This window comes from Altericroceibacterium xinjiangense, assembly GCF_003958635.1.
In the GTDB taxonomy this organism is placed as follows: domain Bacteria; phylum Pseudomonadota; class Alphaproteobacteria; order Sphingomonadales; family Sphingomonadaceae; genus Altericroceibacterium_A; species Altericroceibacterium_A xinjiangense.
Genome location: NZ_RSEK01000006.1, coordinates 170,181 through 219,850, shown reverse-complemented (window position 1 = coordinate 219,850; position 49,670 = coordinate 170,181). Strand labels below are relative to the sequence as shown.

General features: G+C 64.8%; 39 protein-coding genes. 20 read left to right on the top strand and 19 right to left on the bottom strand.

Annotation, left to right across the window (positions count from 1 at the left end; all coding sequences use genetic code 11):
- Positions 1–228 precede the first annotated feature (228 nt).
- The 13 genes from ELY13_RS09305 (at position 229) to ELY13_RS15355 (ending at position 17,258) form a co-directional block, all read left to right on the top strand.
- Positions 229–2,301, top strand: coding sequence for a glycoside hydrolase family 3 protein (locus ELY13_RS09305; RefSeq protein ID WP_241233618.1), 2,073 nt, complete (start codon positions 229–231; stop codon positions 2,299–2,301).
- 270 nt (positions 2,302–2,571) lie between these two features.
- Positions 2,572–3,564 (top strand): LacI family DNA-binding transcriptional regulator, encoded by a 993-nt coding sequence (locus tag ELY13_RS09300; RefSeq protein WP_164549757.1) that lies wholly within the window; start codon positions 2,572–2,574, stop codon positions 3,562–3,564.
- A 362-nt stretch (positions 3,565–3,926) separates the two neighbouring features.
- A complete protein-coding gene (locus ELY13_RS09295; protein WP_164549756.1) occupies positions 3,927–4,478 on the top strand; it encodes a biliverdin-producing heme oxygenase in 552 nt (183 codons plus the stop codon).
- Complete coding sequence (locus ELY13_RS09290; RefSeq protein ID WP_126173628.1) at positions 4,475–6,751, top strand: ATP-binding protein; 2,277 nt, start codon at positions 4,475–4,477, stop codon at positions 6,749–6,751. The genes ELY13_RS09295 and ELY13_RS09290 overlap by 4 nt, the downstream gene beginning before the upstream one ends.
- The gene (locus ELY13_RS09285; protein WP_126173627.1) at positions 6,720–7,184 is read left to right on the top strand and encodes a response regulator; all 465 of its coding nucleotides are present in this window, start codon (positions 6,720–6,722) and stop codon (positions 7,182–7,184) included. The genes ELY13_RS09290 and ELY13_RS09285 overlap by 32 nt, the downstream gene beginning before the upstream one ends.
- A complete protein-coding gene (locus ELY13_RS09280) occupies positions 7,184–10,177 on the top strand; it encodes a response regulator (protein ID WP_126173626.1) in 2,994 nt (997 codons plus the stop codon). Before ELY13_RS09285 ends, ELY13_RS09280 begins: the two co-directional genes overlap by 1 nt.
- 126 nt (positions 10,178–10,303) lie before the next feature.
- Positions 10,304–11,017, top strand: coding sequence for a PepSY-associated TM helix domain-containing protein (locus ELY13_RS09275; protein ID WP_338142325.1), 714 nt, complete (start codon positions 10,304–10,306; stop codon positions 11,015–11,017).
- A 17-nt stretch (positions 11,018–11,034) separates the two neighbouring features.
- Positions 11,035–11,547 (top strand): DUF2271 domain-containing protein, encoded by a 513-nt coding sequence (locus ELY13_RS09270; RefSeq protein ID WP_126173625.1) that lies wholly within the window; start codon positions 11,035–11,037, stop codon positions 11,545–11,547.
- An 18-nt stretch (positions 11,548–11,565) separates the two neighbouring features.
- Positions 11,566–12,375, top strand: coding sequence for a DUF4198 domain-containing protein (locus ELY13_RS09265; RefSeq protein ID WP_126173624.1), 810 nt, complete (start codon positions 11,566–11,568; stop codon positions 12,373–12,375).
- 32 nt (positions 12,376–12,407) lie between these two features.
- The gene (locus tag ELY13_RS09260; protein ID WP_241233617.1) at positions 12,408–13,382 is read left to right on the top strand and encodes an FAD:protein FMN transferase; all 975 of its coding nucleotides are present in this window, start codon (positions 12,408–12,410) and stop codon (positions 13,380–13,382) included.
- Between the two features lie 12 nt (positions 13,383–13,394).
- Positions 13,395–14,078 (top strand): Fe2+-dependent dioxygenase, encoded by a 684-nt coding sequence (locus tag ELY13_RS09255; protein ID WP_126173623.1) that lies wholly within the window; start codon positions 13,395–13,397, stop codon positions 14,076–14,078.
- A gap of 116 nt (positions 14,079–14,194) precedes the next feature.
- Positions 14,195–16,399: a TonB-dependent receptor gene (locus tag ELY13_RS09250; protein ID WP_126173622.1), complete on the top strand. Its 2,205-nt coding sequence runs from the start codon at positions 14,195–14,197 to the stop codon at positions 16,397–16,399.
- 70 nt (positions 16,400–16,469) lie between these two features.
- A complete protein-coding gene (locus tag ELY13_RS15355; protein WP_241233616.1) occupies positions 16,470–17,258 on the top strand; it encodes an energy transducer TonB in 789 nt (262 codons plus the stop codon).
- A 10-nt stretch (positions 17,259–17,268) separates the two neighbouring features.
- Here ELY13_RS15355 and ELY13_RS09240 read toward each other — a convergent pair whose 3' ends face one another.
- The 5 genes from ELY13_RS09240 to ELY13_RS09220 form a co-directional block, all read right to left on the bottom strand.
- Positions 17,269–17,772, bottom strand: coding sequence for a DUF3237 domain-containing protein (locus tag ELY13_RS09240; RefSeq protein WP_126173621.1), 504 nt, complete (start codon positions 17,770–17,772; stop codon positions 17,269–17,271).
- A gap of 2 nt (positions 17,773–17,774) precedes the next feature.
- Positions 17,775–18,272 (bottom strand): DUF3237 family protein, encoded by a 498-nt coding sequence (locus ELY13_RS09235; RefSeq protein WP_126173620.1) that lies wholly within the window; start codon positions 18,270–18,272, stop codon positions 17,775–17,777.
- 3 nt (positions 18,273–18,275) lie between these two features.
- Positions 18,276–18,683: a nuclear transport factor 2 family protein gene (locus ELY13_RS09230; RefSeq protein ID WP_126173619.1), complete on the bottom strand. Its 408-nt coding sequence runs from the start codon at positions 18,681–18,683 to the stop codon at positions 18,276–18,278.
- 24 nt (positions 18,684–18,707) lie between these two features.
- On the bottom strand, positions 18,708–20,063 hold the full coding sequence (locus ELY13_RS09225) for an MFS transporter (RefSeq protein WP_126173618.1): 1,356 nt from the start codon (positions 20,061–20,063) through the stop codon (positions 18,708–18,710).
- Positions 20,064–20,139: 76 nt separating this feature from the next.
- Positions 20,140–20,652 carry a MarR family winged helix-turn-helix transcriptional regulator gene (locus ELY13_RS09220; RefSeq protein WP_126173617.1) on the bottom strand — a complete coding sequence of 171 codons (513 nt, stop codon included), beginning with the start codon at positions 20,650–20,652 and terminating at the stop codon, positions 20,140–20,142.
- Between the two features lie 197 nt (positions 20,653–20,849).
- On the opposite strand from ELY13_RS09220, the gene ELY13_RS09215 reads away from it, so the two are divergent.
- Positions 20,850–23,786, top strand: a complete 2,937-nt coding sequence (locus ELY13_RS09215; protein ID WP_164549755.1) for a TonB-dependent receptor domain-containing protein — start codon at positions 20,850–20,852, stop codon at positions 23,784–23,786.
- Between the two features lie 18 nt (positions 23,787–23,804).
- Here ELY13_RS09215 and ELY13_RS09210 read toward each other — a convergent pair whose 3' ends face one another.
- The 7 genes from ELY13_RS09210 to ELY13_RS09180 all read right to left on the bottom strand — a co-directional run bounded on the left by ELY13_RS09210 (position 23,805) and on the right by ELY13_RS09180 (position 33,037).
- Complete coding sequence (locus ELY13_RS09210; RefSeq protein ID WP_126173615.1) at positions 23,805–24,977, bottom strand: BaiN/RdsA family NAD(P)/FAD-dependent oxidoreductase; 1,173 nt, start codon at positions 24,975–24,977, stop codon at positions 23,805–23,807.
- A gap of 44 nt (positions 24,978–25,021) precedes the next feature.
- Positions 25,022–25,216, bottom strand: coding sequence for a hypothetical protein (locus ELY13_RS09205; RefSeq protein ID WP_126173614.1), 195 nt, complete (start codon positions 25,214–25,216; stop codon positions 25,022–25,024).
- Between the two features lie 8 nt (positions 25,217–25,224).
- Positions 25,225–25,440, bottom strand: a complete 216-nt coding sequence (locus tag ELY13_RS09200) for a hypothetical protein (protein WP_126173613.1) — start codon at positions 25,438–25,440, stop codon at positions 25,225–25,227.
- A gap of 161 nt (positions 25,441–25,601) precedes the next feature.
- Positions 25,602–27,053, bottom strand: coding sequence for an AMP nucleosidase (locus tag ELY13_RS09195; RefSeq protein WP_126173612.1), 1,452 nt, complete (start codon positions 27,051–27,053; stop codon positions 25,602–25,604).
- A 106-nt stretch (positions 27,054–27,159) separates the two neighbouring features.
- Positions 27,160–30,585 (bottom strand): TonB-dependent receptor, encoded by a 3,426-nt coding sequence (locus ELY13_RS09190; protein ID WP_126173611.1) that lies wholly within the window; start codon positions 30,583–30,585, stop codon positions 27,160–27,162.
- A 209-nt stretch (positions 30,586–30,794) separates the two neighbouring features.
- Positions 30,795–31,709: an isopenicillin N synthase family dioxygenase gene (locus tag ELY13_RS09185; RefSeq protein ID WP_126173610.1), complete on the bottom strand. Its 915-nt coding sequence runs from the start codon at positions 31,707–31,709 to the stop codon at positions 30,795–30,797.
- Between the two features lie 8 nt (positions 31,710–31,717).
- Positions 31,718–33,037, bottom strand: coding sequence for a NupC/NupG family nucleoside CNT transporter (locus tag ELY13_RS09180; protein ID WP_126173609.1), 1,320 nt, complete (start codon positions 33,035–33,037; stop codon positions 31,718–31,720).
- A 121-nt stretch (positions 33,038–33,158) separates the two neighbouring features.
- Between ELY13_RS09180 and ELY13_RS09175 the strand changes: the two genes are divergently transcribed.
- Positions 33,159–33,830, top strand: coding sequence for a queuosine precursor transporter (locus ELY13_RS09175; protein ID WP_126173608.1), 672 nt, complete (start codon positions 33,159–33,161; stop codon positions 33,828–33,830).
- Here the strand turns inward: ELY13_RS09175 and ELY13_RS09170 are convergent.
- Together ELY13_RS09170 and ELY13_RS09165 are read right to left on the bottom strand one after the other, a co-directional pair.
- Entirely contained in the window at positions 33,827–35,539 is a 1,713-nt protein-coding gene (locus ELY13_RS09170) for a bifunctional metallophosphatase/5'-nucleotidase (protein WP_126173607.1), read from the bottom strand. The two genes, ELY13_RS09175 and ELY13_RS09170, sit on opposite strands and share 4 nt — an antisense overlap.
- Positions 35,536–36,333 (bottom strand): S1/P1 nuclease, encoded by a 798-nt coding sequence (locus ELY13_RS09165; protein ID WP_126173606.1) that lies wholly within the window; start codon positions 36,331–36,333, stop codon positions 35,536–35,538. The genes ELY13_RS09170 and ELY13_RS09165 overlap by 4 nt, the downstream gene beginning before the upstream one ends.
- Positions 36,334–36,512: 179 nt before the next feature.
- Between ELY13_RS09165 and ELY13_RS09160 the strand changes: the two genes are divergently transcribed.
- Entirely contained in the window at positions 36,513–36,956 is a 444-nt protein-coding gene (locus ELY13_RS09160) for a cytidine deaminase (RefSeq protein ID WP_126173605.1), read from the top strand.
- Positions 36,957–36,971: 15 nt separating this feature from the next.
- Here ELY13_RS09160 and ELY13_RS09155 read toward each other — a convergent pair whose 3' ends face one another.
- The 4 genes from ELY13_RS09155 to ELY13_RS14990 all read right to left on the bottom strand — a co-directional run bounded on the left by ELY13_RS09155 (position 36,972) and on the right by ELY13_RS14990 (position 41,764).
- Entirely contained in the window at positions 36,972–38,453 is a 1,482-nt protein-coding gene (locus tag ELY13_RS09155) for a Ppx/GppA family phosphatase (protein ID WP_126173604.1), read from the bottom strand.
- Positions 38,453–40,603, bottom strand: coding sequence for an RNA degradosome polyphosphate kinase (locus ELY13_RS09150; protein ID WP_241233615.1), 2,151 nt, complete (start codon positions 40,601–40,603; stop codon positions 38,453–38,455). The genes ELY13_RS09155 and ELY13_RS09150 overlap by 1 nt, the downstream gene beginning before the upstream one ends.
- 62 nt (positions 40,604–40,665) lie before the next feature.
- Positions 40,666–41,262, bottom strand: coding sequence for a phosphatase PAP2 family protein (locus ELY13_RS09145; protein WP_164549754.1), 597 nt, complete (start codon positions 41,260–41,262; stop codon positions 40,666–40,668).
- 49 nt (positions 41,263–41,311) lie between these two features.
- The gene (locus tag ELY13_RS14990) at positions 41,312–41,764 is read right to left on the bottom strand and encodes a hypothetical protein (protein ID WP_164549753.1); all 453 of its coding nucleotides are present in this window, start codon (positions 41,762–41,764) and stop codon (positions 41,312–41,314) included.
- Between the two features lie 286 nt (positions 41,765–42,050).
- Here ELY13_RS14990 and eda point away from each other — a divergent pair, with 286 nt between their 5' ends.
- The 4 genes from eda (at position 42,051) to pobA (ending at position 48,329) form a co-directional block, all read left to right on the top strand.
- A complete protein-coding gene (gene eda / locus ELY13_RS09140) occupies positions 42,051–42,677 on the top strand; it encodes a bifunctional 4-hydroxy-2-oxoglutarate aldolase/2-dehydro-3-deoxy-phosphogluconate aldolase (RefSeq protein WP_126173601.1) in 627 nt (208 codons plus the stop codon).
- Between the two features lie 172 nt (positions 42,678–42,849).
- Positions 42,850–45,633, top strand: coding sequence for a phosphoenolpyruvate carboxylase (locus ELY13_RS09135; protein ID WP_241233614.1), 2,784 nt, complete (start codon positions 42,850–42,852; stop codon positions 45,631–45,633).
- A gap of 116 nt (positions 45,634–45,749) precedes the next feature.
- Positions 45,750–47,150, top strand: coding sequence for an aldehyde dehydrogenase (locus ELY13_RS09130; protein WP_126173599.1), 1,401 nt, complete (start codon positions 45,750–45,752; stop codon positions 47,148–47,150).
- Between the two features lie 9 nt (positions 47,151–47,159).
- Positions 47,160–48,329 carry a 4-hydroxybenzoate 3-monooxygenase gene (pobA, locus tag ELY13_RS09125; RefSeq protein WP_126173598.1) on the top strand — a complete coding sequence of 390 codons (1,170 nt, stop codon included), beginning with the start codon at positions 47,160–47,162 and terminating at the stop codon, positions 48,327–48,329.
- 71 nt (positions 48,330–48,400) lie between these two features.
- Here pobA and ELY13_RS09120 read toward each other — a convergent pair whose 3' ends face one another.
- Positions 48,401–49,576 carry a hypothetical protein gene (locus tag ELY13_RS09120; RefSeq protein ID WP_206436023.1) on the bottom strand — a complete coding sequence of 392 codons (1,176 nt, stop codon included), beginning with the start codon at positions 49,574–49,576 and terminating at the stop codon, positions 48,401–48,403.
- Between the last annotated feature and the right edge of the window lie 94 nt (positions 49,577–49,670).

Here is a 49,670-nt window from a genome sequence, read left to right as displayed (position 1 = left end):
CCCGCGGCTCGCCATCCGCAGGCCGTCGACAGCTCGACCAGCCACATCGGATTTCGCTGCGTGGTGCGGGAGACGGCGGGATCGCAGGGCAGGTAGGTCTCAGAATGGCCGATTTCTCAGTTGACTGGCGGTCTCGGTTGGGAGCGCAGCGGCAGTGTGGATTGACAGCGCTGCCACTTCTGGTCTTTGCCTGCACGCGGGAGCCGAGCGTTAGCGCCGACAGGATCGATGACCCTGCACGACGATGGATCAGCCGGAAAAACCGGCCCGGGCATGATTTCCCGGTACAATGAAGTGGAGAGGCACGTGGTGCGTTCGATGATGAAGAGCCTTGCGGCAGGTGCCGCGCTGCTGGCGCTGGGCGCTTGTGCGCAGGGTGCGGAGCCAGCGATTGGGGCGGGGCCGCTCGCGCCGCAGCCGGAGCTTGGCGCGCGCGCAAAGCCGCTGGTTTCAGCGGACGGCCTGCGCTTCCGCGACCTCAATCGCGACGGAGTGCTGAACCCATACGAGGACTGGCGCCTGTCAGCGGAGCAGCGTGCCGGGGATCTCGTGACCCACATGACTGTGGCTGAGAAAGTCGGCACGCTGATGCATTCGACCCTGCCGGGCGCCGGCGGCGTTCTCGGGCGGGCGGACGGTTATGACCTCGAAGCCCTCGGAGACCTCGTGCGCGACAAGCACGTCACCAGCTTCATTACCCGGCTGACGCTGGCCCCCGCCGACCTTGCCGAGCAGAACAACGCGGTGCAGGAACTGGCGGAAACCAGCCGCCTAGGCATTCCGCTGACGATCAGCACCGATCCGCGCAGCCACTTCCAGTATGTCCTGGGAGCGGCGGAAAGCGGCACCGGCACCACGCAGTGGCCGGAACTGCTCGGTTTCGCGGCCCTGCGCGATCCGGAGCTTGTCCGGCGCTTCGGCGACATCGCGCGCAAGGAATATCGCGCGGTTGGCATTCACATGGCGCTGTCTCCTCAACTCGATCTCGCAACCGAGCCTCGCTGGGGACGCACCAGCGGCACCTTCGGCAGCGATGCAGCCCTGACCAGCGTGCTGGGCGGGGCCTATGTCGCAGGGCTTCAGGGCGGCGCGGACGGCCTGGAGGAGAACGGCGTCGCAACCGTGATCAAGCACTGGGTCGGCTACGGAGCGGAGCCGGAAGGATTCGATGCGCACAATTACTACGGCCGCTTCGCGCGCCCCGGCAGCGCGCTCGGGATGCACGTTGCTGCGTTCGAAGGCGCGCTGGAAGCAGAGGCCGCCGGGCTGATGCCGGCTTATCCCATCCTCGCCGGCGCGACCCTGGAAGGGGAGCCGATCGAGGAAGTCAGCCCCGGTTTCAGCCGCCAGCTCCTGACCGACGTCCTGCGCAAGCGGCTCGGCTACGAAGGGATCGTCCTGTCCGACTGGGCAATAACTCGCGACTGCAATGAGCGTTGCCGCGCGCCGACAGCCGAAGCGCCGCAGCGACCGCAGGATATCTCGACGGCCTGGGGCGTGGAGAACCTGACCGTGCGGGAACGCTACGTGAAGGGGCTTCAGGCCGGGCTCGACCAGTTCGGCGGGGTCGATGAAGTCGCTCCGCTGATCGCCGCCGTGGACGAGGGCGAGATCACGGAGAGCCGCCTCGACGAATCCGTTCGCCGCGTATTGCTTCCCAAGTTCCAGCTTGGCTTGTTCGAAAACCCTTACGTCGATCCGCAGCGCGCCAGCGCGGTGATCGCCACGCCGGAAGATCTCGCGCTGGCGGCGCAAGTTCAGCGGGAAGCGCAAGTCCTGTTGCAGGACAGCGGCGGCACGCTGCCATTCGGGCCGGGCAGGAAGGTGTGGCTGTTCGGAATGGCGCCTGAAGCCGCACAAGCGGCAGGGCTGGCCGTGGTCGATGATCCGGCGCAAGCCGACTTCGCCATCGTGCGGGCGGAAACCGCGTCCGAGATGCTGCACCCGAACCACTTCTTCGGCAGCCGCTACAAGGAAGGCAGGCTCGACTTCCGCGACGGCGATCCGGCTTACGAGGCGTTGAAGCAGGCGAGCGCGCATGTTCCGACCGCGCTGGCGATCTTCCTTGATCGGCCCGCGATCCTGACCGGCGTACAGGACAAGGCGGCGGTGATCCTGGGTAACTTCGGGGCCAGCGATGCAGCGGTGCTCGACGTGCTGCTTGGCAAGGCTGCCGCGCGCGGCACCCTGCCGTTCGAACTGCCCCGCTCGATGGAGGCGGTCGAGCGGCAGGATCCCGGATTGCCCGACGACAGCGTCGATCCGCTTTACCCGCGCGGCGCGGGCATCGTGAGCAGGTAGTCAGGCGGAGCCATCGTCCAGCTTCCGGCTTTCCACCCGCACTGCCGCTGAAAGCTTCGGTTGCGGCTAGCAACGGGCGCAGCGGTTCGGGAAGATCCCCGCTGCCAGCACTGGCGGCGCGGTCATGCCGCCTGGCCGTTGCGGGTAATCCTTCGAAACCTCTTTGTCGGGCAGGATTTCTGCCGCTATCCGCAGCTTTGCTGGACGCTGTACGGCCAGTCTTGCGAAGGGAAGTATCGAATGCACGACTCCGTGCGCCCACGAGTTACGATGGCGGATGTTGCCGAGCGCGCCGGAGTTTCGCTCAAGACCGTTTCGCGCGTGGTGAACGGCGAGGCGCACGTTTCGGAACGATTGCGCAAGAGCGTGCAGGAAGCCGTCCAGGCGCTCGGCTTCGTGCCGGATGTCGCTGCCCGGTCGCTGGCAGGCGCGCGTTCCTTCACGGTGGGGGTCCTGTTCGATAATCCGTCCCCTAACTACACCATGAAAGTTCAGGCCGGCGCCTACCAGGCATGCCGCGACGCCGGCTATCATCTGAGGATCGACGAAATCAATTCGCAGGTGCCGGATGAAGACCTCGCCGCCCAGCTTCTTGCAGTCCTGCAGAAGGGGCGATGCGATGGGTTCGTGCTGACTCCCCCGTTGGCCGACGATGCGCGTGTGCTGGACGTGCTGGAACGGGAGGGGAGGACGTATGTCCGGATCGCCCCCGTATTCGATCCCGCCCGGTCGAGCACGGTCGAGACGGACGATTTTGCAGCCGCGGGCGAAGTCGCGCGCCTGTTCCACCGGTTGGGGCACAGGCGCATCGCGCTTGTCAACGGCCCGGAAAACCACGGGCGTGCAGCCCACCGTCGGGAGGGGTTTCTCCAGACGATGCGCTCGCTCGTCCCTGAGTCCGTCATCTGGGAAGATAGCGGCGACTTCACGTTCTACAGCGGCATGATGGCCGGCAAGCGCCTGCTCGGCAGCTACGCGCCGCCGCTCGCGGTCTTCGCTGCCAACGACGACATGGCGGCGGGCGTGATGAACGCTGCGCAGCAGATGGGCTACCGAGTTCCGCAGGATGTTTCGGTCTGCGGCTTTGACGACGGGATTATCGCGACGACCGTGTGGCCTTACCTGACGACCATCCATCAGCCGATCGCGGAGCTTGCGTCCAGCGCGGTGAAGATGCTGATCGAAGGTGTCGGCGGGAAGCGGGTAACGGCACGGATCGGCTCCCATCTCGTTGAACGGGACTCGGTGCAGGCGCCCGGATAAAAAAAGCCCGGCTCATTGAGCCGGGCTTGGAAGTTTTGGGAGAGGATGCCTGAAAGGCCCGTTCTATTTGCCTGCTAGCCACCGGCCACTCAATCGCCAAAAATGCACGTTCTGTTGCGCTTTTTGCAATGCAGGACGATGCGGGACTTGCAAGCGGCCTCGCAACAATGCCTTGCAGCCGGCAGAGAGCCGCCAGTTCCGGCTGCGGGTGGCGCAGGGCGCACCCAGTCGTTAAGGGCCATACGCAGAGATACGTGTTCGAGGATTATGTGGCCGCGGTAAGCAGACTTGGCAGAGAAGCGGCACTTGAGGTTCTGCCACGCGGAGCGTCTGGCGCACGGGCCCTCCGCACAGTCTTGCGGATGCGCACCGAGGCAGCACACCAGCGGCTGCACGAACTGGAGGCGGCGCGCAGAATTCTGGACGGGACGGTGACCCTTTCCCAGTACCGTGGACTTCTCCTGGGCTTTCTCCGATTCCACCACCTGGCGCGCCCGATCTTGGAAACCGGCCACCGTGAACTTGCGGCGGCGGGCTTCCGCTTCGCCCTGCGCGATCCGTTGCCACGGATCGAAGCGGACCTTGCGGCTACGGGCAACCTTGTCTCCCGATCCGGGTTGCCGCCACTGCAAGCCCGCTCTCCGGCCGAGGCAGTCGGGTGGGTCTGGGCGATCGAAGGCTCCGCACTGGGTGGGCAGGTCCTTCATCGCGCTCTCGACAGCCTTTTCGGCGACGCGCCGGATGGCCGGACGTACTTCCAGGCCGATGGAGAGCGCGGGCGCTGGAAGCGCTTCTGCGACGCCCTTGAAGACTACGGCAGCCGCGACGCCAACTCCGAAGCTGTTGTCAGCGGGGCGACAGCCGCGTTCGACTGCATCGAGCAATGCCTGACGACAGGGAGCGGCAACGCATGAGTTCCCGCGCACCCACTCAGACGGCAGAAGACCGGCTGGACCTCGATGCCTGCGCGCGAGAGCCGATCCACATTCCAGGGGCGATCCAGCCCGACGGTCTGCTCTTCGTCATCGAGCCGGAAAATCGGACCGTCGTGCAGCGCGCGATCAGCGATATCCGCATCCTGCGCGAACACGACGATCCGCTCGGCGAGCGGGTCGACGCGGTGCTCGGCGGCAGCTTGCGTTCGCTTTCCGGCGAGCTTGACGACAATCTGAAGGCGCCCACTTACCTTGGTGTCGTAACGATTCAGTCAGGCGGTTCGCCGGTGCCGTACCATGCCACAGCGCACGGGGCAGACGGCATGATCGTGCTGGAACTGGAAGAGGCCGGAGCCGAAGAGCCGGGGTCGGTCGAGGCGATTTATCCCGTGATCCGAGGTTTCTTCGGAGAACTCGAGCGCTCTGGCGATGTCATCGCTCTTTGCGAACTCGCCGCCAGGGAAGTGCGCCGCCTCACTGGCTGGGACCGCGTACTGGTCTACCGCTTCGATCGCGACTGGAACGGCACTGTCATTGCGGAGGACGGGAACGACGTCCTGCCGTCCTATCTCGACTTGCGGTTCCCCGCCTCGGACATTCCCGCCCAGGCGCGGGATCTCTATCGCCGGAATAGGCTGCGGCTGATTTCCAGCGCGGATTACGACCCGGTGCCGATCGAGCCCGTTCTGAACCCGCTGACCGGGCGCCCGATCGATCTCAGCCTTGCGGCGCTCCGCAGCGTCGCGCCGGTGCACCTGCAGTACATGCGCAACATGGGGACCGGCGCCTCCATGTCGATTTCCCTGCTGCGGGATGGACAGCTCTGGGGGCTGATTTCGTGTCACAACCGCGATCCCCTTCGCGTTCCCTATCATGTGCGCACGGCCTGCGATTTCATCGGCCAGATCCTGTCGCTCCAGATCGATGCGAAGGAGCATGCCACCCGGGCCGAGCTGCGCGTCGCCCGTCGTTCGATCCAGGCGCGGCTCCTGACGCGGATGTCTGCCGCGGACGACTTTCTTTCCGAACTCACCGCCGATGCCGAAGAACTTGTGGCGTTGACAGACTCGGCGGGAGCGGCGGTGCTCCACGCGGGCCAATGCCTGCTTATCGGCAGCACGCCTCCGCGGGAACAGGTCCTGAAGCTGGCGGCAATGCTGGGCGCTTCGGGCCGTCCCGATGAATTCCACACCGACAGCCTTGCAGCCGTCATGCCTTGGGCGGAAACAATCAAGGACACGGCCAGCGGGGTGCTGGCGGTTTCGATTTCGCAGCTCCACGATTCCTACATCATCTGGTTCAGGCCGGAAGTGATCCAGACCGTGCAATGGGGCGGCGATCCGAACAAGCCGACTGCCCCCAACCTCAGCCCCCGGACTTCGTTCGACGCGTGGAAACAGACGGTGCGACTGCGTTCGGCGTCGTGGAGGGGGATCGACGTGGAAGCGGCGATGGAGCTTCGGGCGGCGATCGTCGATATCGTGCTGCGCAGTGCCGAGGAGATGGCCGACCTCAACCAGCAGCTGATCCGCAGCAACAAGGAACTGGAGGCTTTCTCCTATTCCGTCAGCCATGACCTGCGGGCGCCGTTCCGACACATCATCGGCTACGCCGAGCTGCTGACCGCATCCGCGAGCGAAAAACTGGATGAGCAGGAGCGGCGCTACGCTGCGACGATCATGGAATCGGCCCGCTCCGCCGGCACGCTGGTGGACAGTCTGCTCAGTTTTTCCCAGATGGGCCGCGCTACCGTCAACCGGATACCCGTCGAGTTGAACCGGCTGGTGAGCGAGGCAAAGCAGCAGCTGGAGATGGAGCAGCAAGGGCGCCGCGTGGAGTGGACCATCGCGCCCCTGCCGACGGTCGATGCGGATCCGATCATGCTCCGCCTGGTTTTCCAGAACCTGTTTTCCAACGCGCTCAAGTTCACGAGAGACCGCGACACCGCCCGGATCGAGGTGGGGTGTGAGCGGCAGGGTCATGAATATGTCTTCTTCGTTCGCGACAACGGCTGCGGCTTCGATATGGCTTATGCGGGCAAGCTCTTCGGTGTATTCCAGAGGCTTCACCATGCCGACGAGTTCGAAGGCACCGGGATCGGGCTGGCCAACGTGCGCCGTATCCTTGAGCGGCATGAGGGCCGAACTTGGGCCGAGGGCGTTTTGGGGGAGGGCGCAACCATTTATTTCACGCTGCCGGTCAGGCAAGGAGAAGCAAATCATGGCGGATCTGAAACCGATACTGCTGGTTGAAGACAGCGCCCAGGATGCCGAGCTGACGCTGGCCGCCCTGAAGAAATGCCAGTTGTGCAACGACGTCGTCCTCGTCCGCGACGGGTCGGAGGCGCTGGATTACCTCCATTGCCGGGGAGCGTACGCCGGGCGCGAAAAAGTCTTGCCCGCCGTGGTTCTGCTGGACCTGAAGATGCCGAAAATCGATGGGCTCGAGGTGCTGGAACGGATTCGCGCCGATGCAACGCTCCGTCACACGCCGGTCGTGATGCTGACGTCCTCCCGCGAGGAACGGGACCTGCTTCGAAGCTATGAGCTCGGCGTCAATTCGTTCGTGGTGAAGCCGGTCGACTTCAAGGAGTTCTTCGACGCAATCCGGGAGCTAGGGATGTTCTGGGCCGTCCTGAACGAGCCGCCGCCCGCCAGCACGGGACAGCGGGACGAGTCTGCCTGATGGATGCGCTTGTCGGCCTGGGAGAGGTGCGGGACCTCCGCGTGCTGTTGCTGGAAGACAGCCGCCTCGACGCCGACCTGATCGAAGCGCAGCTCCACCAAGCTGGGCTTTCGCCCAGCATTGAGCGGGTCTGGACTCGCGAGCATTTCGAGGAGGCGCTGGAGCGGAAGGATTTCGACGTGATCCTGGCCGATCACGTCCTGCCTCGGTTCGATGGCGATGCGGCCCTGGAACTCGCCGCCGTACGTGCGCCCGAAATCCCGTTCATCTTCGTTTCCGGCACGCTGGACGAGGAGCTGGCGGTTCAGGCGATGAAGTGCGGTGCCACCGACTTCGTCGTGAAGCAGCGGCTGCACCGGCTGGCGGACGTCGTCAAGCGCGCCATGGGCGAGCTTCGGGAAAGGACGGAGCGCCGGCGGGCCGAGGAGGAGCTGCGCCGCGCCAACCAGCGGCTCGATGCGATACTCGACAATACCCAGATGGCGGTGTTCCTGTTGAACGACCGTCAGCGCTGCATCTACGCCAACGCTGCGGCAGAGCAACTGACGGGGTACCGACAGGGCGAGCTTCAAGGGCGCCCGCTGCAGGACATCGTCCAGCGCCCGTCCGCCGACGCCGGGCTCGAATTCCCGATGGCACGCGCGTTCCTGGAAGGGTCCCGAGTCGAGGGTGAGGCGGTTTTCCTTCACAGGGACGGACACGCCTATCCGGTGGCGTTCGCGGCCAGTCCGCTGCGCGAGCAGGACGGCAAGCCAGCCGGAACGGTCGTCGAAGCGCGCAATATCGCGGACGAAAAGGCGCGCGACGCGGCCTTGCGCATAAGCGAGGATCGCCTCCGGCTTGCGACCGAGGCTGCGGATATCGGTACCTGGGACCTGAACCCGCTGACCCGCGAACGCCGGTGGGACACCCGATGCAAGGAGCTGTTCGGTCTCAAGCCTACCTCCGAAGTCTCGTTCGACACGTTCCTGGCCGGCATCCATCCGGACGATCGCGTGGCGACCGAAGCGGCCGTCCAGCGCGCGCTGTCCCCCCACGGTCCAGGGGAGTACCAGGTCGAGTATCGCACGATCGGACTCGAGGACGGGGTGGAGCGCTGGGTCGCGGCAATTGGGCGGGCTTTTTTCGAAGGCGAGGGCGACGATCAGCGGGCGGCGCGGTTCATCGGCACCATGATCGACATTTCGGAGCCAAAGCGCATCGAACAGGCGTTGCGCGAGGAAGGGCGGCGGCTGGAAACGCTGAACCGGACGGGCGCGGCGCTCGCTGGTGAGCTCGATCTCGAACGGCTGGTGCAGATGGTGACCGACGCCGGCGTGGAACTGACCGGGGCCAGCTTCGGTGCATTCTTCTACAGCGTGCCGGATGAGGAAGGGGAGAGCTTCATGCTTCATGCCCTTTCCGGCGTCACATCGTCCGAATTCGATGTCGGCATGCCGCACGCAACGGCTTTGTTGCATCCGACCTTTGCGGGCGATGGACCGGTTCGCTCAGCCGACATCACGAATGATCCGCGCTACGGGCGGACCGCTCCGCATTTCGGCATGCCTAAGGGGCACTTGCCGGTCCGCAGCTATCTGGCGGTGCCGGTGAAGGGGCGGTTGGGTGAAGTCATGGGCGGCTTGTTCTTTGGGCACCGGGAACCCGGTCAGTTCAGCGAACGGCATGAGCAGCTGATGACGGGCATTGCCGCCCAGGCCGCGATTGCACTGGATAACGCGCACCTTTTCGAAACGGCGCAGCGCGAACTTGCTGAACGCACCCGGATCGAGACTGCGGTACGCGATCTGAACGAGACGCTGGAACAGCGCGTGGCGGAGGAAGTCGCCCGCCGATCCGAGATGGAAGACGCGCTGCGGCAGGCGCAGAAGATGGAAACGCTAGGCCAGCTTACCGGCGGGGTCGCGCACGATTTCAACAACCTGCTTCAGGTGGTGATCGGCAATCTCGATCTGCTTCGGCGGAAACTGCCCGAAGATGCGGAGCGGCTGAAACGCGCGGCCGACAACGCAATGAACGGTGCGGAACGGGCGGCGGTCCTGACCCAGCGCCTGCTCGCGTTCTCCCGGCGGCAGCCGCTTGCGCCGGAGACGATCAGCGCCAACGACCTCGTGACCGGGATGTCGGAACTGCTGTTCCACTCTCTGGGCGAAACCATCGAGTATGAAACCGTTCTCGCGCCGGATCTGTGGCAGATCGAAGCCGATCCGAACCAGCTTGAAAACGCGCTCCTCAATCTGGCGGTGAACGCCCGCGATGCCACGCCGGAAGGCGGCAAGCTGACGATCGAGACGGCCAACGCCCGCCTGGATGACGAGCAGGCGGGCGCCCCACCGGGGGAATATGTCGCCATATCCGTGTCGGATACCGGCAGCGGCATGGATCCGGAGATGTTGAACAGGGTGTTCGAGCCGTTCTTCACCACAAAGGAAGTGGGAAAGGGCACCGGTCTGGGTCTGTCGATGGTGTACGGCTTCGTCCAGCAGTCCGGCGGCCATGTGAGAATCGACTCCGAGCCCGGCGAAGGCACGACGGTGCGGATCTACCTGCCCCGTTACGAGGGCGAGGGTGCCGCAAGGACTGAGCGCCGCGAGGTTCCGGTGCCGGAGCGTGCGCAGGAGGAGACGATCCTGGTCTGTGAGGATGACCAGGACGTGCGCGCCTACTCCGTCGAAATCCTGCGCGAGCTCGGGTACCGAGTGCTCGAGGCGCACGATGGCCCCTCCGCCCTGCACCTGCTGGACGGGAGCGAGGAGCAAGTGGACTTGTTGTTCACGGATATCGTGTTGCCGAGCGGGATGACCGGCGCTGTGCTGGCGGATCGGGCGCGGCATGTGCGGCCCGATCTGAAGGTGCTGTTCACGACTGGATACGCGCGGAACGCGATCATGCGGCGCAACCGGCTCGATCCGGGCGTCGAGTTGATCGCCAAGCCGTTTGCCTATGCCGATCTCGCCGCGAGAGTCCGGCATCTGCTGGACGGACCGAAGTAGACCGTCTCATTGGGCGGCCGGCTTCGGGTGCATCCCTGGCGCTTCTGATCGGTTCAAGCGGGATTCAGGCGCCAAGGTCTCTGTGTCGGTGGAACTTCGCTATTGCGCATCATTCGCATCTGCGCAATGAGCGGGCGGGGAGGAACTCCGGTCACCATCATGAAGTCCCAGTTCAACGAAATCCGCGCGACCGACGTGCCCCGGCAGGAACGAATCCGGCAGAAGCGCGGCATTCCAGCGTTCTGGAAGCGCCAGTTCCACACCTGGCACTGGATGAGCAGCGCGATCTGTCTTGTCGGGATGCTGCTTTTCGCGATTACCGGGATCACCTTGAATCATGCCGCCTCGATCGAGAGCGAGGCCGTCATCACCTCCGAAGAGCGAACTCTCCCGGCTGCCAGCCTTGAACAGCTTCGCCAGTTTCCGGCGGATGCGGAAACTGGCACGGCGCTTCCCGCGGAGTTGTCCGACTGGCTTTCGGACGAGTTGGGCATCGATGCGACCGGCCGGGCTTCCGAGTGGAGCGAGCAGGAGTTGTACGTTCCTCTGCCGCGTGCCGGGGGCGATGGCTGGGTCTCGATCGACCGCGAGACCGGCGAGGTTCTGTACGAAGACACGGACCGCGGCTGGATCGCCTATCTCAATGACCTGCACAAGGGCCGGGACACCGGAGTCGCATGGAGCTGGTTCATCGACATTTTCGCCGCGGCGACGATCGTGTTCAGCCTGACCGGCTTCCTCCTCCTGCAGATTCATGCGGGCCGGCGCCCTTCCACCTGGCCGATCGTCGGGGCGGGGGTGATCATTCCGCTCTTCCTCCTGATTTTCCTGGTGCACTGAACGCGAAAGGACGCTTCATGCAGAAAACCCTGCTCTTTGCCGCCACTGGCCTGATTGCCACCCCCGCAGCCGCTGGTGAAATGCAGCTCAACGTCGAAATCCCGCGGCTGCGCGTGTCGGAATACCACAATCCCTACGTCGCCCTCTGGATCGAAGACGGGAGCGGCAAGGTCGTTTCCAACTTGGGCGCTTGGTACGACGTCGACCTGAAGGGCGAGGACGGCAGCAAGTGGCTGTCGGACCTGCGCACATGGTGGCGCCGCTCCGGCCGGTCGCTCAAGATGCCGGTGAACGGCGTCAGCGCGCCGACCAAGGCGCCGGGCCAGCATCCCCTCCGCTTTACCGAAGGGTCGCGCCAGCTGAAGAAGCTCGCCCCCGGGTCCTACAAGCTGCAGGTCGAAGCCGTGCGCGAAGTCGGTGGGCGTGAGCTCGTGACCATTCCCTTCCAGTGGCCCCCGCGCGGAACGCAAACCGCCAGCGCCAGCGGATCCAAGGAACTCGGCGATATTCGCCTGACCATCAAACCCTGACCAAACGGGAGACGTTTCATGTTTGCCAAGCCCAGCCTTATCGCCATCGGCCTTGCGGTCGGCCTCGCCGCCGTCCTGCCCGGGAAGGCCGAAGCCCACCGCCGCTGGCTGCTGCCCTCCGCCACCGTGCTTTCGGGAGATAGCGCGACGGTCAGCGTCGATGCCGCGGCGTCCAACGAATTGTTCAGCTTCGATCACCGGCCCATGCCGCTGAACGATCTTCAGGTCATCGGTCCCGACGGACAGCCACTTCAGCCAAAGATCATCGGTTCGGGCGAGCATCGCAGCGTGTTCGACGTTTCGCTTCAGCAGCCGGGGACCTACCGCCTGGCTATCGTCAACGGCGGAATGATGGGGTTCTATGAACTGAACGGGGAACCGCGCCGCTGGCGAGGTACCCGGGCGCAGCTGAACCAGATCCCGCCTGAAGCGACCAATGTCCGGGTGTCGGAAAACAACGGCCGGACCGAGACGTTCGTGACGCTGGGCGCCCCCACCGAAACCGCGCTTCGGCCGAGCGGCAGCGGGCTGGAGATGATCCCCGTCACTCACCCGAACGATCTGGTGGCCGGCGAACCGGCCCAGATGCGCTTTGTCATCGATGGACAGCCCGCTGCGGGGCTGGAGGTCGAGTTCGTCGAAGGCGGCACGCGCTACCGGGATGAGGCGGGAATCCAGACGCTCACCACCGCAGCCGATGGCACCGTCACGCTGACGGCGCCGGAGGCGGGGATGTACTACATCGAAGCGTCCCATGCCGAAGAGGGCCCGTCCGACATCGGACGGCGCGCGTCCTACACTGCCGTGCTGGAATTCCTGCCGCTTTGATCGGCGGAACGCCCCATCCGGATGGGGCGGAAGTGGCCGAGCTGCTGCTTCCGCCCGATCTATTGCCCGACGCAGTCCGCCCGCTTTCCAACGGGCGGACTGTGCGCATGGGCGGATCGACGATGGGAACGGATTGGTCGCTGAGCGCGGTGATCGAGCCGCAGACCGGCGAGAGGCACGTCCGTTCCATCCTGGAAGGCGTGTTCGCCCGCGTTATCGCGCAGATGAGCCAGTGGGACCCGGACTCGGAGCTTAGCCGCTTCAACGGGGCGGAACCGGGCACTCGTCACGCTGTGTCGCCGCAGTTTCGGATCGTGCTGGATTGCGCGCTGCAAATTGCGGAGGCGAGCGAAGGGGCCTTCGATCCGACGCTTGGGCACCTGAGCGAGGCCTGGGGCTTCGGCGTCGCCCCGGCACCTGCGGCTGTGCCCGCTGCTGCCAGTTCGGCAAATGCGGGCTGGCGGCGGATCGAATGGGACCATGGGGACGCGGTCCTGATCCAGCCGGGCGGATTGCAGCTCGACTTGTCCGGGATCGCCAAGGGGTTCGCGGTCGACATGGGCGTGGCGGCGCTGGAGCGGATCGGGATTGGCCATGCGCTGCTGGAGATCGGCGGCGAATTGCGCGGCATCGGCGTACAGGCGGATGGATTGCCGTGGTGGGTGGACGTGGAAGCACCGCCCGGTCTGGAAACCGCTTCGGCCCGGATCGGACTCTGCGGCTGGTCCGTGGCCACATCGGGCAATTTTCACCGCCGCCGCGAAGCGGAAGGGCGCAGTTGGTCCCACACGCTCGATCCACGAACCGGCGTTCCGCTGGGCGATACGGTCCTGTCCGCTACCGTCCTGCATCCGGGCTGCATGCAAGCGGATGCGCTGGCGACGGCCATCATGGTGCTCGGGCCCGAGCGAGGCATGGGCTTTGCTTCCCGTCACGGCATCCCCGCGCGTCTTGCGATGCAAAGCGGAACGACGACCAGCCCTGCCTGGCAGCGCTGGCTGAATTAAGGACGACTTGGAATGATGCTCAGGATCGAAGGCGTGCTGGATGCCGTTGGCGTGCGCACGCTGCGCGATATCATCGATGCGGGCCCGTGGATCGACGGGAATGAGACCTCCGGACACCAGTCCCGCCTGACGAAGCGCAACCGTCAACTGAAGCAGGGCTGCGATGAAGCGGCGCGGGCGGGGCGCCTGGTGCTCGATGCGCTGGGGCAGACGCCGGATTTCATCGCGGCTGCGCTGCCGCTGAAGGTGTTCCCGCCGCTGTTCAACCGGTACCGGGGAGGGGAGGAATTCGGCGCCCATGTCGATAACAGCATCCGCCAGCTGGCGGGGTCCGAGTTTCGCATTCGCAGCGACCTGTCCTGCACGCTGTTTCTGGAACCCCCGGAAGCCTACGAAGGCGGGGAGCTCATCGTCGAGGACTTGTTTGGCGAACATTCGGTGAAGCTCGCCGCTGGGGACATGGTCCTGTATCCCGCGTCCAGCCTGCACCGGGTGACGCCCGTCACCCACGGCGCGCGCACTGCTTGCTTCTTCTGGTTGCAAAGCATGGTGCGCGATCATGGAAAGCGTGAGGAACTCTATCGTCTGGACCGCAGCATCCGCACGCTGAGCATGGAACGCGGGGCTGGCGATGCGGTCGTGATGGAGCTGACCAACCTTTATCACAACCTGATGCGGCGCTGGGCTGATGCCTGAAGGACACAGCACCAGGAAGGACCTGCGCCCTTCTTGCAAATAGTTCGCATTAGAGTTGACTTGTTGCGAGCCAATCGCGATTAGGCCCCCAAACCGGTAAACGGAAAGGGAGGCACATGAGGAAATTGGATAAGTCTGGCGCGAGCCGTGCTGCTGCGGGAAGCTTCGTAGCACTGGGTTGCGTCGGCTTTCTCGCCAGCGCGCCCGCGATGGCCCAAAGCACGACCGAGCCGACGCGGCTCGAAGGCGTCACCGTGACGGACACGGCGGTGGACGAGGATTATCGGGTAGAGGAACTCTCCTCCCCCAAGTACACCGCGCCGGTGCTCAACACGCCTCGGATCATCAACGTGATCACCGAGGAAGTGCTTGAGGACACCGCCGCCTTCTCCCTGGAAGAAGCCTTCCGTGCCGTCCCGGGCATCACGCTGGGCGCGGGCGAGGGTGGGACTGCGAGCGCCGACATTCCGCTGATCCGCGGCGTTGATGCGACGGGTGACGTTTTCGTCGATGGCGTCCGCGATGTCGGCTCCCAGTCGCGCGAAGTCTTCGCTCTGGAGTCGATCGAAATTTCCAAGGGGCCGAACAGCATTCTGGGCGGCCGCGGATCGGCTGCCGGTGCGATCAACCTCGTCACCAAAGTCGCGCGTCAGGGCAATTTTGCGACTGCCCAGCTTACCGCAGGCACCTCCGACCTGCTCCGCGGCACTGCGGACGTGAACCGGCAGCTAAGCGATAGCCTCGCCGTGCGGTTCGTCGGCATGATCCACGATTCCGAAGTGCCGGGTCGCGACTATGTCTACAGCGACCGCTGGGGCGTGGCGCCGTCGATCACCTTCGGTGCGGGCGGCCCGGCCACTGCGTCGCTGGACTACTACCACCTCGAAACCGACGCGCTGCCCGATTACGGCATTCCGCTGACGTCGCCGTTTCAGCTTGATCCGGAGGTCAGGGACCTGCGGCGCCCGGCGGATGTCGATTACGACAACTTCTACGGTCTCGTTGCCCGCGACTTCCAGGAAACCAACACCGATGCCGTGACGCTGCGCCTCAGGACGGAGCTTGGACGAGGGTTCGCCCTCTCGAACACGACCCGGTACAGCTGGAACACCAACAATTACATCGTCACCAACCCTGACGACAGTGCCGGAAACGTCGCCGACGGTCTTGTCTGGCGGAACGTGAAAAGCCGGAATTCCGAGTTCGAAGGCGTCGTCAGCAACACCAATCTTGCGGGGGATTTCGCTACCGGCATGCTGCGGCACAGCGTCGCGCTCGGGTTCGAATACAGCGACTCTGAAAACTTCAACCGCAACTACAGCGTCGACACAGGCGGCAGGACCTGCACGCCAGCCCAGCTTGCGAGCTTCAACTGCACCGATCTTCTTGCGCCCAATCCGACTGATCCGTGGACTGGCTCAATCACCCCCAGCGCCGTGCCAGCCATCGCGACCGCCGAGGAGTACAGCCTCTACTTGTTCGACACGGTCACCGTCACGCCGCAGCTGCTGCTGAACGGCGGCATCCGCTGGACGGATTTCTCCGCCACCGGCTCGGGCATATCCCGGGGAGACAGCTACGACGTAGCGAACGGCGGGGATTTCTGGTCGTGGCAAGGCGGCGTCATCTACAAGCCGACACCGGACGCAAGCCTGTACGCTTCCTACGCGGATTCGAACACCCCGCCGGGTACTACCGTCGGCGAAGGATCGGAGAACATCGGGGACAACAATGACTTGTATGAGCCGCAGAAAACCGAAAACTGGGAAGTTGGCGGCAAGGTGGAGCTGTATGAGGGCGCGATGCTGTTCTCGATGGCGGCGTTCCGCGTGGATCGGAACAATATCCTGGAAAGACTACCCGGCACGGACGCGGCGTCGAACGTCTTCGCTGCCGCCCGGCTGCAAGGTGTTGAGCTGAGTGCCTCTGGCCGTCTCGGGCCGGTGACGATGCTGGTCGGCTACACGTACGTGAACAGCGAACTGCGCGATCGATCCGTCAATCAGGGCAACTTCCTGCCGAACACGCCGGAGCACAACCTCGCTGCGACGATCGACTGGCAGGCTACGCCCCGGTTCAGCATTGGCGGCGGCGCCTACGGGGCATCTGAGCGCTACGCCGATGCGGCGAACCTGATCCGGGCCGATGGGTACGTGCGGTTCGATGCGCATGCGCAGTACGAACTGAACGACCGCTTCGGCCTGCGGGTGAACGTCAACAACCTGACCGATGAGCGGTACATCGCGAAGCTGCGCTATCCGCACTTCGCCGTGCCCGCCGCTGGCCGCCAGGCGCTGGCCACGCTCATCGCCCGCTACTGAAGCGGCGGCCAAGGCCCGGCTTCGGGTTGGAAATGAATTTGACTGGAAGTGCCGATTAACGGAGAAGATGATGAGTGTAATGCAACTCAATATCGCCGCCGCCGAACCGCACTTTCCGCCGCCCGAAGCCGTGGCGGTCATTGCTCCTCCTCCCGTCGACAGGCGGGGGGAGGAAGCGGTGTCGCGATCCTATGAACACGGCCGCCCCCGGTGGGCCGTGCTCACCGTTATTCTCGCGCTTCATGCCATCGGCATCGGGACGCTGCTGACCCTTCGCTTCGAAGGCGAGGTTCGGCAGCAGCTGGAAAGCGTGGCCACTTTCGAGATTACCGAGCCGCCCGCGCCGCCGATGCCTGAACCGGACATTCCGCCGTCTGTCGAGCCAGTGGCAGACGTGGCGCCTATCCCGCCCGCGCCGCAGCCGGTCGTTGCCCCCGCGCCGGAGATCCAGCTGGTCACGCGCGCTCCGCAAATCACGGTCGCTCCCGTCGCCTTGCCGGTGGAGACGGTGGCACTCGCCCTCCCGGTCGCGGCGGCACCGCAGCAGGCTGCCCCTGCACCGGCACCGCCTGCCCCGATCACTCCGCCCGACTTCAAGGCGAGCCAGCTGAACAATCCGGGGCCGTCCTACCCCTATCTCTCCCGCAAGGGGCGGGAAGAAGGCGTGGTGGTGCTTCGCGTACTGGTCAGCGTCGATGGCCGGGCGGTGAAGCTGGAAATGGACAACTCCAGCGGGCATGATCGACTGGACAAAGCCGCGCTCGAAACCGTCCGCAAGTGGCGCTTCGTGCCGGCAAAACAAGCCGGCAAGCCCCGGGAGGCCTGGGTGCTGGTGCCGGTGACCTTCTCTCTCGGCTAGGACGGTTCCCCTAGCGAACGGCGTAATACGTGAAGATCGAGTGGTCGGGATCGGATCGCCGCTCCCCAGCGCCGACGAACAGCGTCCGGCCAAGCCATTCCTGCGGCCCGGCCGGAACGATGAACGTGGGCGTGAAGCGGAAGTACGCCGGTTGCGGCGTTCCGTTGACGATCTTTGCCTCGCCCTTTGACGCGGGGACCAGATAGCCGTTGTTGTTGATGTAGATCTTCGTCCCGTCGTCCGCCTCAAGCAGGTAGTGCGACTTGATGACGATCGTCCCGTCGCCGCGCACGTCGGCAAAGTCGGCCCCGCTGTCCGGCACCACGCGCCCGCTCAGCTTGGGGCCGTAGATTTCCCCGCCCGAACACGGCGTGTAGCCTTGGCTGCCGCCACCGGGGCGCGGCCCGAACACGCAGCGTTCGGGCCGGAAGAACACCCGCGTCTCGAACACGTATTCCAGCCGCGCGCTGACTTGGCCCCCATGGCTTGCATCGTCCATTGCCTTGTCCGTCATTTTCAAAGCACCGTGAAGTAGTGGATCCGATTGGCCCGCGGCACCTTTTCGGCAACGCCGACGAAGACGTGCTTGCCCAGCCAGTCATGCGGGCCTTCGGGCACGTCGAACTTGGGGCTCACGCGCATGTAGTATTCGTCCGCCTCGACCGGTTCGTTCCGCGCCATCCGCTCCATCGCGTCGCCTTCGGCCCAGCGATAGCCCCGGCTCTGGAGGTAGATTGGCGTTCCATCGTCAGCTTCGAGGAAATAGCGCGCATCGAAGTCGATCACCCCGTTCGGCCGCACGAGCGGGAAGTCGCCGCCGCTCATCGGAATGACGCGTCCCTTGATGCGCGGCCCCTCAAAGGTGCCTTGCGCGGCCCAGATCCCGGCGCGGGTGGTGCCCATGCTGGATGGCTCGATCCACACCGGCTTCGTCAAGTCGATGCTGACGGTGAACGCGAATTCGAAGCGCGGGGCGAAGGGGTGGGGGCTCGCCTGCCCGGTGTCCTGTTCCATGGCTCAGCCGTTCCCTTTGGCCGGCACGACCGGCAACGTGCGGTATCGAGCGCCGAGAATCTGCGCGATCTTTCCTTCGCGCAGATAGTAGAACCCGATGCTCTCGATGTTCAGCGTCTCGCCCTTCATCAGCGGCCCGGCAATGAAGTCGGGCCAGTCCTGAAGCGCGAGGAATTCGGTCCGCACGTGCACCGCCAGCGCATCCTCATCCACCGCGACGCGCAGGATCTCCAGCGTCTCGCGGACTTTCGACTTCACGTCGCGATAGAAGTCGAGGATGTTCTCGCGCCCGACGATCTGCTTCTTGTCGCCAAGATTGAAGACGACATCGTCGTGGTAATAGCGGCCGAACCCCTCGAAATCATTGGCGTTGAACCGCGCGACGTAGTCCTCGTAGTCGGTCCTGTTCATGTCCCCTCCCTGAAAGACCGCGGATCAGACCGCAGCGGGTTCCTTGGCCACTTCCATCGACGTTCTGGAGCCTGCGACCCCGAGGAACGAAATCAGCACCGCGACACAAAACGGCAGGAATGCGGCGAGCCCCAGCGTCAGCTGGAGCGAAAAGTTCTGCGCGATCGCGAAGCCGCCGTAGACCGGGGCGATGACGCCGCCGATGCGTCCGGCACCCCCGGCCCAGCCAAGGGCCGTGCTGCGCATGCGCGGCGGATATATCTGAGTGATCAGCGTGTTGAGCCCACCTTGCCCGCCGGTCTGGACGAAGTTCCAGGCGATCAGCACCGCGATGAACAGGGTGGATTCAAATGGTACCCAGGACATCGCCACCAGCGCAGCGGCGAGCGCGAGGTAGTACACCGGGATCACTCGCGTCGCGCTGAACCGGTCCATCAGGTATCCGATGGACAGCATCCCGGCGACGCCGCCGAGATAGGCGATCATGGCCGAAATGGCGAAACGCTGGATCGGAATGCCCTGCATTTCCTGAAAGAAGGTAGGCAGCCAGGAAGCGAGCAGCGCGATGTTGGTCATCGACAGGAGACAGGCGGCCCAAAGGATCGCGGTCATCCAGGCACGGCCGCCGGTGAAGATGTCGGTCAGCCTGGCCTTTTGCGGTCTTGCGCCGCTGGTGCCCAGGACGAACACCTCGTCTCCGGTCAATTGCACGGAAGCGTCCATTCGCCGGATCGTCTTGGCGATGGCCGGATCGCGCGGGTTTCTTTCCGCGCGGAACTTGATCGATTCGGGCACGAACAGCAGCAGCAGCGGAATGCACAGCAGCGGCACGATCCCGCCGATCCAGAAGCCGCTTTCCCACCCATAGCCATCGATCAGCCAGGCAGCGACGGCCCCGCTTGCGGCGCTGCCGCTGGAATAGCCGACCAGCGAGAGGGCAATGAAGGTCGACCGGCGCCGGTCCGGCGTCATCTCCGACACCAGCGCGAGCGCCATCGGCAGGCCTGCGGACATGAACAGCCCGGCCGCGCCGCGCATGATCGCAAGCTGGTTCAGGTTCTGGGCCTGGACGCTGAGAAGGGTAATCGTGCCGAAGAAGGCGCAGGACCAGATCAGCATCCTGCGGCGGCCGAAGCGGTCCGCCAGCGGCGAGACGAGGAAGGCGCCGGCGGCCAGCCCGATCTGCTGGCACACGAACAGGAAGGCCATCGCTTCGGGGGCTTCCCCGAAGTCGGCGGCGATCGCGGGGGCGATCTTCCCGACCATGAAGATGTCGAAGCCGTCGATGAATGCGACAAGCCCGCAGATCAGCAGGACAGCAACCTGGGTGCTGCCGATCCGCTGGCGATCGATGAACGCCTCGACGTCGAAACGCGTCATGAGCAGGTCCTCTCCGCCGCCCGGGCCATGCTTGCCTTCGGTTCCGGCGGACGCAACCTAGCAGGATGAATGTTGATTATTCAAGGACAGCCGTGTTCGCGTGCGATGAAACGGCTGGGCCATCTGGCTTGAGGTCGCGTTCGGCCACGACAGCTTCGGCGATGGATTCGAGGCTCCGGTTGATGTCGGCTCTTTTTTCCGGCCCCAGAAACCCGGTGATTGCGCCGAAGTATTCCCGTCGCTGGTCGCGGATCTGAAGGAACAGGGCGTGGCCCTTTTCCGTCGGACTGACCAGTTTCGCCTTCCGGCTTCTTTGCGCGAAATCGCGGGTCACCAGGCCGTCTGCGATCAGAGTCTTTACCGCCCGGCTGATTTCTGCCGGATCGATTTCCGCCGACTCGCCGATCATGCTGCCGGTCGCTGGCCCCTGGATGCAGACGAAGGCAAGGACACGCCACTGCGCCACCGAGATGCCGAATTCCGCCTGCAGCTTCCTCGAACTGACGCGCTCAACCATTTTCGCCAGGAACAGCAGGCGCTGCACAAGGTGATCTTCTTCGAAAGAATGCCAGATGCCGGGTAGGTTCATGGCCCGATCCGTTAAAGGTCCTGCGGTTCATTGACAACTCAATCGAGTTGATGGAACTTGTCCAGGATTGCCCCACTCCGGATGTGTTTCAGGAACCGTGGGCATACAGACAAGCGGCACCCCGCCCGTTTCCGACGGAACACTGCGGTGGGGGAAGACCGCAAGAGCGGATAAACCGCGATACAGGGGAGAGAAGCATGGGATCGATTCCCGATGTGCATGTGCGGCGGCTGTTCATGCGGTCAGGCACCAGTTTCCTGGCGCTGGCGCTCGCAGGGGCCATGGCTTCGGCCGCCCAGGCGCAAGCGGTTGTGGGGCCGGCGACGAACCCGGTGCCCGAAGATCCGTCTCCCTTGGTGAATGAGCGGGGAATCGACACGGCCGCGACCGGTGAGCCGATTGTCGTCACCGGCTCGCGCATCGCACGGTCGGGCTTCGATGCGCCGACCCCGCTGACACTGGTCGGGCAGGAGCAGATCGCACGCCAGGGCGCGAGCAATATTGCGCAGGTGCTGAACGACATCCCGGCCTTCCGCCCACAAGCGACCGCGGCGACCACCGCGATCTTCATGAACAACATCGGCGCCAGCAGCGCTGACTTGCGCGGGCTCGGGGCGAACCGCACGCTCGTGCTGATCGACGGGCGCAGGGTCGTGCCCGCGACCGTTTCCGGCAGCGGCTTCGCGCCGGCGAACACGGTCGATCTCAACATGATCCCGACTTCGCTTGTCGAACGCGTGGAAGTCGTCACCGGCGGTGCATCCGCCGCCTACGGTTCGGACGCTGTCGCAGGCGTCGTCAACCTGATCATCGATACCAATCTTGAGGGCATCCGCGGGCAGGTGCAGTACGGGCTGGCCGAGGAAGGCGATGACGAGGAACTCGTTCTCTCGCTGGCGGGGGGATCGGGGTTTGCCGACGGACGCGGCCGGTTCGTGATGGGCGTGGAACTGGTGGACGACAAGGGAACCGGCAATTGCTATTCGCGTGACTGGTGTGCGCTCAGCTACAACACCGTCAGCAATCCTGTTGTGAATCCCGCCCGGCCGGAACTGGGCCGCGTCTCGGCGGGAGACCCCGCCACCCTCATCCTGCCGAACACGCGGGTGGCCACAGCGACGTTCAACGGCCAGATTATCGGCGGTCCGCTGCGCGGGATCGAGTTCAACCCTGACGGGACGATCTTCCGCCACGATTACGGCACCTACTTCGGTGCGGGCATCTTCCAGAGCGGGGGCGGCGATCCCCAGCTCGCCTTCTATCAGTGGTACCCGATTTCCTCGCCAAGCCGCCGGGTGAACTCGTTCGCCCATGCCGAATACGATGTGTCGGACGCGCTGACAGTCTTTGCCGAAGGGTCTTACGGCCGGGTAGAAGCGAGCACGCTCGGCGCGCAGCGGCGCGACCTCGCGCCCCGGATTATTACCCGGGACAACGCCTTCCTTCCCACTGCCGTCGCGGCCGGGATGGACCAGTTCGGCCTTCCGGTCATCCCGGTCGCCCGCATCTGGAATGATATCGGGCCGCAGCGCGGGCAGGTGGAGCGGGCAACCTACCGCGGGGTGGTGGGTGCGAAAGGCGATGTCTGGCGCGACTGGACCTTCGATGCCTACTACCAGTTCGGCCGGACCGATTATTCGCAGCTCGGCTTCAACACTACCATCAATTCCCGGATGAACTTCGCGATCGACGCGGTGAGGGATCCTGTCACCGGCGCCCCTGTTTGCCGGGCGGTGCTCAACGGCAATCCCGCGGCCGCGGGATGCGAGCCGCTGAACATCTTTGGCGCAGGCAGCCCGTCGCAAGCTGCCATCGACTATGTCACCGGCACCGTAATGCAGACCACGGAGCTGACCCAGCACGTCGCGTCCGCAGCCGTGCAGGGCGAAGTGGTGGACTTGTGGGCCGGTCCACTGGCCGTCGCCACCGGCATCGAATACCGCAAGGACATCGCGGAAGGCACGGCCGACCCGATCTCCCGGGCGCTGGACTTCTACACCGGGCCCGGCTCTCCGATCGATGGTCAGGTAGAGGTGTGGGAGGGATTCGCCGAAGCGGTCCTGCCGCTCACCTCTACGGCGGAGCTGAACGGCGCGGTTCGCCTGACGGACTACAGCACCAGCGGTTCGGTCACGACCTGGAAGGTCGGCGCGGACTGGGCGCCGTTCGACTGGGTGCGCCTGCGGGCCACACGCTCCCGCGACATCCGTGCGCCCAATATCTTCGAGTTGTTCGGCCCGACGCAGACGTCTTTCCAGTCGATCCTCGATCCGCAGACGGGCGCGCAGGTCCTTTCGTCCGTGCTGCTCGCCGGGAATGCCGATCTCCAGGCGGAAGTCGCCGACACCTGGACCGCGGGCGTCGTGCTGCAGCCCCGCATCGGTCCCGGCGCGTTCCGCTTGTCGGTCGACTACTACGACATCGAGCTTGAAGGGGCGGTCTCCACCCTCGGCGCTCAGGTCATCGTGGATCGCTGTTTCGAAGGAGCCACGGACTTGTGTTCCTTCGTCGATCGCGATGCGAGCGGCACGATCAGCACGGTTCGCAACTACAACCTCAACCTCAACACGCTGATCACGCGGGGCTGGGACATAGAGGCCTATTATTCGCTGCCGCTGTCCAGCATCTGGAGCAATTCCGACGACAACGTTTCGCTGCGGGTCCTCAGCACGATTGTCGATGATCTGACCACCGTGGATTCGAGCGGAGTAGCGGTGGACCGGGCCAACATGGTCGGCTCCCCTGTATCGCAGCCTTCGGGCGTGCCGCGTTACATCATCAACGGCTACGTGACGTATTCGAGCGAGCCGTTCGAGGCGCAAGTGCAAGTCCGGCACATCTCCGGCGGACGCTACAACACCTCGCTGATCGGCCCCGATGAGGAAGGTTACGATCCGCTGCTGCCCAACAGCATCAACGACAACTCGGTCGGCGCATGGACATACGTGAACCTCAACGCGAGCTACGATCTGTGGAGGGATGCCGACCGCAGCCTTCAGCTTTACGGCGTGGTATCGAACTTGTTCGACAAGGATCCGCCGGTGAACATTCCGTCCAGCTTCGGCCCGACGAACAACGTGCTCTATGACGTGGTTGGCCGGACCTACAGGATTGGCGTCCGGGTGCGGTACTGAGGGGAAGGAAGGCTTGGGTCAGAGCGCCTGAGCCGCGGCCCAGCCGCTGGCCCAGGCCCACTGGAAATTGTACCCGCCCAGCCAGCCGGTCACATCGACGGCTTCGCCGATGGCATGGAGGCCGGGCACGCGTCTGGCCTCCATCGTCTTTGAGGACAATTCCGCCGTGCTGATCCCGCCAGCGGTGACTTCTGCCTTGGCGAAGCCTTCGCTGCCGTTGGGGCAAAAGCGCCAGTCGGAAAGCCTCTGTTCCGCGATCCGCAAGTCCGCATCCCGCAAGCCGGAGAGGGGCCCTGCAAGGCCGATCCGATCATCCAGCGTATCCGCCAGCCGATCGGGCAGCGCCGCGCGCAGCAATTGGCGCAGACTCGTGCGCGGCTCCACGCGCTTGCTCTCAAGCAGCCAGCCTTCGGAACGGTCCGGCAGGAAGTCGATCCCGATTTCCTCCCCATTGCGCCAATAGGAGGAAATCTGGAGGATCGCGGGACCGGACAAGCCGCGATGCGTGAACAAGGCGGCTTCGCGGAAGGCCGTCCGGCCGCAACGCGCGACCACGTCCGCGGCCACTCCGGAAAGGTCGCGGAACAGGACGTCCTCTCCGCCAAGCGTCAGCGGTACGAGGGCGGGCCTCGGCTCCACGACTTTCAGGCCGAATTTGCGGGCAAGGTCGTAAGCAAATCCTGTCGCGCCCATCTTCGGGATCGACGGGCCGCCGGTCGCGATCACCAGCGCGGGCGCAGTGGCGGAGCGGCCGGACGTTGACACTGCGAAGCTGCTTTCCGTTTTCGAAACGTCCGAAATCGCTTCCCCACAAGCGAGCGTGACGTCGCCCCGCGCGCATTCGTCCAGCAACATGTCCACGATCTGGCGGGCGGACCCATCGCAGAACAGCTGGCCCAGCGTCTTTTCGTGCCAGGCGATCCCGTGCCTTTCCACCAGCGCAAGAAAGTCCTGAGGCGTGTAGCGGCTGAGCGCCGACTTCGCGAAATGGGGGTTGGCGGAAAGGTATTTGTCCGGCGCGGTGTTGATGTTGGTGAAGTTGCACCGGCCGCCGCCCGAAATCAGGATCTTCTTGCCCGGCCGATCGGCCTGCTCAATCACCAGCACGCGGCGCCCCCGGCGGCCTGCCTCCGCGGCACACAGGAGGCCTGCGGCTCCGGCTCCAAGAATGATTGCGTCGTAGCGTTCCATGGTTCAGCGCTCAGGCCGCCCATCTGCCGGTTTGCGGCCGATGGTCAGTCGGTTTCTCCGCTTTCCGGCTCTGCCTTTCCGCTGGGCGGAAATGACCAATCGCCTTGCGCGTCGAAATAGGCTTCCAGTTCGCGCCAGTGGCGATCCCAGCCGGGCCCGCGGCGCGAGGGCGGAACCTCGGCTTCGACCTGAAGGCGTGCCCGGGTGATCGGGTTGGATGAAGGAGCACGCTTTTCCATCGTGCGAGCTACGGCTGCCTGTCGTTGCGCGGAGGAGCGACCCAGATGCTTACCGGGGAAATGAACTTGCCCGGCGCAGGCTTGCCCACTTCGATCCGCTGGGCGGACACCAGTTCCCCCGTTTCCAGGTTGAAGCTGGCGCCGACACGCGGCATTCGGCCGAACTTCATCTTCTGCACGGGCTCGCCAGTGGCGGCGTTAATGATGGTCGCGAAAACGGTCATGACCGGCCGTTAGCTGCATTCTATCGCACGTGTCGACATGCAATCGGCGGCCGCCCGTTCGGTAGCGGTCTACCGCTCGCCCCGCCAGGCAAGGCGCCGGGTCAGCGGGCCTTACTTTCCCGCTCCGTCCAGCATCGGCGACGTTCCCCTCCACCGCGCTTTCAGCGCAACGGCGGCTCGTCGAAGCTGCGCAGCTTGCGGCTGTGCAGGGCGTCGCCTTCCTTTCGGAGCAAGTCCACCGCCTCCACCGCGATGCGCAAGTGCTGGCTCACGGCGCGCTGGTAGAATGCGTTGGCCTGTCCGGGCAGCTTGAGCTCGCCATGCAACGGCTTGTCGGACACGCACAGCAGGGTGCCGTATGGAACCCGAAAGCGGTATCCCTGGGCCGCGACGGTGGCGGATTCCATGTCGATCGCAACCGCGCGGCTCTGATTGAACCGCAAGGCGGAGCGAGTGAACTGCAGCTCCCAGTTGCGGTCGTCGGTGGTGACGACCGTCCCGGTCCGCAGGCGCTGCTTGACGCTGTCTTCGTCTTCCCCGGTGATGGCCAAGGTCGAATCGAACAGCGCCTGCTGCACTTCGGCGATTGCCGGCAGCGGGATTTCCACGGGCAGGACGTCATCAAGGACGTTGTCATCGCGCAGATACGCGTGGGCAAGGACGTAGTCGCCAATCGTCTGGCTGGGACGGAGTCCGCCGCAATGGCCAATCATCATCCACACCTCCGGCCGCAGCACCGCGACGTGATCGCAGATGGTCTTCGCATTAGAGGGACCGACGCCGATGTTGACCAGCGAAATGCCGTTCCGCCCTTCGCGCATCAGGTGATAGGCGGGCATCTGGTGCTTGCGCCAGCTTCCCGCGGCGATCTGCTCTTCCGCGTCATCGAGCCCGTTGCGGTCGAACATCGCCCCCGGCGCGGACAAGCCGGTATAGCCGCCCTCGCCGGTGCGCAGCGCGCCCACCGCGTAGCGGACGAATTCGTCGATGTAGCGGGTATAGTTGGTGAACAGCACGAAGTTCTGGAAATGCCCGGCAGGGGTGCCGGTGTAGTGCCTCAGCCGCGCCAGGCTGAAGTCCGCCCGCGGGCCGTCGAACAGCGACAGGGGCCGGTCCATGCCGGGGCCGGGCACCCAGGTTCCGTCGGCGACTTCGTCTCCGATGTTGACCAGTTCGTTGGAGGGAAACCAGCGTGAAAGCTCTGTCGGGCTGACATTCCCCAGATCAAGTCCGGCGCCGTCGAGGACATAGGCGTAAGGAATCTCGACCGCGGACCGCGCGACCGTGATCTCCACGTCGTAATCGGCCACCATGTGTTCCAGCTGGTTCCGCAGGTAATCCTGGAACAGCTCGGGCTGGGCGATCGTGGAGGAATACGTGCCCGGCTGGTTCAGCCGCGCAAAGGCCCGCCTCGGCGCGGATCGGGCCGGACGGCCGTCATAACGCACCCGCAGTTCCGGATAGCCGAAGCAGCGGTCCTGCCGGTCTTGCGCCGAAGGGCGCTTCCCATGGCGAACATAGCCGTCGAGCGCGCTTCTGAGGTTATCGACCGAACTTTGGTAAATCTCGGTCAGTTCATCGAGAATTTGGGAGATGTTAGCCGAATCTGTCATCCCGCCATCTTGCACTCTGCCGCGTTGCGCGAAAGCCCGAAGGACTGGCGTTGGTCGCGGAAAAAACCGGGCCAGCGGTTTTCCCGCCAGCCCGGCCCCCATCGGATCAGAAGTCGTAGCTGATGCCGACCTTCAGCCGCCAGACGGACGAGCTGAAGTTGATCTGGTTATCTTCGGCGATCGACTCGGCACCGTTGAACCGGGTGATGATGTACCGCCCTTCCGCATCCACGCCGCTCGCGGTAGCCACATCCTGTAGGCCGACGTAGTTGCGGCGGTGCTGCACGTTCCAGTCGTCGTCGAGGAAGTTCAGGAAGTTATCCATCGTTGCGTACAGCCTCAGGCGGTCGTCGCGAACGCCGAACATGCTCATAGGACCCGGGATCTCTTGCGCCAGCGAAAGATCGAGGTCGAAGTACCAGTCGTTGGAGCAGGTGTTCCGCTCGATCGTCTGGCCGAGGTAATCCTCGGCGCAGCTGTACGAGCTGGCCCAATCGGTTAGATCCTGCACTGCAGTCATGTTCGACAGCGGCGAGATGTTCGGGTCGGTCACCCCGGTCGGCAGATAGACCAGTGCGTTGTCGTTGCCCGACGCGCTGTCATTGAACACACCGCCGCCGGCGAACGTCAGGCTGTACGGGCGGCCGGACCGCGCGACGAACGTGAAGCTGAGGCGGGTACCGTAATCCGCCACGAACTCGTTGTCGAAGCTCGCGCCAACGGTGATGTTGTGCTTGCTCGAGTAGAAGCCACGGCTCACATCCGGATTTTGCCGGTCGAAGGCAGCCGTGCCGTCATAGTTCGATCCCGCGGTTGAGTTGAACAGGTTCCGCCGGTCCTGCGCGTCGGTGTAGGAGTAGCCGAAGCTGAAGAAGGTGTTGCCGGCGTCGGTGAACACGCCGCCGCGGAAGTTCTTCGACAGGATCAGCGAGGCGATGTGGCTGTCATACCCGCCCGAGTTGGTCAGCATCAGCTCATCGTCGCGGCCGGTGTTGAAGCATGCCGCCGTGACGCCTTCGTAAACCGGACCGGGATTGAGATCGACCAGCGTCGCGTCGCATCCGGTAACGTTCGGGTCGATCGCCGCGTAGATCGGGCGTCCGTCGACGGTGTAGCCGGCCAGCCCCTCCCTGATATCGACGGTCTGCGACAAATCCACGATCGTGAACGGATTGCGGTAGTGGCTGTAGATGTAGTCGAGGTTGAGATTCCACCCGCTGAAGAACCCGCTGGGGGCGAAATCGAGCCCGGTGATCACGCCGATGTTGGCGCGCACGACGGACGGCATCGTGATGTCCGGGCTGATCGACTGGGTGTCGCCGAGGCCGCGGGCCGCGAAATCCGAACCGGACTGCTGAACACACGCCGGAACCCCGGTGAAGGTCCCGCCGACCAGCACGTCGACCGGACCATCCGGGCAGGCCGCATCCGTCAAGCTGCCTTGTGCATTGCCGATGCCGTTGCCCTGGAAGGCATTGCCGAACCAGACCAGTGGATCACCGCCCGAGAACACGCCGACACCGGCGCGCAGCTGGATCCCGCTCAGGACGGAGAAATTGTCCATGTCGTAGGTGAAGGCGACGCGCGGCATCACCAGGGGATCGAGATCGCTGAACCCGGTCGTGTTCGGGAAACCGTAGCGGTCGAAGAAGTTCTGGTTGAGGTCGGGATAACCGCCGTCGTAGGTGTCCAGCCGGACGCCGGCGGTGACGCCGAGGCGATCGTTCACTTGCCATTCGTCCTGCACGAACAGCGAAAACACTTCGCGCTGGAAGGCCGCAGCCGCATCGCGGATGTCGCCGGAATACGAGAAGTTGCCGAACGCGCCGGCGACGCTTCCGTTCACGATGTTGGCGGGCGTGTTGAAGGTACCCGACCCAGTCGAAAGCAGGCCTTCGCGCAAGTCGTCGATGTTCTCGAACACCAGCGTGCCGGTGGCGTTCTGCACGAACAGGTTGAACAAGTCGGCCCGGTTGTATTCCACGCCTGCCTTGATGAGGTGGGCGCCGAAATCGAAGTTCATCGCAAACCGCGCCTGATCGACGGTGGTCTGCAGATCGTTGGCCGAACGCGAGAATCCGGGGCCGACTTCAACTGCACCCGGCCTGCCGGTGCCGTTGTCGACGCCGACGATGATGCGCGGGATCGGGTTGTCCGATTGCGCCTCACCCCCACCGATCGGGTCCTGAAGGTCCTGCACTTCGGAGCGGGAATAGCGCAACTCGGTCGAGAAGACGTCGCTCCACTGCGAATACAGGCGGCCGGAATAGTAGTTCGATTCCGTGCCGCTGTAGCGGAAGGTGTTTTCCCCGACGATGGTGCCGGCAAAAGAGCCGGTGGACGCCATGTCATCGCCGAATACGGTCGATTCCTCCAGCCGCTGGTAGGTCGCTTCCAGTCGGTGATTGTCGGTAATCTGCAAGTCGCCGCGGATGAAGTAGCGGTCGCTCTGGAACGGACGGCTCCGCACCAGCGGGCCGGAATCGACCCCGTAGCTGTCCCGAAGGATATCGGTGATCTCGTTGAACTGATCGAGCGTCACGCCCTCGATCCCGATCGGGAAGCCGGCGCCGGTCGGGCCTTCGTCCTGCGAAAACGCGGCTTCGGCGTGCTCGTAGGCGCCGAACACGAACAGGCGATCCTTGATGATCGGACCGCCGAGATTGACGCCCCAGCGCTTCTCCGGCTCGATCGGGGCGACTGCGATCCCTTCCACGGTTTCACCGCGAAGGTCGTTGTTGGAATATTCGAAGAACCCGCCGCCGTGGAAGGTGTTCGTGCCCGACTTGGTGACCACATTGATCGCGCAGCCGGTGAAGTTACCGTAGTCCACGTCGAACGGCGCGAACTCGACCGAAGTTTCGCGGATGGCGTCGTACGGGATCGGGGTCGAGCTGCGCGAGGAGAAGCCGGTGTCGTTCAGGCCGTAGATGTCGCCCTGGCTGATCGCATCCACCGTGAAGGAGTTGCCGCGATCATTGCCGCCGAGGCAGGAAATGCGGTCCTGGCCCGATCCGCCATCGTCACGGTCAAGGCTGACGCGCGGATCGATGCGAATCACGTCACGAACGTCTCGGTTGAAGGTCGGGGCGGCTTCCAGCACGTCGGCGTTGAAGGTCATGCCCGGACCAACGGCCAGCTGGGTGACAGAAACGCGCGCGCCGCTGACGACGATTTCGCCAACGCCAGAAGAAAGAGTGAACCTCAGGCTGGTATCGCCCTGAAGCGTCGTGGTGATGCCGGAAATCGTCTGGCCTTCGAACCCCGGAGCGTTGGCCTGGATCGTGTAAGGGCCGCCGGTGACGAGGTTGGAAGCGTTGAAGGTGCCTTCCGGACCGGTGCTCAGCGTGCGCGAGGTGTCGGTACGGGTGTCGGTGACAGTGACTGTGGCGCCCCTGATCGGCGTTCCCATGTCGTCCAGTACCGTGCCCTGGATTCCGCTGGTGATCTGCTGGGCGGCAAGTGGAGCCGGCAGGATCGTGGCAGCCGCGATGGGCGCGACGCTTGCCGCTAGGAAGTACTTGAGCTTCATGGAGTCCTCGTATTTCGGGTGCACGCCCCTCAAGGGCGACCGGGGTCCCCTAGAGGGCAGGTAGATTACAGTCCGGTTACAACCGTGACCGCATTTGCCCCGAGTTACGGCTTTCTGCGCCCCCCAATTCTGAACTTTGGTTCATTTTCCCCGACATGTTGCTGCAGCGCAACAGCGCGAACCGCCAGCCTCGTTGCAGTGCAGCGGAGTCAGGCCAGGTTGATTTCACGCAGCCGCTGCTGGAGGTAGTCGTGCGCGGTAATCGGGGGCTCCGCGTTCTCATCCGCGCATTGCGGCAGCGGTTCGATCAGGAAATCGGGCCGAAAGTGGAGGAAGAACGGCATCGAATAACGGGAACGGCGTGCTGCCGGTCCGCTGGGATTGACCACCCGGTGGGTGGTTGAGCGCAAGTGCCCGTTGGTCAACCGTTGCAGCATGTCGCCAATGTTGACCGCCAGCGCGCCTTCGGGCGGGGAAACGGGCAGCCAGCTGCCGTCCTTCGCGAGCAGCTCCAGACCCGCCTCTTCCGCGCCCAGCAGCAGGGTGATGGTGTTGATGTCCTCGTGCGCCGCAGCCCGGATCGCGCCTTCGGCGCCAGGCGATACCGGCGGGTAGTGCAGCAGGCGCATGACGGAGTTTCCGTCCTCGACGGTTGCGGCGAAGAAGTCCCGCTCAAGCTCGAGATGCAGCGCGATTGCCGAAAGGATGCGCAGCCCGGTGCGATCGAAAGCCGCGAACAGTTCCTCGAACGTGGAGCGGAATTCGGTCAGTTCTTCCGGCCAGACGTTCGGCGCCATGTAGGCTTCCAGCGAATGTCCCGGCGGCAGGGTGCGCCCGACGTGCCAGAATTCCTTCAGGTCATGCACTTCGGCGCCCTTGGCTCGCTCGATCCCGAAGGGGGTGTAGCCCCGCGCTCCGCCGAGGCCCGGCTGGTGGTACCGGCGCTTCGTCTCTTCCGGCAGATCGAAGAAGGCGCGCGACATCTTCTCGGCCCGGACGATCAGGTCCGCCGGGATGCCGTGGTCGCGAACGATGGCAAAGCCGTATTCGGCAAAGGATCGGCCAAGCTCGCCGCTCAAATCCTCGAGCGGGCGAGCAAGGGAGACAGAGGCGATATCAGTCATGGCGTGTCCTAGAAGGAAAGGAAGAGGCCGGCGAGCGCGGCGCTCATGAGGTTGGCGAGCGATCCGGCCGCAAGGGCACGCAGGCCGAGCCGGGCGATCACCGGCCGCTGGTTGGGTGCCAGCCCGCCGGTTACCGCCATCTGAATCGCGATCGAGCTGAAGTTGGCGAATCCGCAGAGCGCGAACACGGTGACGGCGCGGCTGCGCTCGCTCAACGTGCCCGGTTCAAGCGCGCCGAGATCGATGAACGCGACGAATTCATTCAGCACGATCTTGGTGCCGAACAGTCCCCCGGCGACGACTGCTTCGTTCCAGGGGATGCCCAGCAGAAGCATCACCGGCGCAAAGATCATGCCGAGGATTCCCTGGAAGGAGAGCTCCGGAAATCCGAACAACCCGCCCGCCCAGCCGAGCAGGCCGTTGGCGAGGGCAACCAGCGCCACGAAAGCCAGCACCATCGCGCCGACCGCAACTGCAAGACGCACGCCGGTCTGCGCGCCTTGCGCCGCAGCCTCGATGATGTTTGCGGGGGACTGTCCTTCCTCGAAGGTTTCCGCGCTCGCTACTTCGTGCGGCTTTCCGCCTTCGGTGATTGCGGCCGGGCCTTCGGAGCTGATCCGCGCGGCAGGCAGGGCAACGGTGCCTTCCGCCGCCGCGCTCGGTTCGGTTTCATCGGGCACGATGATCTTGGCCATGACGATCCCGCCGGGAGCGGCCATGAAGGCCGAAGCGAGCAGGAATGGCAGGTAGGCCGTCCCGAGCAGCCCGGCGTAGGCGGCCAGAATCGTGCCTGCCACCCCGGCCATTCCGACCGTCATCAGGGTAAACAAGCGGGAAGGGGACAAGCCCGCAAGGTAGGGGCGGACCACCAGCGGGCTTTCCGACTGACCAACGAAGATGTTCGCCGCCGCGCCCAGCGCCTCCACCCGGCTGACTCCGGTCACCCAGCCGATCGCCCCGCCGACCCAGCGAACCACCCGCTGCATTACCCCGAGGTGATAAAAGATGGACACCAGCGCGGCAAAGAACACGATCACCGGCAGGGCGCCGAGGGCGAAGCTACCCGACAGCGGATTGTCGGCCGCCGCCCCGAACAGGAATTCGGTGCCCGCGTTGGCATAGGACAGCAGCGCGGCCACGCCGTCAGCCATGGTCTGGATCACCAGGCGGCCCCCGGACGTCCGCAGCACGACGAGCGCGATCAGCGCCTGAAGCGCGAGGGCGGACACGACGATCCGCAAGCTGATCCGCCGCCGGGCCGTGGACAAGCCGACGGCCACGAGCAGAATGACGGCGATCCCAAGCAGGTTCACAAGGGCGGTGGGCATCAGGGTCCGGGGAGAAAGGGGCCAGGAAAGAAATCGCCATTGCGCAAGGACTCCCTCGCGTCAAAGACTCGCTGCACGATCACTGTCTTTCCTTTCCTTGCGCGACGCAATAGCAGGCGCCATGCGCTCATCCTCCCCCGTGACGATTCCGTCGCCTCTGTTGCTTTACAGCGTGCTCTACGGAGGGATGACCTGCATCGCCGGGATTCTCGGGGCCAAGCAAGTCGCGCTGGGACCGCTCGCGGTGGAAGCGGGCATTTTCCCGTTTCTGCTGCTCGTGGCGATTTCCAGCGCCGTCGCCCGGTTGTACGGAAGGGCCTTCGCGGACCGGCTGGTGCAATTCGGCTTCGTGCCGCTGGTCACCGCAATCCTGCTGACGTGGCTGGTCATCCAGCTGCCGACCGACGAAGGGATGTACGAGCCGGCCAAGGCCGCCTTTCCGATCGTCCTAGGCCAGAGTTGGCGGCTGATGGCCGCGGGGATCGTCGCCTACGGCGTATCGATGACGCTGAACGTCCACTTGTTCTCCCGCTTCAGCCGCCGATGGAAGTTCGTCGGCTTGTCCGGTGCAATTGCCGCGATGCTGAGCCAGATCGTTGATACGCTGATCTTCATCACCGTCGCGTTCTACGGGACGCGCCCGATCGCCGCGCTAATCGCCGGGCAGGCCTTGGCCAAAGTGGTGCTTTCGCTGCTGCTGGTGCCGGCAGTGATCGCCTTGCTGGTCCGCTTCGGGCAGCGGTTCCACGGCCGTTCCATGGTAATCACGGCCGATACTCGCGAAGCCTCTTAATTGTTGCCCAGCCTGCGGATCCGCCCCGGCTGCGGTACCGCTGCGCCGGGCTTCAAAAGCCCTTCCAGCGCTTCGAGATCCAGCCCTGCGTCCACCCTGTCCGTTGCTTGTTTCAGCACGGTGAAGTTGTCGCCTCCGCTCGCCAGGAAGGAATTGACGGCGATACGGTAGCGCCTGCCGGGGGTCACCGGTCCTCCGTTCAGGCGCATCTCCACGACCCGTTCGCCCGCCGGGCGCGACAGATCGTAAGCGAAGGAGAAACCTTCGCTGGGGAAGAGCATCGTCGGTTCCTGCGTTGTGTTGGAGCCGCTGGCGAACTGCTGTTCCAGCAACGCCTTCAGTTGGGCCCCGGTCAGCGTCAGCACCGTCACCGTATTGCCGAACGGCTGCATCGCGAAGATCTGGCCGTACGTGATCGCGCCGTTTTCTCCCGGTGTCAGACCCGTGCGCGCGCCGCCCTGGTTGAAGAAGGCAATCTCGGCTCCCTTCGCCCGTCCGGCCGCGAGATGAGCGTCCGCGATCAGCAACCCGGCAAGGTCTTCGCCTGCGGCATTCGGCTGCCGCGTTACCGGGCCTGAGAGCGTTCCCACCACGCGGGCCGCTTCGGTCCGCGATGCCGAGACATAGCGTTGCACCAGCGCGGCTGTCGCTGCATCGGGAGCGAACGCGGGCAGCAACGGCACGACCGCGGACGACGCCTCGCGGACGATGACATTGTCCGCATCCGCAGCGATCAGCGTGCCGTCGGGCTGGAACGCAAGCCGGATGTCGCTGATCCGGGTTCCGTACCGCCCGGCGCTGGTCAGCAGCAGCGGCGGTCCTCCGCCTTTTCGCGCCAGCTTGCAGACATAGGCCTGATGCGTGTGGCCGGACACGACGAGGTCGATTTCCGGGTCCAGCTTGTCCAGGATCGGCAGGATATCGCCCGTCAGGCCGGGGCAGCTCGGATCGCTATCGGTCTCCATCCGTCCGCCTTGGTGGATCAGCAGCACGACGGCATCGGCCCCGGCGGCTTTCAGGCGAGGGACCAGCGCGTTGGCGGTTGCTGCTTCGTCGCCGAAAGTCAGCCCCTCGACTCCTCCGGGAGTAACCAGCGTCGCGGTGTCCTTCAGGGTCATCCCGATAAGCCCGACTTGTACCGGGCCAAAATCCTTGATCGCCCAGCCGGGGAACAGGGTTTCGCCGCTCTCGGTCTGCACGTTCGCCGCTAGGAAGGCGAACGCGGCGCCGTCGAACGGCTCCAGCCGGCAGGGCTGGCGCGGGGTGTGCACGGTGCATCCGCCTTGCTGCATGCGGACAAGCTCATCGGCGCCCTTGTCGAATTCGTGGTTGCCGACCGCGTTGTATTCGACCCCGACAAGCTCCATCGCCTGGACCGTCGGCTCGTCAAGGAACAGCGCGGAAGACAGCGGCGAGGCGCCGATCATGTCGCCGGCGGACACCGTCATCGAATAGCGCGCGCCCGCCCGCAAGGCCGCAGCTGCCCCGGCCAGAACGGCGACTCCGCCTGCGGGCACCTGCACGCGTGTTCCGTCCCCTGCATCCGCCTCGACCGAGATTCCGGGAGCCTCCAGATTGCCGTGGAAGTCGTTGATCGCGAGGATCTGCACTTCAATCGGGGGCGGCGGGACCGGTTCGAGCCGGGCGAGGGGCGTTGCGCAGCCGGCAAGCGCCAGCAGGGCTGCGGTACAGAAAAGCGGAAATTTCATTCGCCCGCCGTGGTCGTCCCTTGGGCGGAGAAAACCCCATCCAGGTAAGCGGCGAGGCGGATGCCGGCCTGAGCCAGCCGCTGCTTCACGACAGGGGTGTGGCGGTAGATATAATCGTAGGACAGGCTCGGCTCAGCCGGGTAGATCGTGTCGCGGATCGCGGTGCTCTCCCCAATCCACACCATCGGGTCGGAATTCCACCAGGCGATCACCTGCTGCGGCGTCATCCGGCGCTGGAGCCGGTCGGCCATTTCGGAGAAGGCCAGCTGCTCCTCATCCACCAGCTTGCTGTCCCATACGGTATGCAGATTGGTCGGTTGGCCGAACCAGGCCACCTTCACGTCGTTGCCGCCGCGATCCGTCCCGTTGCCGGTGTGCAGCGGCTGGTGGAGATCGGCCACGATATGGACGATGAACCGCAGGGCGAGCTGCTTTTGCTCAAGGCTGCTGGCCGGATCGCGCAGGATTGCGCGGAACCGGTCCAGCGCGGTCACGGCGTCGCCTTCGGCCGGAGCATGATCGTAATGCGCGCCTTCGACGGTCACGTAATGCCAGGGAGTGGCCGTGGCCCAGAACGGATCGGGGCTGGACCGCATTTCGTCCGGCCAGGTGGACGCTTCCTCAAGCGTTTCGGTGCCGAGGATAGTGCGGATGTGGGCGCGGGTCGCGCCGCTTACCGTATCCTCAGCGATTGCGGCCGCCACGCGGTGGCCGGTCTTGCCCCAAGCCAGTGCCGGAGACGGCGCAAGCAACGCTGCCAGGGAAAGCAGCGGAAGAATAACCCGTGATTTCATGTCTGTTCCGGAACAACGAACCCGGCGACGCCCTGCCGGAAGCGTGGGTCAGTTTGATTACACTTCCCACGGGTTTGCACTACACACAGGGGCCGTCTGCCTGCATGGGGGGTGAGATATCGCCGCAGGCTGCTTCGGACCGATCGTCCCGCAGGCACGGCAGCAGAACGGAACCAGCCATGGACCAGAACGACTCCTCACCAGAAACACCCGACGCACGCAAGGACTCCGATCTCATCGCCGCCGCGCGCGGTGCAGCGGTTCATTCCTACGCCCCGTATTCCCGCTTCAAGGTCGGCGCCGCCCTGCGCTTCGCTGATGGAACGATCGTGACTGGGACCAACGTGGAGAACGCCAGCTACGGGCTGACGCTGTGCGCCGAAACGGTGGCGGTCGGGCAGGCGATGGCGCAGGGACGCCGCGGCGGGCTGGTCGCCGTCGCGGTGACGGCAAGCGGCGCTGATGTCGTCACGCCGTGCGGCCGCTGCCGTCAGGTGCTGATGGAACTCGCCGGGCTGGGAGGGACGGACCCACTGATCCATTGCTGCGGGGAAAGCGAAGTCCGCACCGCCCGCTTGTCCGAACTGCTGCCCGCCGCCTTCGGTCCCGCGCGGCTCGCCTGACGGTAATCGGAAGCGCTAGAGGCGATCGACGCGCCAGCCGCGCCCCAGCTTCTCGGCCACCTGCTTAAGGTCTTTCTCGATCGAATCCTGGTAAAGCGGCATCAGCCGTTCCGAAAGGTGGAGGACTACCGCGTCATCCTCCACCCGCAGGCGCGTCTCTCCGAAAGAGCGGACCGTACCGGCCGCAAGTTTGCGGCAAAGCCGGGTTGCCAGCCCCCAGATTAGCCCTTCCTTCAGCTGTTCGGGCGAAGCGAGGTCCTGCAGTTCGCCTGGCAGCTTCGAACTTCCGCACGCGCCGAGAAGAGCCGCGCCGAGAACGGCGCGATCCGGCGCGCCGACACCGATCCACCGCTTGTGCAGCGCCCAGTCCAGCGCGTGCCGCCGACGGATGTTCGGTTCGAGCCGCGCCAGCGCGAGCGCGAGCATGATCGCCGCCAGCCGCAGGCGGTGCGGTCCGTCCCCCGCCGCGGCGGCGATATCGGCAGTCCAGCCGGCCACCACCGTGGCCGTGACCAGCGTTGCTCCGGATGGGGAGGTGAAGTCCGCGGCACCAGCGAGCAGCGGGTCCTGTGCCCGAGTGATCGGGGTCATCGCCTGATACAGCAGCCCTTCGCGCAATCCCCAGGCTGACACGGTCAACCGGCTTGGTTGCAGTTCGTCGATCAGCACCCCGAGCAGCGCGGCGGCATCGGGCAACATCGCCGCCCGGGACGAGGAGATGCCGGGAATGCGTTCCAGCTCGCCGGGTTTGCCTGTGGACAGGGCCGCGCAAACTTCGGCCGCCTGTGCGGGGTCGAGGACGTATCCGTGAGGATCCTCAAGCGGCGATCCGGCCGCGACCATCGCGTAGCGTGCAAAGGACCGGAGCGTGCCGCCGACAAGGAACAGGTTTTCGCCCTTTTCGGCTGCGTAGTCTGCCTGAGCGATCATCCTGCGAACGCTCTTGTCGAACTTCGCCGCCCCTTGAGCGCGCATTCCGGGAAGGCGCAGCGTACCCAAAGGCAGGCTGAGCCCATGGCTTGGCGCATCCTGTGCGATCTCCACCAGTTCCAGGCTCCCGCCGCCCAGATCGGCTACGATTCCACTTGCGCCGGGGAACGCCCCCAGCACCCCGAATGCGCTGGTTTCCGCTTCTTCCCTCCCGCTCAGCAGGCGGGGAGCAAGGCCGAGCGCCGCCACGCGCTCCAGAAACTCCGCCCCATTGTCAGCGTCGCGTACAGCAGCGGTGGCGACGGTCTGCACGTCCTCCACCTGCATTTCTGTCACCAGCAGGGCGAACCGCGCCAGTCCGCCCAGCGCCAGACTGCACGCCTCTTCCGGCATCGAGCCGGTCTTCGCCAGCTGTCGCCCGAGCCGCGCGGTCACTTTCTCATTCAGCAGAATGGTGGGCGCGCGGCGCGGTCCGCCGTAGACGACCAGGCGTACCGTGTTCGACCCGATGTCGATCACTGCACGCGCATCTGTCGACTTCGACCGGTTCGTGTCCACTCCGTTCATTACCTCTCCCGTCCGCGGCGCAAGGAAAGCCGGGGAACCTCTCCTCCGCTTTCCAGTGCTCCGCCGCGGCCGGAAAGCGAAGGGTTGGTCATGAAATAGCGGTGGAGATTGAACTCCCGCCCTTCCGGCACCCCCCGTTCATACTGACCATCGGCCCGAAGTTTCCAGCTGCGCTGGGTATCCAGCAGGTTGGCGAGCATGACCTGGTGTAACACTTGGTCGTGGACCGTCGGGTTGCGCAGCGGGACCAGCGTTTCGACTCGCCGTTCCAGGTTCCGGGACATGCCGTCGGCCGAAGAGATGAACACGGTCGCTCTCCTGCTCGGCAGGTTGGATCCGTTAGCGAAAGCCCAGATGCGGCTATGCTCAAGAAACCGGCCGATGATGGACTTGACCCGGATCGTGTCCGACAACCCGGGCACGCCGGGCCTCAGGCAGCAGATCCCCCGGATGACGAGATCGATCGGCACTCCAGCCTGACTGGCCGCATAGAGCCGCTCAATCAGTCCCTCGTCCGTCAGGGCGTTCATCTTGGCCCAGATGCCGGAGGGCTTTCCCTTGGCTGCGTTGGCGATCTCCCGCTCGATGCAGGCGTAAAGTCTGTCCCGCAGGCTGATCGGCGCAATCGAGAGCAGCTCTGTCCGACGCGGTTCGACGTAACCGGTGATATAGTTGAACAACCGCGCCGCATCGCGCCCGGCCTTGGGGTCGGCGGTGAAGAAGCTGAGGTCGGTGTAGATCTTGGTCGTGACCGGGTGGTAGTTGCCTGTCCCGAAGTGGCAGTAGGTACGGTAGCTGTTGCCTTCCCGCCGTACGACCATCGAGACTTTCGCATGGGTCTTCCACTCGACGAAGCCGTAGATCACCTGCACTCCGGCGCGTTCCAGCTGGGAAGCCCACATCAGGTTCTGTTCTTCGTCGAAACGGGCCTTGAGCTCGACCACCGCAGTTACCGACTTGCCCGCTTCGGCCGCCGCGATCAGCGCGGCGATTACCGGGGACTGATGACCCGCCCGGTAAAGCGTCTGCTTGATGGCGACCACATCGGGATCGGCCGCTGCCTGCAGGAGAAAATCGACCACCACCTCGAAGCTCTCGTAGGGGTGCTGGATGACGATGTCCTTCTCCCGGATCGCGGCGAAGCAATCGCCGTCATGTTCCAGGATCCGCTCGGGATAGCGGGGGCTGTAGGCATCGAACTTCAGTTCCGGCCGATCTTCCTCGATGATGTCGGCCAGGCCGACGATCCCGATGAACCCTTCGTTTTTCCGGATGATAGCGTTTTTCAGACCCAGCTGGTTGCGCAGCAAGGCCTCGGCCTCAAGGTCGAAGTCGGCTTCCAGTTCGAGATGGATGACCTTGCCCCGGCGGCGGCGCTGGATCGCGCTGCGGAAGTGGCGAACCAGATCCTCAGCGTCTTCCTCGATCTCGATGTCGCTGTCTCGAAGTACGCGGAATATTCCGCTGCCTTCCACCCGGAAGCCGGGGAAAATCAGCGCGGCATAGCGGCAGAGGAGGTCTTCGATGGCGATATAGAGCGTTTCCGGCCCGGGAACGCGAACCAGCCGCGGCAAGGTCGGCGGGATCAGGATCATCTCCATCACCTGCGCCCCATCGCTTCGCCGGGAGAGCGAGAACATCAATCCCATGCCGCGATTGGACACGAACGGGAAGGGGTGGGCCGGATCGATCGCCTGGGGGGTTATCACCGGGATGATGTGCGACTGGAGGTATTCCTTCAGCCATCGCGCCGCGCCGGGTTTCAGCTGGTGGCCTGAAGCCAGGATGATCCCGGCCTGGTCGAGCTCCTTCTGCAGGGATTTCCAGATCGTCTGCTGCGAACGTTCGAGCCGCTTCACTTCTTCCCGAACGGCTGCAAGCTGCTGCGTCGGAGTGCGTCCGTCGATGGACGTTTGCTCAATTCCGCGGCGGACCTGTCCGGCAAGCCCGGCCACGCGAACCATCAGGAACTCGTCCAGGTTGCTGCCGGAAATCGTCAGAAAGCGGAGACGCTCCAGCAGCGGGTATTCGGTGTTGCACGCTTCGTCGAGCACGCGCCGGTTGAACGCGAGCCAACTGAGTTCGCGGTTGAAGAAGCGCGCGTCGGCGCCCTCCGCCCGGGGCTGAGGCAAGTTCGGGGAAGTATCCATCGCGCGTTTTCCGTCCAGCCCCTGCATGGGCGCGCCATATGACAGTTCTGTGAAACCGGGCGTCATTCGCCGAGAATTGGCGTGAGCAGCGCATCGGCGATAGCCCCCGCGGCCATCCCTACGACCGCGCCGGCCAGCACATCGCCCGGGAAATGGGCGCGGCGGAAGATTTGCAGAAAGCCGAGCGTGGCCGCAACCCCGTACGCGGCGGCACCGTGCCTCGGGTACTCCTGCGTGAAGCCGTGAGCCACTGCGACAGAGCCGGCCGTGTGCCCGGAAGGAAAAGACTGCAAGGCTGCCTCGTGCGAATGGCCGGAAGCCATGAGGTAGCGCTTGTCGTCGAGCAAAGCCATCGGACGGCTGCGGTCGATGTTGTTCTTGCCCACGGTCTTGACGGCTGTCGCCAGGGTATGCGCCGCCAGCATCCGCAGCGCTGCGCGGCGCAAGCGCGCGTGTCCGCCAAACACGCCGATTGCAAAGCATCCTGCCGCAAAGGCGCGCAGCGGAGGTTCGTCGGCGAGATTGCCGATCTTGCCAGTCCAGTAGCCCAGTTTGCTGCGGATCGCCGGTTCCATTTTCCGCAGGATCGCGATGTCGGCTCTTTCAGGGGGCGACAACTGGGACCGCCTCGCTTCGGACAGGAACGGGATGGGGCGCATTCTTCGGATCTGCCTTTCTAGCGAACCAACGCGCCGGCCCGGATTCGGTTCAGGAGCTTTGGTGAACCGGCGTCGGGCAGGGGCAGGAGCGGTCCGATGCAGGGCCGGCATAGGGGAGCGGCGCGTTCAGCAGGCGCCGCGCGGTTTCCACGGCCCAGGCTAAGGCTCCCGGCAAGCCGTGCGGCAAGGATCGCGTGGCGCATGCCGGTGGTTTTCCGCAAGCGCTCGCCATCAAGGCAAGGATAGCGCGCTCGTCCGGGCCGATGGTTTGGCTGCAGCAGCATTCCGCTTCCAGCGGCCGGCCGAGGCAGCCTTCGGTTAACTGGAACACGCTGTGCAGCGCAATTGCAGCCTCTGGCGTGACGCCAAGCTCAGCCGAGAGGTCGATTAGATTAGGGATTTCCCGTTCTCCTGCCTCCACGGCTGCATGCCGCCGCCGGAGCATTCGCAGTACGATGAAATCGCACCAGAGGAGTTCGCTTTTGATGACCGACATCTCCATGGTTGCATCTCCCTTGCTGATGATCGGACAATATCGCTATTGATAGTCATTCGCAACAAGTTGTTTTGCGGTTTTCGGCGCTTGCTTTATCCTGAGGCATGTCGAGCGGAAGCGCAGAGGGAGAGGCTGCCGAGTGGAACATGGTGGTGGAACAAGAGGCCTCAACGCGGCCCGTGGAACTTTTCCGGGCGCATTCGGTCGATGCACGAACAAGGCTGCCCTCATTCGTTGATCAAAATCGCGGCAAGCCTGCCCGTCGCACGCTGCATAAACAGGAGAAGACTGCATGAGCCGCTCGATCGAGGACATCATGCTTACGGCGCCGGTCATTCCGGTGTTGGTGGTCGAGGACGCCGCGCAGGCGGTGCCACTGGCCGAAGCCCTCGTCGCGGGTGGGCTTCGGGCGATCGAGGTCACCTTGCGCACGTGCGCGGCGCTGGAGGTGATCCGGGCAATGAAGCAGGTCGATGGCGCGATCGTAGGGGCCGGTACGGTGACGAACCAGCACGAGCTAGCCGATGCGCTGGAGGCCGGGGCGGAATTCATCGTCTCGCCCGGACTGACCGAGCCGCTGGCCAAGGCGGCGATCCAGGAAGGCGTGCCGTTCCTGCCCGGCGTGGCGACAGCCGGAGACATCATGCGCGGCCTTGATCTCGGGCTGAAGCACTTCAAGTTTTTCCCGGCCGAGGCCGCAGGCGGAATTCCGGTGCTGAAGGCGCTGGCCGCTCCGTTTGCCAGCGTGCGGTTCTGCCCCACCGGTGGGATCAGCGCCAAAACCGCGCCGGACTGGCTCGCGCTCGACGCCGTCCTGTGTGTTGGCGGCAGCTGGGTGGCCGGGAAAGGACCGCCCGACCGCGAGACGATTCAACAAGCGGCGCGGGAGGCGAGCGAATTCCGGGCCGCGAAAGCATGACGCGCGGCGCATGCCGTATTGGTTCCGACTTGCGGGGCAAGCGTCGCGCGGGCAGACTTTGCAAACCCTAAGCCGGAGGTTCAATGGTCAGGTGCATTCCCGCCGCAGGCGTCGCGCTGTTTCGGAGCAGGCCGTGGCGGCCGGCCTTTGGCTCCGCGCAGGGCGCAAAGCTGTGAGGACGGTCGGCGATCTTCTCGACCGGTTGGAGACGCTCCACGGCCGAACCCGTGAGACTCCGCTGTTCAACCCGGTCTTCCAGCTGTCGCTCGAACTTTCGCGCCTGATCGAAAGCGGGAAAATGCCGCTGGAAGCCTGTTCGGCACTGATCGCGGAACTGGAATGCGATACGTTGAACAGCCGCGCCCGGCGGCTGCGCGACCTCGTCTCTCCCGCAGCACCGGATAGCGACGCGCAGCGCCTTACGCGTTTGCTGGCGGACGAACCCGATGATTTCGCCGCCTTCCGCGAACGCTGGGAACGGCCGCTGCTGCACGCGGTATTCACCGCTCACCCTACTTTTCTGCTATCACCGGCTGAAGGGGAGGCCGTGGCGCAAAGCGCGTCGGGCGGGGCAGACATCGATGCGGGCGCTTGCGGCGATTCCGCCGCGCAGCAGCAGGTCACGCTGGAATATGAGCATGCTCAGGCGATGAACGCCATCGCCAGCGCGGCGGCGGCACGTGACCGGATCGTGTCCGGCCTGCTGGAAAAGGCGAGCGCGGCATTCCCGGAGCAGTGGCATGATTTCGCTCCCCTGCCGTTCCGGTTCGCGACCTGGGTCGGGTATGACATGGATGGGCGCACCGACATCGCATGGCACGATTCCATCGGCTTCCGCCTGAGGGAAAAGGCCCAGCGCCTGCACGGCTATGCCGCCGCGCTGGAGGAAGTCGACCCCGCGCACCCATTGCTGGGCGAGTTGCGGCCCGCGGCCACTTATGCCGATGAGCGCGCGCAGGACTTCGCCGCCGGTCTTTCGGCTTCCGCAGCCGTGTCAGCTGCGGCGAACCGGCTGACCGCCGATCACCCGCACAAGCTGCTGTCGCTTGCCCCCTTGATCGAGTCTCTGGAAGCAGAAGCGCGCCAGTGCGACCGGGCGCGCGCCATCCGCCTCAAGACGCTGACGGCGGCAATGCGGGCCGATGGCCTGGGGATGGGCTGGATCCATTTCCGCGTGAACGCCAAGCAGCTGCACAACGCGATCCGCCGCCGGATTGACCCCGAAAATGGGCTCGACTTGTCAAGCAAGAGCGCACTTGCGCGGCTGCGACAGGCCTTGGCCGAAGCAAAGCCGCTGCGGACCAACTTCGCAGCGCTCGCGATCGAGAGCAGCACCGCCATTCGCCAGTTCCTCGCGATTGCGCAGATCCTGCGGCACATCGATGCCGATGCGCCGATCCGGATGCTGATCGCGGAGTGTGAGCAGCCGGCGACGATACTCGCCGCGCTCTACTTCGCGCGCTTGTTCGGGGTAGAGGACAAGGTCGATGTCTCTCCGCTGTTCGAGACGGAGACTGCGCTCGAACATGGAGGGCGGCTGCTGGACGCCCTTCTCGCGGAAGAGGTGTTCCGGGACTATGCCCGCCGGCGCGGACGCGTAAGCATCCAGACCGGGTTTTCCGACGCGGGGCGCTTCATCGGACAGATCCCCGCCAGTCTTGCGATCGAACGATTGCAGGGACGACTGGCCGGGGCGATGGCCGAGAATGGAATGACCGATGTCGCCGCGCTGGTCTTCAACACCCACGGTGAGAGCATGGGGCGAGGCGCGCATCCCGCCAGCTTCGCCGACCGGCTCGCCTGGCCGCTGAGCCCTTGGGCGCGCAGGCGCTTCGTGCGCGCGGACATCGCACTGGAGCCGGAAGTGAGCTTCCAGGGCGGCGACGGGTACCTGTTCTTCGCCACCCCTGAGCTGGCGCTGGCAACCTTGATGCGTGTGGCGGAAGTTCGCCCTGCATCGGCCGATCCTGACGCTCCCCCCGATCCCTTCTATCGCCGGACCGAGCTGAGCCTCGACTTCTATCGCGCGGTGAAGGAGCACCAGCAGCAGCACCTCGAAAGCCCGACTTATGCCCGCGCGGTCACGGCTTTCGGGCTCGGCCTGCTCAACCCGACCGGAAGCCGGATCTCGCGCCGCCAATCGGACGTGACGGCCGAGCGGGAGATGAACTTGCGGCAGATCCGGGCCATTCCGCACAACGCAATCCTCCAGCAGCTCGGGTACCCCGTGAACGTGGTGGCCGGGATCGGCAGCGCAGCCGATGGACGATACGAGGAGCTGGCCCAGCTCTTGTCGGAAAGCGAGCGCGGCCGGCAGGTGGTCCGGCTGGTGCGGGCGAGCAACGCGCTCGCGAGCATCAAGACGGTTGCCGCCTACGGCGAACTGTTCAATGCCGCCTACTGGGCGAGTCGCCCTTATCGTGGCACGGAAACGCATCTCGCCGCCGCGTGCGAGGCGCTGGCGGAACACCTGGTGGACGATGACCGCACCGGGGTGTTCCGGCGGCTGGCGTCCCGGCTGCGGGTCGATGCGCTGAAGCTGCACCGCTTGCTGGCGCTGCTTCCGGACGAGAATCCGATGTCCGACAGGGAGCATGTCCGCCGTGCGATCGGCGTGCTGCAGGCGCTGCGTCTGGCGCTGTTGCAGCACATCTTCCTGCGCGCGGTGGCGATCCCCGCGTTCAGCCGCGCGAACGACATCAGCCGGGAAGACGTGCTGGAGATGGTCTTCACCCTCAGGATTGACGAGGCGCTCGCCGAACTTCGACGGGCCTATCCGATCCGGTTTCGCGGGATCGAGGATTTTGCGCTCGATGAGCCGACCGACTACCCGGAGCAGGGCGAGGCGGGATACGCCGCCATCCGGCGCGAGTACATCGATCCCATCGATGCGGCTTACGCGCTGACGCTGCGGATAACGACGGCGATCGCCAACCAGTTCGGCGCCCATGGCTGAGGGCGCGCGGCAAGCATGAGGCGATTGCGCCTCCGTGCGGACTGCCGCATGATCATGACCAGCGTGCCGGTTCTGAAACTCGGTTCCCGTCATCTCGAAGTACAGGAGCAGTCCCGATGAAGTTCGAACGCATCAACCCGCTGACCGGGGAAGCAGCATCCAGTGCCGAAGCGATGAAGGCGTCCGATGTTCCGGCGATCGCTGCCCGCGCTGCGCAGGCGTTCCCGACCTGGTCGGCCATGGGTCCGAACGCACGGCGGGCGGTGCTGATGAAAGCGGCCGAGCGGCTGGAGGCAAAGAAGGACGCCTTCGTCGAGGCAATGATGGGGGAAATCGGCGCGACCGCTGGCTGGGCGCTGTTCAACCTCAATCTTGCTGCCGGAATGGTGCGGGAAGCGGCGGCGATCACCACGCAGATTTCCGGTGAGGTGATCCCGTCCGACAAGCCCGGCACGCTGGCGATGTCCTTGCGGGAACCGGTGGGCGTGATCCTCGGCATCGCGCCGTGGAACGCTCCGATCATCCTTGGTGTGCGTGCAATCGCAGTACCGCTTGCTTGCGGAAACAGCGTGATCCTGAAGGCATCGGAAAACTGCCCGCGCACACACTCGCTGATCGTCGAGGCGTTCGAGGAAGCAGGCTTCCCGAACGGCACAGTCAACATCGTCACCAACGCGCCGGAGGATGCGGCGGATGTAGTCGGTGCACTGATCGATGCGCCCGAAGTCCGGCGGATCAACTTCACCGGATCGACCCACGTCGGAAAGATCATCGCCAAACGCGCGGCCGAACACCTGAAGCCTGTGCTGCTGGAACTGGGCGGCAAGGCGCCGTTCGTGGTGCTGGAAGACGCCGATCTCGACGAAGCGGTGAAGGCCGCTGCCTTCGGTGCGTTCATGAACCAGGGCCAGATCTGCATGTCGACCGAGCGGATCATCGTGGTCGATGCCGTGGCCGACGAGTTCGCGGCGAAGTTCAAGGCGAAGGTCGGCTCCATGCCGGTCGGCGATCCGCGGGAAGGCAACACGCCGCTCGGCGCGGTGGTCGATGCGCGCACGGTCCAGTGCGTGAAGAGCCTGATCGAAGACGCGCTGGGCCACGGCGCCACGCAGCTTGTCGGCGGCGAGACGACCCAGAACGTGCTGATGCCGGCGCACGTGATCGATCATGTCACGCCGGAGATGAAGCTGTTCCGTGACGAAAGCTTCGGCCCCGTGGTCGCGATCACCCGCGCACGCGATGCCGAGCACGCGGTGGAGCTGGCCAATGACACCGAATACGGCTTGTCAGCCTCTGTCTTCACGCGGGACACGGCGAAGGGGCTCGAAATCGCTCGGCGCATCCAGTCGGGCATTTGCCACGTCAACGGCCCGACGGTGCACGATGAAGCGCAGATGCCGTTCGGGGGAATGAAGGCATCGGGCTACGGCCGCTTCGGCGGGAAGGCGGGCATCGATGCCTTCACCGAACTCCGGTGGATCACCATCGAGACGCAACCCGGCCATTACCCGATCTGAAAGGCGCCCATGAATACGCAAGTCTGCATTATCGGGGCAGGGCCCGCGGGGCTTTTGCTTGGCCACTTGTTGCGGGCAGAAGGAGTCGACTGCGTTGTCCTTGAGCGGCGCAGCCCCGATTACGTGCTTGGCCGCATCCGCGCCGGGGTGCTGGAGCAAGTTACCGTCACGCTGATGGAGCGGCTGGGCCTCGATGCCCGGCTGAAGGCTGAAGGACTGGTCGAGGAAGGCTTCAACCTGGCTGACGGAGAGCGACTGGTGCGCATTCCGCTGACCGAGCTTACCGGCAAGAACGTGGTGGTCTACGGCCAGACCGAGTTGACGCGGGACCTGATGGAAGCGCGCGAGGAGCGCGGGCTGGAAGTAATCTATGGGGCGGAGGATGCCGCGCTTCATGACGTCGAAACGGACGCGCCTTACGTCACTTACCGCAAGGACGGCGCCGAGCGGCGAGTGGACTGCCGGTTCGTCGCCGGGTGCGACGGGTTCCACGGCCCTTCGCGTCAGGCGATCCCCATCGATGCAGGGCAGGAGTATGAGCGGGTGTACCCGTTCGGCTGGCTCGGCATCCTGGCCGACGTGCCGCCTTGCAGTTCCGAACTGATCTACGCCAACCACGAACGCGGTTTCGCGCTTGCGTCCATGCGGTCCGCAACCCGCAGCCGCTACTACATCGACGTGCCGCTGACTGAGCGGGTCGAGGACTGGCCCGATGAGCGGATCTGGGATGAACTGGCGATCCGGCTCGGGCCCGAGGCAGCGGCCAACATTACGCGCGGCCCATCGATCGAGAAGTCGATCGCGCCCCTGCGATCCTACGTCTTTGCGCCGATGCGCCACGAGAGCCTGCTGCTGTGCGGCGATGCGGCACACATCGTACCGCCAACCGGGGCCAAGGGGCTGAATCTGGCGGCGTCCGATGTCCACTACGCGGCAGAGGCGCTGATCGGCTTTTTTTGCAAGAACAGCGCCGATGCAATCGCCCATTATTCGGACAAGGCGCTCGCGCGGGTGTGGAAGGCGGAGCGGTTTTCCTGGTCGCTCACGCGCCTGATGCACCGCTTTCCGGAGGATGGCCCGTTCGAGCGGATGATGCAGGTGGCCGAGCTGGACTACATCGCGTCCAGCCGCGCAGCGCAGACCGCAATCGCGGAGAACTATGTCGGCCTGCCGGTGTAGAAGATGATTTGGAAGGAGCCGCTGGAACACCCGGCCAGCGGCTCCTTGTAATCGTCAGGCGTACCTGCGGATCAGGGCATCGCTGCCGGATCGAAGTCGAACTGCTGTGCAAACCGTTCGCGCGAATCCTCTTCTTCCGCCGGGACCCTGCCGGCGGCAATATCTGCCCGGTGAGCGCGGGAAGCGCTGACGTAGTTACGCAGCTGCACGTTGCCTTCATGGCAGGCGTATTCGTAGAACTTGTAGTCCTGGTTGCGGGTCCAATCGAGCCGAGCGGTCCAGGGGGCGGTGAACACCTCCGGATCTTCATAGGTGATTTCGTACACGATCGTGTCCGGCCCGGTCATCGTCAGGCGCTCCACGGTTTTCGCCTGCGCGCTCGTCGGGATGGTGTTGAACGGCGGCACGTTCTGCGTCGCCATGTTCACCGGGGAGGCGGCGCGCTTGCCGTGCTCACGCGTGGCGCTGTCGCCGGACTTGATGTTGTCCGTCTCGATCACCAGCGTCTTGCCTTCCCAATGGCCGCGGCTGTTGCCCATCCAGGCTTCGACATTGCCCGGCCAGGCGGGTGAATCGCCCAGCGGGATCACCCGCGTCCCCAGCATTTCCAGATCGATCACGACATAGCCGGGTGCCTGCCACACCCGGATCCCGTTGTTGTAGCGGAACGGGAACATCGAGGCTGGAAAGCCGCGGCTGATGCAGCGATCCCAACTGTCGAAATCGTCGACCCAGTCATAGTGCTGGCCTGGAACCCAGCCGGACCGTCCGGCCTTGTACAGGGCCTCTGCCTCGGGCGTCAGGGCCGGCAGCTGGCCATCCGCCGGACTGACCAGCATGGACGTGCGGCGGCCGAAGGGGTTTGTCCTCAGCCAATCGACCAATCCCTGCGTTCCGCCCGAATTCAGGCCGCCCTCAGGATCGTAGGCCTGGTCGGATTTCTCCGCCGCAGCAACCCGCTTGGCGAACTCCGCATCCGTCACGTAGACGCGGTTGCCGAAAGCGTCGGGCCGCTGGAACAGGATCCGCGCGGAAGGGATGTTCTCGATCGGCCAGATGCCCCGGAAATCGTAGTCACCCCATTCTGTCTTCTTGGGGGTGTAGTCGGTCGGAACGGGCGGCACGACCGTAAGATCGGCGGCGGGCTGCTGCGCGGCCGCGGTGGTCGGCCCGGCAACGAACGCTGCGGCGGCCGCGACGGCCGAAGCCGCGGTAAATATACGAGATGTGAGACGGCGGTGCGTCATCATGTTGGCTCCTCTCCCAAACGCTTTTGCCCGATTGTCTATGGACTTTTCCGCGGTGAGGCTAGCGGTTTCAATCTTCGGAATCCGGGTCGGC

Excerpts from the sequence above, each read along its gene's own strand:
- ELY13_RS09270 (WP_126173625.1), top strand. The coding sequence starts at position 11,035 with ATGCAGAAAACCCTGCTCTTTGCCGCCACTGGCCTGATTGCCACCCCC.
- ELY13_RS09160 (WP_126173605.1), top strand. The coding sequence starts at position 36,513 with ATGGACCAGAACGACTCCTCACCAGAAACACCCGACGCACGCAAGGAC.
- ELY13_RS09170 (WP_126173607.1), bottom strand. The coding sequence starts at position 35,539 with ATGAAATTTCCGCTTTTCTGTACCGCAGCCCTGCTGGCGCTTGCCGGC.
- ELY13_RS09305 (WP_241233618.1), top strand. The coding sequence starts at position 229 with ATGACCCTGCACGACGATGGATCAGCCGGAAAAACCGGCCCGGGCATG.
- ELY13_RS09235 (WP_126173620.1), bottom strand. The coding sequence starts at position 18,272 with ATGGAACAGGACACCGGGCAGGCGAGCCCCCACCCCTTCGCCCCGCGC.
- ELY13_RS09195 (WP_126173612.1), bottom strand. The coding sequence starts at position 27,053 with ATGACAGATTCGGCTAACATCTCCCAAATTCTCGATGAACTGACCGAG.
- ELY13_RS09205 (WP_126173614.1), bottom strand. The coding sequence starts at position 25,216 with ATGGAAAAGCGTGCTCCTTCATCCAACCCGATCACCCGGGCACGCCTT.
- ELY13_RS09155 (WP_126173604.1), bottom strand. The coding sequence starts at position 38,453 with ATGAACGGAGTGGACACGAACCGGTCGAAGTCGACAGATGCGCGTGCA.
- ELY13_RS09220 (WP_126173617.1), bottom strand. The coding sequence starts at position 20,652 with ATGAACCTACCCGGCATCTGGCATTCTTTCGAAGAAGATCACCTTGTG.
- ELY13_RS09165 (WP_126173606.1), bottom strand. The coding sequence starts at position 36,333 with ATGAAATCACGGGTTATTCTTCCGCTGCTTTCCCTGGCAGCGTTGCTT.
- ELY13_RS09200 (WP_126173613.1), bottom strand. The coding sequence starts at position 25,440 with ATGACCGTTTTCGCGACCATCATTAACGCCGCCACTGGCGAGCCCGTG.
- ELY13_RS09255 (WP_126173623.1), top strand. The coding sequence starts at position 13,395 with ATGATGCTCAGGATCGAAGGCGTGCTGGATGCCGTTGGCGTGCGCACG.
- ELY13_RS09130 (WP_126173599.1), top strand. The coding sequence starts at position 45,750 with ATGAAGTTCGAACGCATCAACCCGCTGACCGGGGAAGCAGCATCCAGT.
- eda (WP_126173601.1), top strand. The coding sequence starts at position 42,051 with ATGAGCCGCTCGATCGAGGACATCATGCTTACGGCGCCGGTCATTCCG.
- ELY13_RS09120 (WP_206436023.1), bottom strand. The coding sequence starts at position 49,576 with ATGACGCACCGCCGTCTCACATCTCGTATATTTACCGCGGCTTCGGCC.
- ELY13_RS09265 (WP_126173624.1), top strand. The coding sequence starts at position 11,566 with ATGTTTGCCAAGCCCAGCCTTATCGCCATCGGCCTTGCGGTCGGCCTC.
- ELY13_RS09150 (WP_241233615.1), bottom strand. The coding sequence starts at position 40,603 with ATGGATACTTCCCCGAACTTGCCTCAGCCCCGGGCGGAGGGCGCCGAC.
- ELY13_RS09280 (WP_126173626.1), top strand. The coding sequence starts at position 7,184 with ATGGATGCGCTTGTCGGCCTGGGAGAGGTGCGGGACCTCCGCGTGCTG.
- ELY13_RS09145 (WP_164549754.1), bottom strand. The coding sequence starts at position 41,262 with ATGCGCCCCATCCCGTTCCTGTCCGAAGCGAGGCGGTCCCAGTTGTCG.
- ELY13_RS09225 (WP_126173618.1), bottom strand. The coding sequence starts at position 20,063 with ATGACGCGTTTCGACGTCGAGGCGTTCATCGATCGCCAGCGGATCGGC.
- ELY13_RS09300 (WP_164549757.1), top strand. The coding sequence starts at position 2,572 with ATGGCGGATGTTGCCGAGCGCGCCGGAGTTTCGCTCAAGACCGTTTCG.
- ELY13_RS09240 (WP_126173621.1), bottom strand. The coding sequence starts at position 17,772 with ATGACGGACAAGGCAATGGACGATGCAAGCCATGGGGGCCAAGTCAGC.
- ELY13_RS09180 (WP_126173609.1), bottom strand. The coding sequence starts at position 33,037 with ATGCCCACCGCCCTTGTGAACCTGCTTGGGATCGCCGTCATTCTGCTC.
- ELY13_RS09250 (WP_126173622.1), top strand. The coding sequence starts at position 14,195 with ATGAGGAAATTGGATAAGTCTGGCGCGAGCCGTGCTGCTGCGGGAAGC.
- ELY13_RS09215 (WP_164549755.1), top strand. The coding sequence starts at position 20,850 with ATGGGATCGATTCCCGATGTGCATGTGCGGCGGCTGTTCATGCGGTCA.
- ELY13_RS14990 (WP_164549753.1), bottom strand. The coding sequence starts at position 41,764 with ATGGAGATGTCGGTCATCAAAAGCGAACTCCTCTGGTGCGATTTCATC.
- pobA (WP_126173598.1), top strand. The coding sequence starts at position 47,160 with ATGAATACGCAAGTCTGCATTATCGGGGCAGGGCCCGCGGGGCTTTTG.
- ELY13_RS09185 (WP_126173610.1), bottom strand. The coding sequence starts at position 31,709 with ATGACTGATATCGCCTCTGTCTCCCTTGCTCGCCCGCTCGAGGATTTG.
- ELY13_RS09285 (WP_126173627.1), top strand. The coding sequence starts at position 6,720 with ATGGCGGATCTGAAACCGATACTGCTGGTTGAAGACAGCGCCCAGGAT.
- ELY13_RS09230 (WP_126173619.1), bottom strand. The coding sequence starts at position 18,683 with ATGAACAGGACCGACTACGAGGACTACGTCGCGCGGTTCAACGCCAAT.
- ELY13_RS09275 (WP_338142325.1), top strand. The coding sequence starts at position 10,304 with ATGAGCGGGCGGGGAGGAACTCCGGTCACCATCATGAAGTCCCAGTTC.
- ELY13_RS09290 (WP_126173628.1), top strand. The coding sequence starts at position 4,475 with ATGAGTTCCCGCGCACCCACTCAGACGGCAGAAGACCGGCTGGACCTC.
- ELY13_RS09190 (WP_126173611.1), bottom strand. The coding sequence starts at position 30,585 with ATGAAGCTCAAGTACTTCCTAGCGGCAAGCGTCGCGCCCATCGCGGCT.
- ELY13_RS09210 (WP_126173615.1), bottom strand. The coding sequence starts at position 24,977 with ATGGAACGCTACGACGCAATCATTCTTGGAGCCGGAGCCGCAGGCCTC.
- ELY13_RS09295 (WP_164549756.1), top strand. The coding sequence starts at position 3,927 with ATGCGCACCGAGGCAGCACACCAGCGGCTGCACGAACTGGAGGCGGCG.
- ELY13_RS09175 (WP_126173608.1), top strand. The coding sequence starts at position 33,159 with ATGCGCTCATCCTCCCCCGTGACGATTCCGTCGCCTCTGTTGCTTTAC.
- ELY13_RS15355 (WP_241233616.1), top strand. The coding sequence starts at position 16,470 with ATGAGTGTAATGCAACTCAATATCGCCGCCGCCGAACCGCACTTTCCG.